At 64.3% G+C, this 57,671-nt stretch carries 40 protein-coding genes (1 of these 40 cut by a window edge); 13 read left to right on the top strand and 27 right to left on the bottom strand.

What is annotated here, in order from left to right; translation table 11 throughout:
* Positions 1 to 138: 138 nt before the first annotated feature.
* From J8I26_RS17210 to J8I26_RS17225, 4 genes are all read left to right on the top strand, one after another.
* Positions 139 to 2,640, top strand: a complete 2,502-nt coding sequence (locus J8I26_RS17210) for an ATP-binding protein (protein WP_209608323.1) — start codon at positions 139 to 141, stop codon at positions 2,638 to 2,640.
* Positions 2,641 to 2,922: 282 nt separating this feature from the next.
* The gene (locus tag J8I26_RS17215; RefSeq protein ID WP_209608324.1) at positions 2,923 to 3,768 is read left to right on the top strand and encodes an ureidoglycolate lyase; all 846 of its coding nucleotides are present in this window, start codon (positions 2,923 to 2,925) and stop codon (positions 3,766 to 3,768) included.
* Between the two features lie 95 nt (positions 3,769 to 3,863).
* Complete coding sequence (locus J8I26_RS17220; RefSeq protein WP_209608325.1) at positions 3,864 to 4,616, top strand: SDR family NAD(P)-dependent oxidoreductase; 753 nt, start codon at positions 3,864 to 3,866, stop codon at positions 4,614 to 4,616.
* A 238-nt stretch (positions 4,617 to 4,854) separates the two neighbouring features.
* Positions 4,855 to 6,174 carry an MFS transporter gene (locus J8I26_RS17225; protein WP_209608326.1) on the top strand — a complete coding sequence of 440 codons (1,320 nt, stop codon included), beginning with the start codon at positions 4,855 to 4,857 and terminating at the stop codon, positions 6,172 to 6,174.
* A gap of 258 nt (positions 6,175 to 6,432) precedes the next feature.
* On the opposite strand, the gene bcsZ is transcribed toward J8I26_RS17225, so the two are convergent.
* The 12 genes from bcsZ to pstS form a co-directional block, all read right to left on the bottom strand.
* The gene (bcsZ, locus tag J8I26_RS17230; protein WP_209608327.1) at positions 6,433 to 7,626 is read right to left on the bottom strand and encodes a cellulose synthase complex periplasmic endoglucanase BcsZ; all 1,194 of its coding nucleotides are present in this window, start codon (positions 7,624 to 7,626) and stop codon (positions 6,433 to 6,435) included.
* Positions 7,623 to 10,400 carry a cellulose synthase subunit BcsC-related outer membrane protein gene (locus tag J8I26_RS17235; protein WP_209608328.1) on the bottom strand — a complete coding sequence of 926 codons (2,778 nt, stop codon included), beginning with the start codon at positions 10,398 to 10,400 and terminating at the stop codon, positions 7,623 to 7,625. Before J8I26_RS17235 ends, bcsZ begins: the two co-directional genes overlap by 4 nt.
* A 2-nt stretch (positions 10,401 to 10,402) precedes the next feature.
* Positions 10,403 to 12,736: a cellulose biosynthesis cyclic di-GMP-binding regulatory protein BcsB gene (locus J8I26_RS17240; RefSeq protein WP_209608329.1), complete on the bottom strand. Its 2,334-nt coding sequence runs from the start codon at positions 12,734 to 12,736 to the stop codon at positions 10,403 to 10,405.
* 13 nt (positions 12,737 to 12,749) lie between these two features.
* Positions 12,750 to 15,164 (bottom strand): UDP-forming cellulose synthase catalytic subunit, encoded by a 2,415-nt coding sequence (gene bcsA, locus J8I26_RS17245; protein WP_209608330.1) that lies wholly within the window; start codon positions 15,162 to 15,164, stop codon positions 12,750 to 12,752.
* A 396-nt stretch (positions 15,165 to 15,560) separates the two neighbouring features.
* Positions 15,561 to 17,213: a methyl-accepting chemotaxis protein gene (locus tag J8I26_RS17250; RefSeq protein WP_209608331.1), complete on the bottom strand. Its 1,653-nt coding sequence runs from the start codon at positions 17,211 to 17,213 to the stop codon at positions 15,561 to 15,563.
* Between the two features lie 227 nt (positions 17,214 to 17,440).
* A complete protein-coding gene (gene phoR, locus J8I26_RS17255) occupies positions 17,441 to 18,751 on the bottom strand; it encodes a phosphate regulon sensor histidine kinase PhoR (RefSeq protein ID WP_209608332.1) in 1,311 nt (436 codons plus the stop codon).
* Between the two features lie 64 nt (positions 18,752 to 18,815).
* Positions 18,816 to 19,493: a response regulator gene (locus J8I26_RS17260; protein WP_209608333.1), complete on the bottom strand. Its 678-nt coding sequence runs from the start codon at positions 19,491 to 19,493 to the stop codon at positions 18,816 to 18,818.
* Positions 19,494 to 19,610: 117 nt separating this feature from the next.
* A complete protein-coding gene (gene phoU / locus J8I26_RS17265) occupies positions 19,611 to 20,321 on the bottom strand; it encodes a phosphate signaling complex protein PhoU (protein ID WP_209608334.1) in 711 nt (236 codons plus the stop codon).
* Between the two features lie 178 nt (positions 20,322 to 20,499).
* Complete coding sequence (pstB, locus tag J8I26_RS17270) at positions 20,500 to 21,300, bottom strand: phosphate ABC transporter ATP-binding protein PstB (protein WP_209608407.1); 801 nt, start codon at positions 21,298 to 21,300, stop codon at positions 20,500 to 20,502.
* Positions 21,301 to 21,333: 33 nt separating this feature from the next.
* On the bottom strand, positions 21,334 to 22,233 hold the full coding sequence (gene pstA, locus J8I26_RS17275; protein WP_209608335.1) for a phosphate ABC transporter permease PstA: 900 nt from the start codon (positions 22,231 to 22,233) through the stop codon (positions 21,334 to 21,336).
* Entirely contained in the window at positions 22,233 to 23,243 is a 1,011-nt protein-coding gene (gene pstC, locus J8I26_RS17280; RefSeq protein ID WP_209608408.1) for a phosphate ABC transporter permease subunit PstC, read from the bottom strand. Before pstC ends, pstA begins: the two co-directional genes overlap by 1 nt.
* A gap of 185 nt (positions 23,244 to 23,428) precedes the next feature.
* A complete protein-coding gene (gene pstS / locus J8I26_RS17285) occupies positions 23,429 to 24,484 on the bottom strand; it encodes a phosphate ABC transporter substrate-binding protein PstS (protein WP_209608336.1) in 1,056 nt (351 codons plus the stop codon).
* A gap of 434 nt (positions 24,485 to 24,918) precedes the next feature.
* Between pstS and ppk1 the strand changes: the two genes are divergently transcribed.
* Together ppk1 and sixA are read left to right on the top strand one after the other, a co-directional pair.
* The gene (gene ppk1 / locus J8I26_RS17290; protein ID WP_209608337.1) at positions 24,919 to 27,066 is read left to right on the top strand and encodes a polyphosphate kinase 1; all 2,148 of its coding nucleotides are present in this window, start codon (positions 24,919 to 24,921) and stop codon (positions 27,064 to 27,066) included.
* Between the two features lie 277 nt (positions 27,067 to 27,343).
* Positions 27,344 to 27,820, top strand: a complete 477-nt coding sequence (sixA, locus tag J8I26_RS17295; RefSeq protein WP_209608338.1) for a phosphohistidine phosphatase SixA — start codon at positions 27,344 to 27,346, stop codon at positions 27,818 to 27,820.
* A 62-nt stretch (positions 27,821 to 27,882) separates the two neighbouring features.
* Here the strand turns inward: sixA and J8I26_RS22835 are convergent, their stop codons facing one another.
* The 7 genes from J8I26_RS22835 to J8I26_RS17330 form a co-directional block, all read right to left on the bottom strand.
* A complete protein-coding gene (locus J8I26_RS22835) occupies positions 27,883 to 29,556 on the bottom strand; it encodes a methyl-accepting chemotaxis protein (RefSeq protein ID WP_209608339.1) in 1,674 nt (557 codons plus the stop codon).
* Between the two features lie 195 nt (positions 29,557 to 29,751).
* Entirely contained in the window at positions 29,752 to 31,494 is a 1,743-nt protein-coding gene (locus tag J8I26_RS17305; RefSeq protein ID WP_209608340.1) for a methyl-accepting chemotaxis protein, read from the bottom strand.
* A gap of 351 nt (positions 31,495 to 31,845) precedes the next feature.
* Positions 31,846 to 33,558, bottom strand: a complete 1,713-nt coding sequence (locus J8I26_RS17310) for a methyl-accepting chemotaxis protein (RefSeq protein ID WP_209608409.1) — start codon at positions 33,556 to 33,558, stop codon at positions 31,846 to 31,848.
* A 542-nt stretch (positions 33,559 to 34,100) separates the two neighbouring features.
* Positions 34,101 to 36,242 (bottom strand): methyl-accepting chemotaxis protein, encoded by a 2,142-nt coding sequence (locus tag J8I26_RS17315; RefSeq protein ID WP_209608341.1) that lies wholly within the window; start codon positions 36,240 to 36,242, stop codon positions 34,101 to 34,103.
* A gap of 377 nt (positions 36,243 to 36,619) precedes the next feature.
* Positions 36,620 to 37,669 (bottom strand): glycosyltransferase family 1 protein, encoded by a 1,050-nt coding sequence (locus J8I26_RS17320; protein ID WP_209608342.1) that lies wholly within the window; start codon positions 37,667 to 37,669, stop codon positions 36,620 to 36,622.
* Between the two features lie 19 nt (positions 37,670 to 37,688).
* Positions 37,689 to 38,582 (bottom strand): UDP-2,3-diacylglucosamine diphosphatase, encoded by an 894-nt coding sequence (locus J8I26_RS17325; protein ID WP_209608343.1) that lies wholly within the window; start codon positions 38,580 to 38,582, stop codon positions 37,689 to 37,691.
* On the bottom strand, positions 38,579 to 39,346 hold the full coding sequence (locus J8I26_RS17330) for a GNAT family N-acyltransferase (RefSeq protein WP_209608344.1): 768 nt from the start codon (positions 39,344 to 39,346) through the stop codon (positions 38,579 to 38,581). The genes J8I26_RS17325 and J8I26_RS17330 overlap by 4 nt, the downstream gene beginning before the upstream one ends.
* Positions 39,347 to 39,827: 481 nt before the next feature.
* Between J8I26_RS17330 and J8I26_RS17335 the strand changes: the two genes are divergently transcribed.
* The 3 genes from J8I26_RS17335 (at position 39,828) to J8I26_RS17345 (ending at position 42,027) form a co-directional block, all read left to right on the top strand.
* On the top strand, positions 39,828 to 40,610 hold the full coding sequence (locus J8I26_RS17335) for a 3-hydroxybutyrate dehydrogenase (RefSeq protein ID WP_209608345.1): 783 nt from the start codon (positions 39,828 to 39,830) through the stop codon (positions 40,608 to 40,610).
* A 187-nt stretch (positions 40,611 to 40,797) separates the two neighbouring features.
* Positions 40,798 to 41,142, top strand: a complete 345-nt coding sequence (locus J8I26_RS17340) for a hypothetical protein (RefSeq protein WP_209608346.1) — start codon at positions 40,798 to 40,800, stop codon at positions 41,140 to 41,142.
* 129 nt (positions 41,143 to 41,271) lie between these two features.
* The gene (locus J8I26_RS17345) at positions 41,272 to 42,027 is read left to right on the top strand and encodes an AraC family transcriptional regulator (RefSeq protein WP_245200388.1); all 756 of its coding nucleotides are present in this window, start codon (positions 41,272 to 41,274) and stop codon (positions 42,025 to 42,027) included.
* 28 nt (positions 42,028 to 42,055) lie between these two features.
* Here J8I26_RS17345 and J8I26_RS17350 read toward each other — a convergent pair whose 3' ends face one another.
* The gene (locus J8I26_RS17350; RefSeq protein ID WP_209608348.1) at positions 42,056 to 42,628 is read right to left on the bottom strand and encodes a phosphonate degradation HD-domain oxygenase; all 573 of its coding nucleotides are present in this window, start codon (positions 42,626 to 42,628) and stop codon (positions 42,056 to 42,058) included.
* A 230-nt stretch (positions 42,629 to 42,858) separates the two neighbouring features.
* A complete protein-coding gene (gene katG, locus J8I26_RS17355) occupies positions 42,859 to 45,105 on the bottom strand; it encodes a catalase/peroxidase HPI (protein ID WP_209608349.1) in 2,247 nt (748 codons plus the stop codon).
* Positions 45,106 to 45,687: 582 nt separating this feature from the next.
* Here katG and J8I26_RS17360 point away from each other — a divergent pair.
* Positions 45,688 to 46,245, top strand: coding sequence for a DUF4337 domain-containing protein (locus J8I26_RS17360; protein WP_209608350.1), 558 nt, complete (start codon positions 45,688 to 45,690; stop codon positions 46,243 to 46,245).
* A gap of 211 nt (positions 46,246 to 46,456) precedes the next feature.
* Positions 46,457 to 47,401: a DMT family transporter gene (locus J8I26_RS17365; protein ID WP_209608351.1), complete on the top strand. Its 945-nt coding sequence runs from the start codon at positions 46,457 to 46,459 to the stop codon at positions 47,399 to 47,401.
* A 239-nt stretch (positions 47,402 to 47,640) separates the two neighbouring features.
* Here the strand turns inward: J8I26_RS17365 and J8I26_RS17370 are convergent, their stop codons facing one another.
* From J8I26_RS17370 to yajC, 4 genes are all read right to left on the bottom strand, one after another.
* Entirely contained in the window at positions 47,641 to 48,540 is a 900-nt protein-coding gene (locus J8I26_RS17370; protein WP_209608352.1) for a tRNA threonylcarbamoyladenosine dehydratase, read from the bottom strand.
* Positions 48,541 to 48,708: 168 nt separating this feature from the next.
* Positions 48,709 to 49,653, bottom strand: coding sequence for a protein translocase subunit SecF (gene secF, locus J8I26_RS17375; protein ID WP_209608353.1), 945 nt, complete (start codon positions 49,651 to 49,653; stop codon positions 48,709 to 48,711).
* 85 nt (positions 49,654 to 49,738) lie between these two features.
* Positions 49,739 to 51,643, bottom strand: coding sequence for a protein translocase subunit SecD (secD, locus tag J8I26_RS17380; RefSeq protein WP_209608354.1), 1,905 nt, complete (start codon positions 51,641 to 51,643; stop codon positions 49,739 to 49,741).
* 119 nt (positions 51,644 to 51,762) lie between these two features.
* Positions 51,763 to 52,095 carry a preprotein translocase subunit YajC gene (gene yajC, locus J8I26_RS17385; RefSeq protein ID WP_209608355.1) on the bottom strand — a complete coding sequence of 111 codons (333 nt, stop codon included), beginning with the start codon at positions 52,093 to 52,095 and terminating at the stop codon, positions 51,763 to 51,765.
* A 270-nt stretch (positions 52,096 to 52,365) separates the two neighbouring features.
* Between yajC and J8I26_RS17390 the strand changes: the two genes are divergently transcribed.
* Positions 52,366 to 54,018: an acyl-CoA synthetase gene (locus J8I26_RS17390; RefSeq protein WP_209608356.1), complete on the top strand. Its 1,653-nt coding sequence runs from the start codon at positions 52,366 to 52,368 to the stop codon at positions 54,016 to 54,018.
* A gap of 273 nt (positions 54,019 to 54,291) precedes the next feature.
* Here the strand turns inward: J8I26_RS17390 and tgt are convergent, their stop codons facing one another.
* On the bottom strand, positions 54,292 to 55,419 hold the full coding sequence (gene tgt / locus J8I26_RS17395; RefSeq protein ID WP_209608357.1) for a tRNA guanosine(34) transglycosylase Tgt: 1,128 nt from the start codon (positions 55,417 to 55,419) through the stop codon (positions 54,292 to 54,294).
* Positions 55,420 to 55,422: 3 nt separating this feature from the next.
* Complete coding sequence (gene queA, locus J8I26_RS17400; RefSeq protein WP_209608358.1) at positions 55,423 to 56,454, bottom strand: tRNA preQ1(34) S-adenosylmethionine ribosyltransferase-isomerase QueA; 1,032 nt, start codon at positions 56,452 to 56,454, stop codon at positions 55,423 to 55,425.
* A gap of 236 nt (positions 56,455 to 56,690) precedes the next feature.
* On the opposite strand from queA, the gene recG reads away from it, so the two are divergent.
* Positions 56,691 to 57,671 carry the start of an ATP-dependent DNA helicase RecG gene (recG, locus tag J8I26_RS17405; protein ID WP_209608359.1) on the top strand. The gene runs 1,134 nt beyond the window's last position, so 981 of the gene's 2,115 nt are visible here — the first part of the coding sequence; its start codon is at positions 56,691 to 56,693; the stop codon falls past the right edge of the window.

Genomic DNA, 57,671 nt, shown 5'->3' on the forward strand with positions numbered 1-57,671 from the left:
ACGCAACCATTGACAGAACAACAAGCAGTATTGCTCCGTCTCCTCTACCGGCTGCGAGCCCATCAAATATGCTGTTTGTCCTACAGCGACTTCGGATGGGCTCACATAAAATCGCGCTATCCATCCATAAGGCATGTCATGCACAGCGCGATTTCCCCCGAGCCAGCTTCGTTTGCGCAACCCGACGCAGTTGCGAATGCGTTTTTCTCACTGGACGCCGACTGGAGATTCATCTATCTGGACGGCCCGGCAAAGGCGCTTATCGGTCGCCCGCCGCTCGCACTCCCGACGAACAGCTTGTGGGACGCATTCCCCGAGCTGCTTGGCAGCGAATTTGAAGAGCATCTGCGCCACGTCGCGCGAGACCGGCTGCCCCGAACCTTCATCCATCGCCATGGCCGCAACGAGCGCTCCTATGAAATCCATTGCTATGCGGATGCCGGCAATCTCTGCGTCTGCTGGCGCCACGTTGCGCCCGGCTCCGACGTCGCCGGCTCAACCGGCGAATCCGATCGCCGCCGCCGCTTCTATGAAACCTTCCTGTCCAACACGCCCGATCTGGCCTATTGCTGGGATCTGAATCATCGCTTCATCTATGCCAACCGGGTGCTGCTGCAGATGTGGAATCAGACCTGGGACGGGGCAATCGGCAAGAATTGCCTCGAACTCGGCTACGAGCCATGGCACGCCGAGATGCATAGTCGCGAAATTGAGCAAGTGCGCGCCACGAAGCAGCCTGTGCGCGGCGACGTTCCCTTCAACGGTGCCTTCGGCCGCCGTATCTATGACTACATTCTGTTCCCCGTCCTGGGCCCTGACGGTGAGGTGGAGGCCGTTGCCGGCACGACGCGCGACGTCACCGAGCGCAAATATACCGAGGCTCGCCAGCAGGCGCTCTCCACGCTGGCTGAACAGATCGGCGGTTCCAGCTCACTGGAAGATGTCGCGGCGATCGCGGCCCGCGTCATCGGCGAAGCATTGGCCGCGAAGTGGGTTTCTTACAAGATCATCGATACCAGTAACGGCGACCCCGCGCAGCGAGGCGACTGGAGCTTCGGCCCTCTGGCCCAACCCGAAGCGCTCACTGAGCTCCATGATGAGCACAGGATGAGCGATGCACTGCGCGGCGGCGCGGTCATCCAGGTAGGCAATGTGATCTCGGATCCGCAGACGACTCCGTTCCTGCCGCTCTACAAGCGATGGGACGCTGCCTCCTTCCTGGATTTTCCGGTGATGGCGAACGATTGCCTGGTGGCAGTCGTTCATGTCAGCAACAACCATCCCCGCGTCTGGACCGGCCACGATCTGCAACTGGTCGCAGAAGTCGCCGAACTGGCGCGTGCAGCGTGCGATCGCATCCACAACGAAAAGGCATTGGCGGTCAGCGAAGCGCGCTTGCGTGAAATCAACGAGTCGCTGGAAGCAGAGGTCAGCACCCGTACCCGTGAGCTGATGGCAACCGAAGAGGCGTTGCGCCATTCCCAGAAGATCGAGGCTATCGGCCAGCTTACCGGCGGCCTCGCGCATGACTTCAATAACTTGCTGGGCGGGATCACCGGCAGTCTGGATCTGATGCGCGTGCGGCTTGCACAAGGGCGTACCGAAGACCTCGGCCGCTACATCGATATTGCCCTGCGCAGCGTGAACCGCGCCGCCTCGCTGACCCAACGCCTGCTGGCCTTTGCCCGGCGTCAGACATTGGATCCCAAACCGACCAACGTCAATTCCCTGATTACCGGTATGGAAGACCTGGTCCGGCGCAGCATCGGCCCCGGCGTCGAGCTGGAGGTCGTCGGCGCGGGCGGTTTGTGGTCGACGCTGGTGGATGCGCCGCAGCTTGAAAGCGCACTGCTGAATCTGTGCATCAACGCGCGCGACGCCATGCCCGATGGCGGACGCCTGACCATCGAGACCGCCAACAAATGGCTGGACGACAAATGGGCGCATGAACGAGATCTGCCGCCGGGACAGTATGTTTCCATTTCTGTAACGGACACCGGCACGGGCATGACGCCCGATGTCATCTCGCGTGCCTTCGATCCGTTCTTTACCACCAAGCCGATCGGCGAAGGCACCGGGCTGGGCTTGTCCATGGTGTACGGTTTCGCCCGCCAGTCCGGAGGGCAGATACGGATTTACTCCGAAGTGGGCCACGGCACCACGATATCGGTGTATCTGCCGCGCCATCACAGGGATGCCACCGAGAGGGAAGAGACCGAAGTGCACTTGGCCCAAGGATCCGGCGGCAGTGGCGAAGTGGTGCTGGTCGTGGACGACGAGGCATCTATCCGGACGCTTATCGCCGAAGTGCTCGGCGATGCCGGTTATGTGGCGCTGGAGGCGGTCGATGGTCCCTCGGCACTACGCATCATCCAGTCCGGCGTGCGCATCGACCTGCTGGTCACTGATGTCGGCCTGCCCGGCGGTATCAACGGCCGCCAGGTTGCCGACGCCGGCCGGGCGCTGCGACCGGATCTGAAAGTCCTTTTCATCACCGGCTATGCGGAAAACGCCGCCATCGGCAACGGGCATCTGCAACCCGGCATGCAGCTGCTGACCAAGCCTTTCAAAATGGATACGTTGTCACGGCGCATCCGGGGCATTCTGACAGGACCGGACGAGACGTATCGGAGCCAATAAAAATTAAACATCCGACGCGTTTGCGCGATTGCCCAAACGATCAGCGGCACCAGCTATCGACGCAGAACGATATTTCCCGCGGGAAAAATCCAGCGCAACGATGCTGCTCGACATTCCCGTCGGCGATCACCCGATAACCAAAACTCATCCCACCGCGCTATTGGTCTTACCAATAAACTGGTATGATCCAACCCGCAAAACGACAAGGCCCGCAGTGCGCCCGGTTTGCCCTGGCGCGTTGCCGACGCCGATTTGAGACAACCTATCTTCAAAGGAAACACGATGAAATTACTCCGCTACGGCCCGGTTGGGCAGGAAAAACCCGGCATTCTGGACCAGGCCGGCAAGATCCGTGACCTGTCCGGCCAGATCAAGGACCTCAACGGCGCTTCGCTGGACGACGCGACCCTGGCCAAGATCCGCGCGCTGGACATCAACAGCCTGCCCGTGGTGGATGGCAATCCGCGCATCGGCGCCTGCGTGGGCAACATCGGCAAATTCATCTGCATCGGCCTGAACTACGCCGACCACGCTGCCGAATCCAACCTGCCTATTCCGGCCGAGCCGGTGGTGTTCAACAAGTGGACCTCCGCCGTCGTCGGCCCCAATGACGACGTCAAGATCCCGCGCGGCTCCAAGAAGACCGACTGGGAAGTCGAGCTGGGCGTGGTCATCGGCAAGGGCGGCACCTACATCGACGAGAAGGATGCGATGTCGCACGTGGCCGGTTACTGCGTGGTCAACGACGTTTCCGAGCGCGAATACCAGATCGAGCGCGGCGGCACCTGGGACAAGGGCAAGGGCTGCGACACCTTCGGCCCGATCGGCCCGTGGCTGGTCACCCGCGACGAAGTCGCCGACCCGCAGAAGCTGGGCATGTGGCTGGAAGTGGACGGCAAGCGCTACCAGAACGGCAATACCAGCACCATGATCTTCGGCGTGGCGCACATCATCGCCTACCTGTCCAAGTTCATGAGCCTGCAGCCGGGCGACGTCATCTCCACCGGCACGCCGCCGGGCGTGGGCATGGGCGTCAAGCCGGAAGCCGTGTTCCTGCGCGCCGGCCAGGTCATGCGTCTGGGCATCGACGGCCTGGGCGAGCAACAGCAGAAGACCGTCAACGCCTGAGCGCCGGCTCAAGGCAAACCAGAAGAATAAGAACGATGCGCGGGCCCACGCGGCCCGCGCCGACCGATAACAGGACCACGAGAAGGAGAACTCAGATGAATCACTACGATTTCCAGGGCCGCAGCGCCATCATCACCGGCGGCGCGCAAGGCTTCGGCTACGCGGTCGCGGAGCGCCTGCTGCAGGGCAAAGCCAAGGTCGTGCTGTGGGACATGGACGAGAAGGCGCTGGCCGACGCGCGCGCCAAGCTGGAGCCGCTGGGCAATGTCGAGACCATCAAGGTCGACATCGCCAATGAAGCCGACGTCAAGAAGGCCATGGAAGCCACCGAGAAGGTGACCCAGTCGATCGACATCCTGGTGCACAGCGCCGGCATCGCCGGCCAGAACAACCCGGTCGCCGACTACTCGCCGGAAGAATGGCGCCGCGTCATCGACATCGACCTGAACGGCACCTTCTATGTCAACCAGGTGGTGGTCCAGCGCATGATCGCGCAGAACTACGGCCGCATCGTCAACGTCGCCTCGATCGCCGGCAAGGAAGGCAACCCGACCGCGTCGGCCTACAGCGCCGCCAAGGCCGGCCTGATCGCCCTGACCAAGAGCCTGGGCAAGGAAACCGCGACCAAGAACATCGCCGTCAACGCCATCACCCCGGCCGCCGCACAGACCCGCATCCTGGAGCAATGCACCCAGGCGCACATCGACTACATGCTGTCGAAGATCCCGCGCGCGCGTTTCCTGAAGGTGGAAGAGCTGGCCGCGATGGTGGCCTGGCTGGTGTCGGAAGAAAACTCCTTCACCACCGCGTCGGTATTCGACCTCTCGGGCGGCCGCGCAACCTATTGATCCGGGCGACCGGACAACAACGGCGGGCCGCACGGAGACGGGATGCGGCCCCGCTAGGCGCAAGGCAAGCCATAACAAGTATTAAAAAAGCAGCACCGGCGCACGGAGTCCTTTCGTGCGCCGCTCCATAGCAACGACAACATAACGACAGAACCACGTCCACTGCGCATGCGCGGCGGCGATGGACCTTTTCGCGCCTTCGGTTTTAACCAGAAAGCCTTTCGAGGAGAGACACACCATGGCAGCAGTACCCTACCCGGCCACCGCGTCGGAACTACAAGAATCCAACCTGTACCGCAGGATCACCTGGCGCTTCGTGCCCCTGTTGATGATCTGCTTCGTGTTCGCCTATCTGGACCGGGTGAACATCAGTTTCGCCAAGCTGCAGATGCAGACCGACCTCGGCTTCTCGGACGCCGTCTACGGCCTGGGCGCCAGCATCTTCTTCGTCGGCTACTTCCTGTTCGAAGTGCCCAGCAACATGATCTTGCACAAGGTCGGCCCCAAGCGCTGGATCGCCCGCATCATGGTCACCTGGGGTATCGCCTCGGCGGCGATGATGTTCGTCAGCAATGAAGCCAGCTTCTACGTGCTGCGCTTCCTGATCGGCCTGTTGGAAGCCGGCTTCGTGCCGGGCGCGCTGTACTTCTTCACCAACTGGTTCCCGTCGGTGCGCCGCGGCCGTATCAACTCGCTGTTCATGGCTGCCATCGCCGTGTGCGGCATCATCGGCGGCCCGCTGTCGGGCGGCATCATGAAGTGGACCCACGGCATGGCCGACATGCACGGCTGGCAGTGGCTGTTCCTGCTCGAAGGCATTCCCTCTATCCTGCTGGGCGTGGTGTGTTTCCTGGTGATCGACGACAAGATCGAGGACGCGCGCTGGCTCAAGCCTGAAGAAAAGAAACTGCTGATCGATCGCATCGCGGCCGAGCCCAAGAGCGAAGCCGTGCACTCCTTCGGCGCCGCGCTGAAGCAGCCGACCACCATCGTCATGTCGCTGATTTACCTGGTGCTGGCCTCGGGCATCTACGGCCTGGTGTTCTGGATGCCGCAGCTGATCAAGAGCGCCGGCACCGACGACACCTTCATCATCGGCCTGATCTCGATGCTGCCCTACATCTGTGCCGGCCTGGGCATGATCTTCATCGGCCGCAGCTCGGACCGCACCGGCGAACGCCGCTGGCACCTGGCCTGCTGCGCGCTGCTGGGCGGCATCGGCTACGCCGCCGCAGCCTACTTCGGCAGCAACACGCTGATCCTGGTGATCGCCCTGTCGGCGGCCGCCACCGGCATCATCGCCGGCATCGGCCTGTTCTGGATCCTGCCCCCGCGCGTGCTCTCGGGCGCAGCGGCCGCTGCCGGCATCGCGCTGATCAACTCGGTCGGCCAGCTGGGCGGCATCATCACCCCCTACATGGTCGGCAAGATCCGCGACATCACCGGCAGCCCGGCCATCGGCCTGTACGTGGTGGCGCTGGAATGCGCGGTCGGCGCAGCGCTGCTGCTGTGGGCCCTGCCGCGCCGCATCTACTTCCGTGAGCCGGCGCAAAAGTAATTGCCCCCATCGCTGGACGCTGCAAATACGAAACCCGCCATCAGGCGGGTTTCGTTTTATGTGGCCCCCTTAGTCAAGAGTCGAGGCATGACAAACGACACTGGGTCCCTGCTTTCGCAGGGACGACACTGAAGAGTTAGCCAATACCTCCTGCGGTTCCAGCCACTCACTGCCTGTCGTTCCTGCGAAAGCAGGAACCCAGTGTCGTTCAACGCACGTCGAGCCACCACAACCGCAAGCTCGCGACGACACAAAAGTCTACGACTTGCACGCCCATGCCGGCGACAAATTGCCCGCCGCATCGAAGCGATACTGCCCCTGCAGCCAGCCCCAGCCGAACAAGGTCAGCACGCTGTTGTAGTAGTTGAATTCGCCATCCCCGGCGGCGCCGGCATGTGGGACCGCGCGCGACCATGCCGTCCACTTGTCCCGCACCAGCTGCTCCTGCGCGGCAAGCGGCTCGGCCGCGCCGGTGGATTTCAGCCAGGGCAGTACGGCAGCGGAAAAGCCCACCGGGCCGCGCCCTTGCGGCGCACCGGTGACGCTATTGATGTTCTCCGGCGGCGCCGCATAGTTGACGATGGCGCGCGTCATCGGCGCCAGCGCATTGCGGATAGCGGCCACCAGCGCATCGCCGTCGTCCGTCACGCCGGCCCACAGGTAGACGCGGATGGCGTCGTAGCTGCCCAGCACCGAGCGCTCGCTGTCGGGCTGGAAGCCCTTGGCCGCGTCATAGATCACCCAGTCCGGCGCGAAGCCCTGCGGTGCCGATTGCGTGATCAGCTTCGCCGCGCCCTGCGCCATCGCGCTCCACGGGCCGCTCGGATCGACGGCGGCAAAGCGGCGCAGCAGCGGCAAGGGCAGGTAACTCGGATTGAGCCGCCAGCGCTCACGGCCGATATCGAAGCCGTACGGGCCGGGTAACAGCATCGGCCCGAGCTCCCCCATCGTGCGCACTTCCTGCGCCTTGACCTGGTTGAGCAGCGCCATGCCGGCTTTCAGGTACTCGGGCATCTGCCACAGCCGGCTTGCCTCCAGCAGCGCGTAGGCGAACCACAGGTCGGCGTCGGCAGCGGAATTGGGATCGATCACGCCGAAGCTGCCGCCTTCGCGGCGGCCCCAGTGCCAGGCCGGCAGCTTATCGGAACCGGCGCCGAGATTGTCGCGGCTCCAGCGCCAGATCGCGGCGAAGCGCGCGCGGTCGTCGGCCACCAGCGCGAAGAACATGCCGTAGGACTGGCTCTCGGAGGTGCTTTGCTGCTCAGGCACGGAAAAGTCGACGATGCGGCCGTCGGCCTGCACGTGACGGCGCGCGAACGCCTCCCATTGCGGCCAGCCGGCCGGACAGGATTGGGCGGCGGCGTCAGTAGCCAGCGCGGGCAGGAAACTCACGAGAGCCAGTGCGGCGCCGGCCTGCAGCAACAGCCGCCGTTTGGGGAAATAAGGGGTCATCGTCCATCGTCCAATTGTCCGGCGAAATCGCGCGTGGTTTTGGGCAGGTCGCGGCTGAACACGGCCGCACGGTCGTCAAAGAAGTAACGGACAAACAGCATGGCCGCATATTGGCGGTCGCGTCCCGGGGTGAGGTTGAGATCGCCCAGCACGCCCAGTTGCCAGCGCGGCGCCAGGCGCCTGACCGCCGCCAGCTGCACATGCGCATACATGCCGCTGTCGTTGCCGCCAGCATAACCGCAATTGACGGCAGACGCCGGCACCGCCCGATACGGCACAGGCAAGCAGGCCGCGGCCGATTGCGAGGCGCTGTTCCAGCCCAGTTCCAGGTTGCCCGAGAGCTGGCTCTGGTGCCCTTCCTGCGTCATGAACTGCGAGGCGATGCCGGCGCTGACCGAGCGCTGCGGGCTGTAGTAGCCGCCCAGGCCCCAGCCGTACTGGTTCTGGTTGTTGTCGTAGTGCAGATAGTGCAGCGCCGGGCCGAGGTTGAAGTAATCGAAGCCGCCCAACTTGAGGTCGTAACCGGCGCCAAGGTCCAGCGCGATTGCGCTGTTGCCCTGCACGTTGTGGCCGCTGAAGGCCGCGAGCTCGGCATTGGCGGAAACGCTCCAGCGCGGCGCCACCTGCACCAGCGTCTTGGCACCGATGGCGTTGCGCCGCACGTCGCCCCACCACGCGCCGGTTCCCGCCAAGGCTACGCCGCGCCAGGACAGCAAGGAGTCGCGCACCGGATTGCTGCCGACATACGCGCTCCAGCTGCCCCATTCCTTTTGCTGCCCGACGGCCGCCTGCGCGTGCAGCTCGCTGCCGCCCGCGCCGCCGTCGGTCACGCCCGCCGCGGCCTGCCACGCCAGGCGACCGGCGTCGGTCAGCCAGAGGGAGTCCTCCACGCCAAACCATACCTCGCGCACATTGGCGAAGCCCGATTGCAGCGACGCCGCCGGCACGCCGAGCGCGCGTGCAACATTGTCGGGCGCGATCGCCCCCGCATCCAGGCGCACGTTGCGCACCCGCAGATCGTACTGGCGCGTGCCGTCGGCGCCGCCGAACCACTGCGCGCGCAGCGCCGGCGCCGGCGTTTCCAGATGCCCCTGGCCATCGGCGCCGGCATGGTTGGAATAGCTCATCCCGGCCGTGACCGACGCCGCGCGAATGCCCTGCAGGTTCTGCGGCAGATAGCCTTGCACGCTTTCGCGCAGGACCTCTGCCTGCTCGGCCGGCTGCGCCGCGATCTGCTCTTCGGCGCGCTGGCGCAGGCTGTCGGCGAGGACGAATTGCTTCTGGTAATACAGCTGCTGGCTCTGCAACGCCGTCACGTAAGTCGACAGCGGCGCCTGCTTTGCCTCGGCCGTCGCGGCCAGTTGCGGCAGACGGCCGCGCGCGTTCTCGGACAGCGCCCAGCCCTCGGCTGCGCGCGCATCGCGCGAGGCGCGATATTGCGCGGCAAAGAGCTGCGCCGCCTGTTCATAACGTTGACTGCCGTACAGGTTCCAGCCACGCAGCGCGGCAGTCTGCTGCCGACTTGCGCCCAGCTTCTCGGCCTCGTCCAGCGTGGCCAGGCTGGCGGCGTAATCCTTGGTCTGGTTGTAGCGGTCGGCGCGCAGCAACTGCAGGCGCGCGCGCTGCGCCCTGGCGCGCGGATCGGCGGCCAACGCCGGTTCAGCCAGCAGTTTGTCGGCGCCGGCCATGTCGCCGGCCTGCAAGCGGATCTGCAGCAAACCCAGTTGCGCATCGACGTTGCCGGGCTGCCACTGGTGCGCGCGGTTGAACCACACCGCGGCTTCAGCCAGGTCGTTGTGGGCCAGCATGATCCAGCCGGCCAGCGTTGCGGCGGCGGCGTCAAGATATCCGCGAATGTCTTCCGCCATGTCGGGCAGCAACTGCCACGCCTGCGCGCTCGCGGGATCGAGCGCGGCCAGCTGCGTCAAGCGGCGGTCGTAAAGCAGGCGCTGGAATTTGGCGTCGCTGTCGGCATCGCGCACGCCACCATGCTCGGCGGCGACCAGCGTGCCCACCATCTCGCTGTCGGAGCCCAGCGTCTGCTGCGCCATGTAGAGCGTGGCGATGCGGTTGGACGCCGGCGCGCAATCGGGAAAGACCGAGCGATACAGCGCGAAGGCTGCGTCCTTGTGACCGGCGCGGGCCAACAGCTCGGCCGCGCTCCACAACCGGTCGATGCGGGCGCAGGAAAAGTCCTGTGGGTAACGCGACATCAGGTCTTGCAGCTGCGACGTGCTGAGCGGCCCCACCGGCCCGCTCTTCGCATAGGCGAACAGGCGCTCGATCTCGCCCTCCTTTTGCAGACGCGCGCGTTCGGCCAGCAGCTGGGATGACGGCGACCAACCCGTCGCCTGCGCGCGCGTGCGGGCAAGCTGGCGATCAAAACCGGCGAGATCCTTGCGATGCAGGAGCGCCCACAGCGGCTGCTCGTCCACGCCGGCCGCTGCAGCGGCGGTGGCCGGCGCACCTGCCGCATCGGCTGGCCCCGGCAACAAGGCTTGCTGCCGGCGGCGCGTGTCCGCCAACTCACGCCGGCGTTCTTCGGCGCGCAGCTTCACGTCCTGCTGCACGCTGCGCGCCGCGCGCGCGCCCTCGCCTTGCGTCACGCTTACCGCGCCCTGGCCGCGCTTGATCTCGACCTGCTGCGCCTGGCGCTGCACGCTGGTGACATTGCCCTGCTGCTGCGCCATGGCCGGCGGCAGCGGCAGACCGGCCGCCAAGCCGACCAGCCAGACGGGATGCGGCAGATACCGCAGTCGGTTTGCGCCGCCCATGATCAGATATCGGCGTTGCGCTTGCCCTGACGGCGGCGCAGGTGAGCCCGCAGCTGACGCCAGCACAACCACGCCAGCACCAGCAGGGCAAACATCACCACGCCGTACCACATCCACGGATACTTGGAGGCAATGTAGCCCAGATACTCGGCCTTGCCGATGGTGCCTTCGTCATAGGTCGGGCCGATGCGCTGGGTCGCCACTTCCGGCTTGCCGAACGACAGCAGCGAGACATCGCCGGCGATGTTGTTCCAGTAGGCCGGCGAGACCAGTTGCGCCACGCCCTGCTGCAGCTCCTCCGGCGTGGCCGACGCGAACACGGTGGCGGTGTGGTCGTCCAGCGCCGCGGAGCGGAACTGCATTACCACCAGTTGCTTGTTGAGCCTGGCGTCCCCCGTGACTGCGGTGTTGAGATAGGTGGAATCGGCATTGCTGCGATTGGTGCCGGCGATGGTCTGGAACTGCTGGCGGAACCAGTTCGATTCCTTGCCCGGCCTGGCTACCGGGATGGAAGCGCCGGCGAAGCTCAGGTTCTGCTCCAGCGTCCATGGCGCCTCCTTCAGCAGCTCGCGCGGCAGATTGCCGAGCGCGCCGACGATCAGCGCATGGCGGTTCACGGTCGGCTTGCCGAAGGTCACCTGGGCGGCGCCCAGCGGCACGCTCTGCTTTTGCGCGACCTTGGCCAGCAGCGTCCAGGCGGCGCCGATGGTGGCGCTGTCGCGGCCGGCCACGACCAGCGCCAGCTCGCTGCCGTCGCTCCGGGTCACATACGGGAAGGCGCTGCTGGAGAAGCGCGACAGGTCAGGCAACTGGGCGAAGCGATAGATGTAGGGCACCTTCACCGAGGAATCGTCGAACAGGCTCATGTTGAGCGGCCCGGTCTGGTCGCACTGGCGGTTGGGCATGATGATGGGACGGAACGACAGCACGTTGTTGCCCGGTTTGAAGTGGCGCAGCGGCAGCGTCAGGCGGTAGTTGTCGTAGAAGCCGCCCTGGCGGTCTTCCACCGAGATGGCGCGCTGGAACACGTCATTGAGGTAGAGGTTGATCACGATGCTGGAGTTGAGCATCGCGCCCTGGGAGAAGTTGAGATGGAACTCCATCTGCGCGTCTTCCTGCGCGTACACGTCGGGCGGCAGGTTCACGTTGACCTCGGCCGGCGTCACGGTGGTGATCGGCGCGGTGCTGAAACCCAGCTGCTTGAAGCTGTAGACGCCCTCGGTGGCGATGTTGGCCTGCGGCAGATAGTTGGGCAATTCAGGCGGCGTGAAGTCGGTGATGTTCCATTGCGCCTGCTGCGGGAATTCCAGGTTCTGCCACGCGAACACCTGCGCCGCCTGGCGCACCTGACGCTCGTCGGCGCCGGAGACGATCAGCAGCACGTGCTGGCCGTCCGGCATCGGATACACCCCGAGGAAGCTGCCCTTGATCTGCGCCGCCACCTTGGGATCGATGAAGGGCTTGAGCTGGTCGAGCGTGCCCACCAGCACGTTGTCGGCATTGCCCAATCCCGTCAGTTGCAGTCCCGGCACCGGGCCGGCGCCGCTACCCGCCTGCGCATCGACCTGGGTGATGGTCGGCAGCACATAGCGCAACTTCAGGCCGATGCCCTGCGCCACCATGCCGCCGGCCGACAAGGCGTCGTCCGAGTCGGGATGGCGGGCGGTGATGATGTTGAACTTCTGCTGCGCGTGCTGCTTGGGGTCGAACAGGTCGCCCAGGTCCGACAGCATCGGCGCGACCGAGCGCAGCTCGGATTGCAGCCGCAGCGTCGATTGCGTGGTGTCGATCTCGGTCCAGAGCTCGGGTGCGTTGGGGTCTTCGCACTGGGTGTCCTGGCTATGCTGCGCGACACGGAAGATCAGCTGGTTGTAACCCGGCTTGAGCAGCTCGGCCGGCAGGCGGATATCGGCGGTGATCTCCGGCTGGCGCGCCGACAACTGCAACTGGGCGATGCTGTGGCCGTTCAGGCGCACCACCAGTTGCGAGCGGTTGTTGAGCGCGATGGAATTGGTGGCAACCAGATGCAGCGCCGCGGACTTGATGTTCTCCCGGCGCGAGAGCGGCAGGCTCAGCATGGCCGCGCCGTCCAGCCGGGTCAAACGCATCGGCCCGGGTTGAGCACCGAGATCAGCCAGGCGAATCTCGCGCGAGCCGGTCGCCCCCGCCGTGGCGGTTGCCGCAGTGGTGGCTGGCGTCGCAACCTTGGGCGCAGCAGCGGGCTGCGCCTGTGCCGGCAGCTGCAGGCCGGCCGTCAGCAGCGCGGCAAACAGCACGCCAAGCAGCGCGTGCAAAGGAAGACGAGTCAGACGATTCAGGCTTCGGGGCGAAGTCATGGAGGCTCCGGGTTTACTGGATGAGATAACGATAAAAGCGCTTCAGGCGATACGGCAGCGAAGCGACGAAACGGGTGGCCAGCACCGGCGCCACCAGACGCCGATGCAGGTAGGCGCCCAGGCCCTTGCAGAACAAGTAGTACTGGTGGCCGGCATGCACCGTCCCCAGCCGCACCAGCAGCGCGATGCCGCCGAAGATGCCCAGGCGCTGGTTGCGACTGGCGCGATAGGCGGTCCAGCGGGCGCTGTCGCCGGAAGACAGCGACACCGTCTCTGAGAGACCGGCCACGCTGCGGTCGGTGAAGCGCACGCCGACCACGATGCGGGTCTTGTCGCGCGAGGTGAAGCTGCTGCGCACTTCGACCGGCAACAGGCTCTCATGGCCCATGGCCCGGTTGTAGACGCGCAGGTGGTTGAACGCCAGGTCAACCTGCTGCGCCAGCGCGATGTCGAACTGCAGCTGCGCGCCGCCGGCGGAGATGTCGATCACCTGGCATGGCAGCGGCTCATGCCAGACGGCATGCGCTGCGGCCTTCGCCTCGCCTTCCAGCCGCACCGTGGCGCCGTCTTCAAGCGCCTGCGACAACACCGCCGGGGTGTCCGGCGAGGCGGTGATCTTCACGGCTTCACCAAACAGATCCACCGGCACGCGCGGCGACGCGCGCCGCTGCTTGCGCTCGTACAGCACGCCGATGCAGGCGTTGAGGATGATCAGGTTGAGCAGATCCCAGCACAGCGCCGAGATGATCACGTCCCGGTGCTCATGGGCGTGGAACAGCTTGAACAGGCCCACCGCCATGGTCAGCATTACCGCCGCATAAACGAAGTAGAACGGCCCGGCCAGCTGCGACACGGCGTCGTGCTCCAGGTGCTCGCCCTTGGGCGTGACGTTGAAGCTGGGCGCGCGCGGGTTCTTGATCACCATGAAGATGGCCTGCAGCGAGAACAGCGACTGCAGCATCTCATAGAGTTCGGAGATCAGCGTCCAGCGGTAGCGGCCGAACAGGTAATCCGAGGTAAGGATGGCGCCGACCATGGCCGGCAGGCCGTAGGCGAAGAACTCGGGAATGCTGGCGTTGTAGAAGCGCAGGCCCAGCACCAGGTAAGCCATCGGCGCCAGCAGCAGCATCACGCGCGCGTAGCTGAAGAACCAGTAAAAGGTGTTGGAGAAGTAACACAGCTTTTGCGGAATGGAGAGTCCCTTCATCGCGAACACATTGCGCAGCAGGAACAGCTGCACCATGCCCTGGGCCCAGCGCAGGCGCTGCACGATGAAGCTGGAGAAGGTCTCGGGCTGCAGGCCGGAAATCAGCGGCTCGTTCAGGTAGGCGCTGCGGTAGCCCTTGGCGTGCAGTTTCATGGCGGTCTCGGCGTCCTCGGTGATGGAGACGCCGCCGATGCCGCCCACTTCATCCAGGTGCGAGCGCCGGATCACCGCGGCCGAGCCGCAGAAATAGGCGCCGTCCCAGAAGTCCAGCCCGCGCTGGATCACGGCGTAGAACATCTCGTTCTCCGGCGGCATGCGGCCGAACATGTCGAGGTTCTTTTCCACCGGGTCGGGATTGATGAAGAAGTGCGGCGTCTGCACCAGGTAGAGTTTTTCATCCTGCTGGAAGAAGCCGACCGTCTTCTCCAGGAAGTCCACCGTGGGCACGTGGTCGGCGTCCAGGATCAGCACCAGGTCGCCGCTGCAATGCGCCAGCGCCTCGTTGACGTTGCCGGCCTTGGCGTTCTGGTTCTTCTCGCGCGTGATGTAGTGGCCGCCGTGGCGCGCCGCCAGTTCCTGCAATTCGATATGGCGCTGCTGCGCCTCGGCCGCCTTGGCCGGCGAGGCCTGCGTGCGCTTTTGCACGGTGCCGCCGTCGTCCAGCAGATACACGCGCAGCTGGCCGGCCGGATAACGCATGTCCAGCGCCGCGCGCAGCGTCACTTCCAGCAGCTCGGTGGGCTCGTTGTAGGTCGGGATCAGCACGTCCACCGCCGGCACCTTGCCCGGCGTGGTGTCCAGCGGCGGCGACTCGCGCTTGAGCGGATGGACGTTGACGAAGAAACTCAGCAGCGCGATGGCGATGCCATACACCTCTGCGATGTACAGCGCCACCATGAAGACGAAATCGAAGAAGTTGTCGTAGGCCAGCGTGTTGAAGGTGCGCCACCACATGTAGCGCAGCAGCAGGAAACTGGAGAGGAGCAGGAAGAACACCCGGAAGCGCCGCACATAACCCAGCGTGCGCATCAGCAGCATCAGGCCCACGGCGCTGCCGGCCATGACGAACTGGGCGGCAAGGTCGACCCGGATCGCAATGGCCGCCAGCAGTACCAGGGCCACCGCCAGCCATAGCGCCAGAATGCCCAGGCGGGCAGTTATGCCTTTGCCGCGATGGGGAGCTACGGTCAGCGCGAGATCGTCCGTGTCTTGCTTGGCCATGGATGCTTGTTCTTTTTGCGTATGGAAGACAGCCTGCCCGCCGGGCACGTGAATTGACGCCGCCCGGCCGCCTGATCAGCCTGAAACAGGAAGGTTAATAGTAAATGTTCTTAATTAAATTGGAATAATTTTGATTACATAGATCAATACTTCGGGAATGAGTTCTTCACAGAAACATTATCAAACGATCAAAATTTCACCATTTTCGATTGTGCAACTGCAAGCGATCTCCTCCTATCGGGATTTCCCTGAGGCCGGCGCAGGTTGAGAAAGCCGCGCCTCAAGCAAGACAAACACAAAGCGCAGGACGAAAAAAATGCCGGACTGCTTACGCGATCCGGCATGACGGTCAATCCTTACAATCATTTTCAAGCCGCGGCGAAAAGCCGCAGCGGCTCAACGCAAGGCCGGCAGCTCCGGCGTGATGTCTCGGCTTGCCGCCCGTGGAGCCGAAGGCGCGGCCGACGCCGCAGCGTAGGCCTGCTGATCCTGGGTGGCCAGGCGGAACTGGCTGACCACGTCGGACAGGCGCGCAGCCTGTTCCTGCATGGCTTCCGCGGCGGCGGCGGCCTGCTCCACCAGCGCGGCGTTCTGCTGCGTGGTCTGGTCCATGTCGGTGATGGCCAGGTTGACCTGGCTGATGCCGTCGCTTTGCTCACGGCTGGCGGCGGTGATCTCGCCGACGATGTCGGCCACATGGCGCACGCTGGAGACCACCTCATCCATGGTGGTGCCGGCGCGGCCGACCAGCTCGCTGCCGGTGCCGACCTTGGCCACCGAGTCGTCGATCAGCTGCTTGATTTCTTTCGCGGCCGAGGCCGAACGCTGCGCCAGCGAGCGCACTTCGGAGGCAACCACCGCGAAGCCGCGGCCCTGCTCGCCGGCGCGCGCCGCTTCCACTGCGGCGTTCAACGCCAGGATATTGGTCTGGAAGGCGATGCCGTCGATCACGCTGATGATGTCCACGATCTTGCGCGAGGACTCGTTGATCGAGCCCATGGTCTGCACCACCTGCGACACCACTTCCCCGCCCTGCTGCGCTACCTGGGAGGCCGACGCCGCCAGCTGGTTGGCCTGGCGCGCGTTGTCGGCGTTCTGGTGCACGGTCGAGGTCAGCTCTTCCATGGCCGATGCGGTTTCTTCCAGCGAGCCGGCCTGACGTTCGGTGCGGGCAGAGAGGTCGAGGTTGCCGCCGGCGATCTCGCGCGAGGCGGTGGCGATGGCGTCGGTGCCGCTGCGCACCTGGCCGACGATGCGCGCCAGGTTGTCGGTCATGGCTTGCAGCGCATGCAGCAGCTTGCCGGTTTCGTCGCGGCGCGCGGCCAGTTCGGCGTCGATGCGCAGCGTGAGGTCGCCCTCGGCCACGGATTCGGCCACGCTGACAGCGCGCTCCAGCGGACGGGTGATGCTCAGCGCCAGGCGCCAGGCGAACAGCCAGCCCGACATGAACAGCAGCACGCCCAGCACCAGCATCAGGTTGCGGCTTTGTTCATAGATGCCCTGGATGTCGTTGGCGATATGGTCGATGCCGGCGCGCTGTACGTTGAGCAGCTGCTGCAGGTTGTCCAGGTAGCCCTTGGCCGCGGCGTCATAGGGGCCGGCCAGGATCTTCGCGGCTTCCTCAGCCTGGCCCTCGGCCTTGGCCTTGGAGATGGCGTCGCGGTACTTGATGTAATCCTTGCGCACCGCCGACAGCTTGTCGAACACGGCTTTTTCCTCGTCGGAGGAAAGCAGGGCCTCGATCGCCTTCTGCTGTTCGGTCGAGAGCTTGGAGGCCGATGCCGCATCCTCGGCGAAGAAGCCCGCCAGGCTGGGATCGGCGCTCTTGGCGATGGCCGTGGTGCGGCGCACGCTGGTGTGAATGGTGCGATACCAGTCGGAGACCAGGCGCTCCTTGGTCAGCGGCTTTTGCATCATGGCCTCGGTGGCCATGGCGATGCCGTGCAGGCGCCAGATCGACAGCGCAATGACGACGCTGGCGGCGATCAGAATGAGGGCAAAGCCCATTGCCAGTCGTTTGCTGATCTTCATGTTGGCGAAAAATGCCATGTTGTTCCCCGGTCGAAAATGAATGCAGCGAAGCGGGCAAAGCACCCGCCGGCGGATGTTAACGGCCCCCCGGCCGCTGCGGCATCGGGTTTTTCCCGAAGCGCGCCATTGTCCTGAATAATTCCCGTCAGCTGATATTCGTATTTCTACTAATCCCCTTTCCTTCCTGTCGGGCTTCCGTACGGGCAAAAAGAAGGGACGCCGTGGCGTCCCTTGCTATCAAATTCTTATTTTGCGTCGACGAAATCCCCAATCGTCTGGCTTGCCGGGAAATAGACCGTGAAGGTGCTTCCGTGATCCGGCACTGACTGGATATCCAGCGTAGCGTGGTGGCGCAACAACACATGGCGCACAATCGCCAGGCCCAGCCCGGTGCCCTGGGTCTCGCGCGAACGGCTTTTGTCGACCCGGTAGAAGCGCTCGGTCAGGCGCGAGATGTGCTCGGGGCTGATGCCAATGCCGGTGTCCTGCACCGAGAAATGGGCGCCCTTGTCGTCGCTCTCCCAGCGCAGCATGATGCGGCCGTCGGCCGGCGTATAGCGCACGGCGTTGGTGACCAGGTTGGTGAAGGCGCTACGCAACTCGTCGACATTGCCCTTCAGATCCGGCCCGGTGACCTCCAGCGAAATCCGATGCTTGCCGGCGGACAAGGCCCGGCCCTCCTCGGCGATGCCTTCCAGCAGCGCCTGCACCCGCACCACCTCGGAGCGCAGCGGGTAGTCGATCGACTCCAGGCGGGTCAGGGTCAGCATGTCGTCGATCAGGTTCTGCATGCGCTCGCCCTGCTCGGTCATCAGGGTCAGGTGGGCGGCGCGAGTCTGCTCGTCCAGCTTGGGCTGGGACAGCGCGATCTCGAGGAAACCGTTGATGACAGTGAGCGGCGTGCGCAGCTCGTGCGAGGCATTGGCCACGAAGTCGCGACGCATCATGTCGATGCGTTCGGACTCGGTGACATCGTGCGTGACCAGGATCTGGCGGCGGTTCTCGAACGGGATGATCTGCACGATCAGCTTGCGCTCCTGCAGCGCCAGCGTCAGCGGCTGCTCGTAGCGGCCGAGGATGATGTAGTCGATGAAGGCCGGGTTGCGGATCAGGTTGGTGACCCGCATGCCCTTGTCGCGGTCCAGCCGCAAGCCAAGGTGCTGCTGCGCGGCCGGGTTGCACCATTCGAGGAACAGCACGTCGTCCATGATCACCACGCCGTCCGGCAGCAGGCTCATGGCCTGGCGAAAACGCGCCAGCCACTCGGTCAGCTCGGCCTGGTTCTTCTCGTCGTCGCGGCGCATGCGATACAGGCGCGCATACACGTCGGTCCAGGCGCCCCAGCCGTCAGGCAGGCGCGACTGGCCGGAATCGTCCAGCCAGCTGGAGAGGCGGTACAGGTAATGCAGATGGGTGATCATCATCGCCGCCACCCCCAGCACCGCCACCACCAGGCCGGCGACCGGGCCGAAGAAGAACGCTACGACTCCCGCTCCCGCCAGGCACAGCACCAGGCGCAGGACGGCGGGAATCCAGAACAGCAGTTGTGGACTCATTGAACTCGCAAGAAAAATCGTGGGAGCGCGGATGCGCCGATGCCTTATTGTCGCCCAATAAGCCCTATTTGGTCGACAGCATGTAACCGACGCTGCGCACGGTCTTGATCAGGTATTCGGCATCGCGCAGAGCCTTGCGCAGGCGCAGCACGTGCACGTCCACCGTACGCTCCTCGATCACCACGTGGTCGCCCCAGACGCGGTCCAGCAGCTGGCTGCGGGAAAACACGCGGTCGGGATGGGCCAGGAAGAACTTGAGCAGCTTGTATTCGGCGTGGCCGATATCGATCTTGCCGCCCGACAGGGTGACCGAGCAGCTGGCCGGGTCGAGCGTGATGGGGCCGGCCGACATGACTTCCTGCGCATGCTCGGGACTCTTGCGGCGCAGCAGCGCCTTGATGCGCGCGGTCAGCTCGCGCGGCGAGAACGGCTTGGTGATGTAGTCGTCGGCGCCGTTGTCCAGGCCGGCGATCTTGTCCTCTTCCATGCTCTTGGCGGTCAGCATGATCACCGACAGCTGCTGCAGCTGTCGGTCGGCCCGAATGCGCGAGAGCAGGTGCAGGCCGCTGCGGTCAGGCAGCATCCAGTCCAGCAGGACCAGTTGGGGCGCGCGGTGCTGGACGAAGTCCCAGGCGGCCGCGGCGTTGTTGACGACGAAACTGGACCAGCCGGCCTCCTTGAGCGTAAACGCAATCAGCTCGGCAATCGACGGCTCGTCTTCGACGATCAGGATAGTGGTCATTTAATCTACGTCTTATGAAATGTGCGGGTCTCCCTCCGCCATGGACACCGCGCGGGCCGGCAGCTCGTAGAGGCTGGCCACCGTGTTCTTTTCCGCGCGGATCCGGGTGCCACTGGTTCAGTCTTCGTCTTCGTCGATCACCTTGGCCGAACCGAAGTCGGTGTGACGGATGTCCTTGCCGCCCACCACGTACACCACGTATTCCGCGATGTTCTTGGCATGGTCGCCGATGCGCTCGATCGCCTTGGCCACCCACAAGGTGTCGATGGAGCCGGAGATGGTGCGCGGATCTTCCATCATGAAGGTGATCAGGCTGCGGGTGATCGAACGGAAGCCGTGGTCGATGCTGGCGTCCTGCTTGATCAGTTCCAGCGCCTGCTTCTCGTCCAGGCGGGCGAAAGCATCCAGCGAGCTGCGCAGGATGTCGGTGGCCTGCTCGGCGATCAGGGCTACAGTCTCGTAATGGGAGACCAGGCCGATGCCGCGCTTGTGCAGGTGGATCGCGGTGCGCGCGATCTTGGTGGCCTCGTCGCCCACGCGTTCCAGATCGGTGATGATCTTGATGGTGGCCATCACGGTACGCAGGTCGTTAGCGGTCGGCTGGCGGCGCACGATCAGGTGGCTGCACGCGTCGTCCAGCTCGACTTCCAGGCGGTTCACCGCCTCGTCGTCCTTCATCACGCGCTTGGCCACTTCCAGGTTGCCGGTGCGGAAAGCCGCAATCGCATCCTGGAACTGATGTTCCACCATGCCGCCCATGGCGAGCACCTTGGAACGGATTTCTTCCAGATCTTGGTCGTACTGCTTGGAGGAGTGATCGCCGGTCATGTGACGTCCCTAATTGATTGAATTCTGTAAAAAAATAAGTGCCCTGACTACGTACCGGGGTGCGGCATGAGCATCGCGAGCAATCCCGAGGTCAGCAGGAGAAGCGCAGCCGTACAGGGGTACGGCGAGCATCGCAGTGCTGAGATCGGGATGCGCAGTAGCTCAGGCCGTGCCCAAATTAGCCAAAGCGGCCGGTGATGTAGTCTTGGGTTTCCTTGCGCACCGGATTCATGAAGATCTGGTCGGTCTCGCCGAACTCGACCAGCTCGCCCAGGTACATGTAGGCGGTGTAGTCCGAGCAGCGGGCCGCCTGCTGCATGTTGTGGGTCACGATGGCGATGGTGTAGTCGTTCTTCAGCTCGCCGATCAGCTCTTCCACCTTGGCCGTGGAGATCGGGTCCAGCGCCGAGGTCGGCTCGTCCAGCAGCAGAACTTCAGGCTTGACCGCTACGCCGCGCGCGATGCACAGGCGCTGTTGCTGACCGCCGGAGAGCGACAGGCCGCTCTTGTGCAGCTTGTCCTTGACTTCACCCCACAGCGCCGCCTTGTTCAGCGCCCATTCGACGCGCTCGTCCATTTCGCCTTTGGGCAGGTTTTCGTACAGACGGATGCCGAAGGCGATGTTGTCGTAGACCGACATCGGGAACGGGGTCGGCTTCTGGAACACCATGCCGACCTTGGCGCGCAGCATGTTCAGATCCTGGCCCGGCTCGAGGATGTTGTTGCCGGCGTACATGATCTTGCCCTCGGCGCGCTGGCCGGGGTACAGGTCGTACATGCGGTTGAAGGTGCGCAGCAGGGTCGACTTGCCGCAGCCCGACGGGCCGATGAAGGCGGTGACTTTGCCTTCGTAGATGTTCAAGTTGATGTTCTTCAGGCCCTGGAATCCACCGTAGTAGAAGTTCAGTTGCGAGATTTCGATCGTGGACTTCTTGGGTGCAGCAGCGTTGGCCGATGCATTCGATGCCTGGTTTGCCATTTGAGCAGTAGTCATGTCGGTCACTTGGATAAATTAGCCGGGGATCTGTTGCTTGAACAGGGTACGGGACAGCACGTTGAGCAGCAGCACGCTGAAGGTGATCAGCAGTGCCCCGCCCCATGCCAGCGAGACCCAGTTGTCGTACGGGCTCATGGCGAACTGGTTGATCACCACCGGCAGGTTGGCGATCGGACGGTTCATGTTGGTGCTGAAGAACTGGTTGTTCAGCGCAGTGAACAACAGCGGCGCGGTCTCGCCCGAGATACGGGCCACCGCCAGCAGCACGCCGGTCACCACACCCGCCTTGACCGCGCGCAGACGCACGATCAGGGCTACCTTCCAGCGCGGCGCGCCGAGGGCGAAGGCTGCTTCACGCAGGCCGTTGGGCACCAGCTTCAACATGTTGTCGGTCGTACGCACCACCACCGGAATGGCGATCAGCGAAATCGCGAAGGTGCCGGCCCAGCCGGAGAAGTGGCCGACGTTGGCCACGTAGATCGCGTAGACGAACAGACCGATGACGATCGACGGCGCCGACAGCATGATGTCGGTGACGAAGCGGGTCACCTGGGCCAGCTTGCTCTCCTCGCCATACTCAGCCAGGTAGATGCCGGCCAGGATGCCGATCGGGGTACTGATCAGGGTGCCGATGCCGACCATCATCAGGGAGCCGACGATGGGGTTGAGCAGGCCGCCGCCTTCACCGCCGGGACCCGGGGTGTTTTCGGTGAGCAGGCCCAGGTTCAGGGCGGCCACGCCCTTGAACACCAGGGTCAGCAGGATCCAGGCCAGCACGAACAGGCCCAGGCCCATCGCCAGGAAGGAGAAGATCATGCCGAGGCGGTGCTGCAGCAGGCGACGGCGATACACCGGGTTGAGGCCTTGCGGCTTCTCGGCGCCGTTGAAGGCGGAGGATTGGGTGGCTTGGGTCATTATTTGGCTCCTTCCTTGCGCGACATGCCCATCAGCATGATCTTGGCGGCGGACAGAACGATGAAGGTGATGACGAACAGGATCAGGCCCAGGGCGAACAGCGAGGACACGTGCAGCTTGCTGGACGCTTCAGCGATTTCGTTGGCCAGGGTGGAGGCGATACTGTTGCCCGGCGCGAACAGCGACCAGGACAGGCGGTGCGAGTTGCCGATCACGAAGGTGACGGCCATGGTCTCGCCCAGTGCGCGGCCGAGGCCCAGCATGACGCCGCCGACCACACCGGTCTTGGTGTACGGCAGCACCACCTTGCGCACCACTTCCCAGCGGGTGCAGCCCAGGCCGTAGGCCGATTCCTTCAGCACGGCGGGCACCACTTCGAACACGTCGCGCATCACCGAGGAGATGAAGGGGATGATCATGACCGACAGGATCAGGCCGGCGGTCAGGATGCCGATGCCCATGGTCGGGCCGGAGAACAGCGCGCCCAGGCCGGGGATCTGGCCCAGCGTGCTCTTGAGCGCAGGCTGCACGTATTCGGAGAACAGCGGCGCGAACACGAACAGGCCCCACATGCCGTAGATGATCGACGGCACGCCGGCCAGCAGCTCAACGCAGGTTCCCAGCGGGCGGCGCAGCTTGGCTGGGCAGATTTCTGTCAGGAACAGCGCGATGCCGAAGCTCACCGGGAAGGCGATCAACAGCGCGATGATCGAGGTGATCAGGGTACCGGCGATGGCGATCATGGCGCCGAATTCTTCGTTGACCGGATCCCACTCGACGCGGGTGATGAAGCCCGGGCCGAATTTCTGGAACGCCGGCCAGGAGCCGATGATGAGCGAGACGATAATGCCGGCCAGCATCAACAGCACGGTCAATGCGAACAGCAGCGTCAGTTTGTGGAAAAAGAAATCCTGCAGCCGCTGGCGGCGCATGACGGCCATCAAACGCTGATGCGCGGCTTGTGCGCTCTCAGCGTCTGTCGGGGATTTTTTTACTTCGGAGTTCGACATAGCCGTGGTGGAATAATTAGTGCTCATTGGAGTTCACCATTAAAACGGGCCATCGCCGCGAATGCTCTGTCGTCAGAGTTGCTCGTTTTCGCTGCGATGACCCGTGTGCTTCATTCAAAGAAGCTTGCTTTGCTTTCCTGGCGGATGGGCTCTCGCCCTTCCTTCAAGGCTTGCGTGACATGCGATTACCAAACCGCCTTGCCGCTGCTGTCCTTGATGTTGGCCTTCCAGGAATCTTCCACCAGCTTGGTCACGTTGGCCGGCAGCGGCACGTAGTCCAGCTTGGCAGCGGTAGCGCCGCCGTTCTTGAAGGCCCAGTCGAAGAACTTCAGGACTTCCTTGGCCTTGGCGCCGTCGCCGTCTTGCTGCTTGTGCAGCAGGATGAAGGTGGCGCTGGAGATCGGCCACGAAGCCTTGCCGGCTGCATCGGTGAAATCAACAGCGAAGCCCGGGGTATTGGCCCAGTCGCCGTTGGCGGTTGCCGACTTGAAGGACTCGTCGTCCGGCGACACGAAGGCGCCGTCCTTGTTCTTCAGTTGGGTGAAGGTCAGCTTGTTGGCCTTGACGTAGGCGTACTCGACGTAGCCGATCGAACCCTTGACCTTTTGCACGTTGGCGGCAACGCCTTCGTTACCCTTGCCGCCCACGCCGGTCGGCCACTTCACTGCGGTGCCTGCGCCGATCTTGCTCTTGAAGTCGGCGTTGGCCTTGGACAGGTAGGAGGTGAACACGTAGGAGGTGCCCGAAGCGTCCGAACGGTAGACGACGGTGATGTCGTCAGCCGGCAGCTTCACGCCCGGGTTCAGGGCGGTGATTTCAGCGGCGTTCCACTTGGTGATCTTGCCGGCGTAGATGTCGGCCAGCACGGCGCCCGACAGCTTGATCTGACCAGGCTTGACGTTATCCAGGTTCACCACCGGCACCACGCCACCGACCACGGCCGGGAACTGGGTCAGGCCGCTGCTTTGCAGGTCGTCCTGGGTCAGCGGCGCATCGGATGCGCCGAAGTCAACGGTCTTGGCCTTGATTTGCTTCTGGCCGCCGCCGGAACCGATCGACTGGTAGTTCAGGCTGTTGCCGGTCTTGGCCTTGTATTCTTCAGCCCACTTGGCGTACACGGGATACGGGAACGATGCGCCGGCACCGGTGATTTCTGCTGCATGCACAGCACCGCCGAAGGCGAAAGCGCCTGCCACTGCGGCTGCGATTGCAACAGACTTAATCAGTTGGTTGAAACCCATTTCTGATACTCCTATGTTTTTGAACGGATTGAGCGTCACTGAGACATCACGGTTGGTGGGATGCACTTCTTGGACAGGGCGAACTTTAACCAGCTAATGTGACGAGTTTATGACGGGGCATTGTCAGCTTTGCCTCGATGGACGGATGTCCGGACGGCAAACATTTCATTATCAAAACAATAATGTCCTTCCGCCTCCCCTGATCTGATCCATGACTCCGAGTGCAAGGCCGCAGTTGGCTGGATGCGTGCTTCGGGGCAAAAATAAGGCCTCGTCATCCATCAAGGCCTGTGCTTAGAAAGATATTGGTAAAAAATTAAATAATGGAAACGTTTCCATAAAAGAAATGTGACAAATGCTTATTTGATCTGTCATAAACTTGTCATACCTCATTACTACACTCCCCGGCACAACGTGGATGGCAGGAACCGTCAATGACCAGAAAAGCAAAACCGGAAAGCAGCCATCAAGCTGCGCAACCTGAACTCCCGGCCAATACGATCTACCTCAATCGCGAACTGTCGCAGCTGGCATTCAACCGCCGCGTGCTGGCCCAGGCCGAAGACCGCCGCGTCCCTCTGCTGGAGCGCCTGCGTTACCTGTGCATCTGCAGCAGCAACCTCGATGAGTTCTTTGAAGTGCGCATCGCCAGCCTGCTGGCCAACCGCATCGAGGGCGAGAACATCGATCCGCCGGAGCTGCGCGCCGCGCTGGAGCGCACCAGCGTCGAGTGCCATCGCATCGTGGCGCGGCAGTACCAGTTGCTCAACGACGAGATCCTGCCGCAGCTCGCCACCGACGGCATTCACCTGCTGCGCCACGACGACCGCAACGAGGCTCAGCGCGCCTGGGTCAAGACCTACTTCGAGCAGCATGTGCGCCCCTTGCTCACGCCCATCGGCCTGGATCCGGCGCACCCGTTCCCGCAGGTGCACAACAAGAGCCTGAATTTCATCATCGAGCTGTCCGGCAAGGACGCCTTCGGCCGCGGCACCGGCATCGTCATCGTCAAGGCGCCGCGCGTGCTGCCGCGCGTGATCAAGCTGCCGGACCACCTCTCGCCCAAGGGCAATACCTCGTTCTGCCTGCTGTCCTCGGTCATCCACGCGCACATCGCCGAGCTGTTCCCTGGCCGCGAGATCACCGCCTACTCGCAGTTCCGCGTGACCCGCAACAGTGACCTGTGGGTGGATGAAGAGGAAGTGAAGAACCTGCGCCAGGCGCTGGAAACCGAATTGCAGAGCCGCCAGTTCGGCGTGGCGGTGCGCCTGGAAGTGGCAGCCAACTGCCCCGAGCACCTGGCGCAATTCCTGCTGAACCAGTTCAACATCGACCGCAACCGCATGTACGCCGTCGAAGGCCCGGTGAACATGGTGCGCCTGTCCGAGATCGTGAACCTGGTGGCCCTGCCCGAGCTGCGCTTCCCCCCGTTCTCGCCCACCCTGCCGCACCAGCTGATCAGCGAAAACATCTTCAGCGTGCTGGACAAGAAGGACGTGCTGCTGCACCACCCTTTCCAGTCCTTCCAGCCGGTGGTCGACTTCATCCGCAGCGCCGCGCACGACCCGGCCGTGGTGGCGATCAAGCAGACCATCTACCGCACCGGCATGAACTCCGACCTGATGGAGGCGCTGATCTACGCCGCCCACCACGGCAAGGAAGTGACGGTGATCGTGGAGCTGATGGCGCGCTTCGACGAGGAAGCCAACATCAACTGGGCGGTCAAGCTGGAACAGGCCGGCGCCCAGGTGGTGTACGGCGTGGTCGGCCTGAAGACCCACGCCAAGCTGGCTTTGGTGATTCGCCGCGAAGACGCCGGCTTGCGCTTCTACGCCCACCTCGGCACCGGCAACTACCACCCCAACACCACCAAGTTCTACACCGACTTCGGCCTCTTGACCTCTAACCAGGAGCTCACCGCCGAAGTCAACGAAGTGTTCATCCACCTGACCAGCCTGACCAAGCCGCGCAGCCTGTCCCACCTGTGGCTGGCGCCGTTCACGCTGCAAAAGGAAACCATCCGCGCCATCCGCAACGAGGCCCAGATCGCGCGCGAAGGCCGGCCGGCGCGCATCATCGCCAAGATGAACGCGCTGCTGGACGAATCGGTCATCCGCGCGCTGTACGCGGCCTCGGCCGACGGCGTGAAGATCGACCTGATCGTGCGCGGCGCCTGCGCGCTACGGCCTGGCGTGCCGGGGCTGTCGGAGAACATCAAGGTGCGCTCCATCATCGGCCGCTATCTGGAACACTCGCGCATCTATTACTTCCGCAACGACCTGAAACACGACGTCTATCTGGCCAGCGCCGACTGGATGAACCGGAACCTCTTCCGTCGTATCGAGGTCGCATTCCCGGTACTGGACAAGGCGCTCAAGAAACGCGTGATCACCGAGGGCCTCAATCCTTACCTGAAGGACAACACCAACTCCTGGCATCTCGATGTCAACGGGGTCTATACCTTGAAGAAGGCGCGTAGCAAGCAGCAAGCATTCAGCGCCCAGCAGCACTTGATGACGACATTAGGGGCTGCTCCCGTGTCATTTGCGAACGCGAGCAGTCAGCAAGCGTCGTCTGCCTAGGCGCAGCGACGCGCCGTAGCGGTGCTACGGCAAGGAGCTGTAACAACGGCAGGCGTGGCTTGCTGACAGCTCCCGGAGGGTTGTTCCCGGCAGGCGCGCTAGCGGCGTTGCACGGTGATGCTGGTGGCACCACCACCAGTATCACCGCGCGCGTTGCCAGCACGCCTGCCGGGAACAACGCGTCTCGCAAATGACACGGAAGCAGCCCCAAGCATTCCGGCGTTACCGCCGGAGGAATGAGGATGCCGCCAGCCCTATTGCTAACCAGGAGAGTCTGATGGATTTGATTTTGTGGCGGCACGCGGAAGCGGAACTGGGCGAGCCCGACGAGGGACGCGCCCTGACCCCGAAGGGACACAAGCAGGCTGCCAAGATGGCCGAATGGCTGGACCGCAATTTGCCGGAAAGCTGCCGCATCCTGGTCAGCCCGGCTACCCGCACGCTGCAGACCGCCGAAGCGCTGGCGCGCAAATACAAGGTGCATCCGGAACTGGCGCCGGACAAATCGGCCGAGGACCTGCTGCGCGCGGCCAACTGGCCAGACAGCCGTGAGCCGGTGCTCATCGTCGGCCACCAGCCGACCCTGGGCCTGGTGGCGGCGCAATTGATCGGCGGCCAGCCTCAGGAGTGGTCGCTGCGCAAGGCCAACGTATGGTGGATCGCCCAGCGCGAACGCGGCGACGTCACCACTAACTACCTCAAGGCGGTGATTGCGCCGGAACTGTTGGCCAGCTCCGGCAAGCATCATCGCTGAACTGCGCCGGCATCATTGAAAACGCCGCCCATCGGGCGGCGTTTTTGCATGCGACGTCCGCCTCAGGACGGTTCCCGGTCGAGCTCGTCGGGCGTCCGCTTATGCGCCTCATTGCGCAGTGCCGGGACAGATGCGCGATGCAGCGGCAATGCCGGCGCCGATGCGAAGGCCGCCTCGCGTCCGCCGACGGCATCCAGCTTGAAGGTGCCGACCACCTCCGTCAGCTGAACCGCCTGTTCCTTGAGCGATTGCGCCGCAGCGGCTGCCTGCTCGACCAGCGCGGCGTTCTGCGACGTGGTTTCATCGATGCGCGCAATGGCGGCGTTGACCCCGGCGATGCCGCTGCTCTGCTCCTGGCTGGCCTGCGCGATCTCGTCCACGATCTGGCTCACCTGGCGCACGCTGGCGACGATGTCGGCCATCGTGGCGCCGGCTTGCGCCACCAGCCGGCTGCCGCTTTCGACCCGTTTCACCGAATCGCCGATCAGCGTCTTGATCTCCTTGGCCGCGCTCGACGAGCGCTGCGCCAGCGAGCGCACCTCGGAGGCCACCACTGCAAAGCCGCGCCCCTGCTCGCCGGCGCGCGCCGCCTCCACCGCGGCATTGAGCGCGAGGATGTTGGTCTGGAAGGCGATGCCGTCAATCACGCTGACGATGTCGGCCACCTTCTGAGAAGAGTCGTTGATGGACTCCATGGTGTCGACCACCTGGCTCACCACCGCGCCGCCCTCCTGCGCCACCTTGGATGCCGAAGCTGCGAGCCGGCTGGCCTCGCGCGCGTTGTCGGCATTCTTGCCCACGGTGGCGGTGAGTTGCTCGATGGAGGATACGGTTTCTTCCAGCGAACCGGACTGCTGCTCGGTGCGCTGCGACAGATCGGCGTTGCCGGAGGCGATCTGGTCGGCCGCGGTGGCGATGGTGTCGGTGCCGCGGCGCACCCGGGTGACCACACGCAGCAAGCTGGTGTTCATGTCCTTCAGCGAGGCCATCAGCTGGCCAGACTCGTCCTTGCTGGCGGCAACGATGTCCACCGTCAGGTCACCGCGCGCCACACTGCCGGCCACCTGCACCGCCTGCTGCAGCGGCGCGCCGACGATGCGCGCCAGCCAGGTCGCCAGCAAGGCACCCAGCAACAAGCTCGCCACCAGCAGCGCCGCGATCATGACCTGCGCGGTGCGGTAGATGCTTTCTGCGCGTTGATCGGCGTCCTTACTGCCCTGGACATTGATTCGCACCAGGGTGCTGGCGCTGTCGAACACATCGTTGAAGAGCCGCCCGGCCTCCCCTCGCACAAGCCGCAGCCCCTCCTCCGGCTGCCCATGCTGATAGGCGCTCACAACCCGTTCATGAATGCCCTTGTATTTGTCGAAGGCGTTGCGCACGCGCGTCACGTTGACCTTCTCCTCAGGCATGTCGGCCAGGGAGACGCTGCGCTTGATCGCGTCGTCCACCAGCGCAATCTGCTCGTCGAACATCTTGCCGTAACGATCGCCGTCGTCACGACTGGTCGAGGTCAGCCGTAGCATCTGGTTGGCGCGCGCACGACTGAGCGCGACCTCGATCTCCAATGAGGCCTGCACGCCGGGGAGCAGGTTTTCCGCCATATACCGGCTGGACTGGTTGACCTTCTGGATCTGCAACAGCGAGAACACGCCCAGCACGCAGGTCAGCAACAGCAGCAGGAAAAAGGTAAGCGCGAGCTTGAGTGAAATTCGCAAGTCATAGAACCATCGCATGGTGTCTCCTCGTCAGCGCCATGGGCGCAAGGCCGGGCATCTGCCGATGCCCGGGGATGGCTCATTCTGCGAAACGGAAGGAGAAATTTATATCGAATTTTTTCTAATTATTTATTGTTTTATTGGGAGTTTTCACAATTAAAAACGGCCCGGAAAACCGGGCCGTTGTTCATCCTGCGTGCGTAACGAAGAAGATCAGAAAGTTTCCCAATCACCGTCGTCGCCCGACGGCGGCTGGTTGCGCGCGGCCTTCGGCGTTGCTTCCACCTTGGGCAATGCCGCCACCGGCGCAGCCTTGGACGCCGGACGTGCGGCCAGCGGCTGGCGTGGCTTGGCCGGCGCCGAGCGAGCGACAGGCGCGGCGGCCGGCGCTACGCGGGCGCGCGGTGCGGCTTCGTCGGCGACGTGGAAGATCGAGACTTCCTGCATCAGCGCCTGGGCTTGCTGCTCCAACGCCTTGGCGGCGGCGCTGGCTTCTTCCACCAGGGCGGCGTTCTGCTGCGTGGCTTCATCCATCTGCGACACCGCGCGCGAGACCTGGTCAATGCCGGCGCTCTGCTCGTTGGAGGCGGAGGAAATCTCGCCCATGATGTCGGTCACGCGCTGCACGGCGGTGATCACATCGTTCATGGTGGCGCCGGCCTGGCCCACCAGTTCGGAGCCGGCTTCCACGCGATCCACCGACAGCATGATCAGTTCCTTGATTTCCTTGGCGGCGCTGGAAGAGCGCTGCGCCAGCGCGCGCACTTCGGAAGCCACCACGGCGAAGCCGCGGCCCTGCTCGCCGGCGCGCGCCGCTTCCACCGCCGCGTTCAGCGCCAGGATGTTGGTCTGGAAGGCGATGCCGTCGATGATGCTGACGATCTCGGTGATCTTGGCCGAGCTATCGCGGATTTCTTCCATGGTCTGCACCACGCGGCCGACCACCGCATTGCCGTCGGCGGCGATGGTCGAGGCGTTGACCGCCAGCGTGGACGCCTGGCGGGCGTTGTCGGCGTTGTGCTTCACGGTGCTGGTCAGCTCTTCCATGCTGGAAGCGGTCTCTTCCAGCGAGGCGGCCTGCTGTTCGGTACGCGAAGAGAGGTCCAGGTTGCCCGACGAAATTTCACGCGTGGCCACGGCGATCGCGTCGCTGCCGCTGCGCACCGCGCGTACGGTGCGGGTCAGGCTGGTTTGCATGTTGTCCAGGCCGCTCAGCAGCTGGCCCATTTCATTCTTGGAATGCACGTGCACAGGCTGGGTCAGGTCGCCGGCGGCGATGGCGTCGAAGTGCTTGAGCGCGCGCGCCAGCGGTTCGCCGATGGCGCGACGCAGCGACAGCCAGCTGTACAGCGCCAGGACGATGCCCACCAAGATCGCCACGATGGAGAAGATGCGCGACGCTTCATAACGCGCATTGGAAGCGTTGAGGCTCTTCTCGGCCTGCTCTCCCTCGTATTTGCTGAGAGCCTGACCGTCCGCCTGCATGGCGGTGTAGATGGTGCCGACCGTGCGCGCGGTGTCGCCGATAGCCTTGCGGTCGCCGGTCTTGATCACTTCGGCGAACTTGGTCAGGGCCTGCTCGGTCTTCTCAAGCCCATCGGAGACCTTCTTCTCCAGCGCGCGGCCCTCTTCGGTCTGCGGCAGCGCGGTGTACTTGGCCCACCATTGCAGCGCCTCCTTGCGCGCATTGGCGTCCATGCCGTACATGCGCTCGGCCCAGGCCGGGTCATCGGTCAGGGCGGCCTGGTCCAGCGAGGTGCGCTGACGACCGATCCAGATCAGCACGTTGTCGGCGGCCACGGTCTTCGGAATGCGCTCTTCGGTCAGCTCGCGGTTGATGCTGACCGCGGCCGACATGCCGAGCAGGCCGGAGGCGCCGATCGCCACCAGCAGCGTGGAAAGGATAAGGATGGCAAGGGCGAGCTGCGCCTTGATGGAAATATTCTTGAATGACATTGGACGGTTCCTGTGGATGAGAGGAAACGCGGCAAGCCGCGCCCCAGCCCCAAGGTCGCATGTCATCTGCGACGGCTGCCTGTGCTCCGGTCCCGGAGCATGGCGCTCAATTCCTTGGCTAGAACTCCCTCCGGCAAGAACGCCCCCATGACGATTGCCCGGGAGGGATTTGGCTGCCCTATCTTAACGGCAACTTTTTAAAAATCTTCAATCCTCCCACGCCGTCTTGAGACCGCACGCGCCAAAAACAAAGCGCCGCGGCCTTGAGAGGCTCGCGACGCTTACGCAGATTTACATTTCAACTTGATTGCACTTAACAATCAAGCAACATGCCATTCCAACAATTGTCGTTCAGAACTCCTCGAACTCATCATCGCGCGCTGCGGGAAGAGGCTTGCGTCCGGCAGCCGGCAAGCTGCCCGCAGGACGCGCTGCGGGCACCACGCGCGCCTGCACCTCGATCTCGGCCGTCGGGTTGACGGCGCGTGCGGGCGCGCTCACCACCGGAGCCGAAGGTGCCGCCAGCTTGAGCTTGAACACCGAGACCGCATGCGCCAGCGCATCGGACTGTTCCTGCAGACTCTCGGCGGCGGCGGCGGCCTGCTCCACCAGCGCGGCGTTCTGCTGGGTGATCTCGTCGATCTGCGTGATCGCGTTGTTGACCTCGGCGATGCCCGCGCTCTGTTCCTGGCTGGCGGCGGTGATCTCGCCCATGATGTCGGCCACGTGCTTCACCGACGTCACGATCTCGCTCATGGTGGCGCCGGCCTCGTCGACCAGCTTGCCGCCGGCGTCGACCTTGTCCACCGAGTCGCTGATCAACTGCTTGATCTCCTTGGCGGCGGTGGCCGAACGCTGGGCCAGCGAACGCACTTCGGAGGCGACCACAGCGAAACCGCGGCCCTGCTCGCCGGCGCGGGCGGCTTCCACCGCGGCGTTCAGGGCGAGAATGTTGGTCTGGAAGGCGATGCCGTCGATCACGCCGATGATGTCGACGATCTTGCGCGAGCTCTCCTTGATTGAACCCATGGTTTCCACCACGTCGCCCACCACACGGCCGCCCTTGGTGGCGTAGTCGGACGCGGAGACCACCAGCTGGTTGGCCTGGCGCGCGTTCTCGGCGTTCTGCTGCACGGTGGAGGTCAGCTGCTCCATCGAGCTGGCGGTTTCCTCCAGGCTGGAAGCCTGCGATTCGGTGCGGTTGGAGAGGTCGACGTTGCCGCGCGCGATCTCGTGCGAGGCCACCGCGATGATGGCCGCGCTTTCCTTGACTTCATTCAAGGTGGTGGCGAGGTTGGCCTGCATCGCGCCCAGCGCGTTGACCAGCGAGGCGGCCTCGTCGCGGCCGCGGTCATGGAAGTCCTGCGTCAGGTCGCCGCTGGAAATGGTCTCGGCGATGCCGCCGGCGCGCTTCAACGGATTGACGATGGAACGGGTGATCACGAAGGTGAAGAAGAATCCCAGGCCCAGCGTCAGCACGCCGATCACCAGCATGCCGGCCTGCGCCTTGCGGTAGCTGTCCTTGGCGTCGGCATGCGCGGCCTTCATGTCTTCCTGCTGGAAGGCCGCCAGCGCGCCCACGCTGGCCATCCACTTCTCATGCGCGGGCAGGAAATCGCTCTTCAACTGTTGCGCCGCGTCGAAGTAATTGCCACTGCCGACCTGCTGGCGGATGGTCTCCACCAGCGGGAACAGCTTCTTGCTCTCGGCCGACGCCGCGCCCAGCAACTCCTTGCCGCGTCCGGTGGAAGACAGTTCGCCGATCTGCTTTTCGAAACCGTTGTACGCCACCAGGATCTTGCCCAGGTGTTCATCTTCGGCCTTGCCTTCGGCCGCATCGGTGGGGGTGACCACCTTGCGCAGCGCCAGCGCCAGTTCGCTGCCCAGCTCACGCATGTTCATGGCGGTGGTCATCGCGGCCACCTTCTTGTCGATCACGTATTCGCTGGACGCTTCCAGCTCGGCCATGCGCCACAGGCCGATTGCCAAGAGCGCGGCCGCGCACAGCAAAATGAGGCAAAAGCCGAAAGCCAATCGTGTGCCGATCTTGAGATGTTGAATCATGGACATGCTCTTCCCTGTAAGAACAAAGTGTTGCAGACATCGTCCGGCAGCGTGGCCGGAGTGCGCCCTCCCTATCGCCTCATGCCCGGGCGTCTGCCCGATGGTCAGCATGATTCATGCCCGCAGCCGCGAGGAGAACCCGTCGCAGGCGCAAGAACATGCGGCAATAGCGGCAAGCCGGAACACCGGCAGCCGCAAAGCATCTTGTTGGTCTGGATATTGCCGAAGCGCAGCTTATGTTGCTGGCGGGTGCCGTTGCAACTCGCAAACGGCTTGTTCTTGTCACGGTTCGACGTGCGGCATCTTAGAAGAGCCCCTGATCGCGAGCCAATGCTTTGTAGGCATGCTTTCATGTGCCTTTTGCATAGTTCGTCCGAATCGGGGCAAGCGCCCCGAAAGGGGGCACAAGACCTCCGGCGATGAGCGTTCAGCTCATGTTGGCGACGCCGGATGGACCCGGTGAAAACACGCGCGCATTGCACAAATGCCAATGCGCGCGCGATCTAAATGACAAGTTCTCGCCGGGCGTCGCGACTACCGGTTCAGAATTCTTCCCAATCGTCGGGGCCGGTCTTCGCCGTCTTCTGCGGCTTGGCCTCGATGGCCTTGGGCGTCTTCGCGGTCGCCGGCCTGGCGATCGGCTTGACGGGCTTGGCGACGCCTGCTGCCGCCGTCGAAGGCGGCTTCGCCACTGCCTTCATTGCAGGCCGCGCGCTCACTGCAGTCTGCACCGGCTGCGAATGCGCTGCACCCTCAACGGTGCGAAACACGCTGACCGTATTCCACAGCAGCTCGGCCTGCTTCTGCAGACTCTCGGCGGCCGCCGCAGCTTCTTCCACCAGCGCCGCGTTCTGCTGCGTGATGGATTCCATCTCCGTGATGGCGTCGTTGACCTGGCCGATGCCGGTGCTCTGCTCCTGGCTGGCGACCGTGATCTCGCTCATGATGTGCGCCACCTGCTGCACCGAACCGACGATCTCGCCCATGGTGGCGCGCGCCTCGTCGACCAGCTTGCCACCGGCGTCCACCTTCTCGACCGAGTTGCCGATCAGTTCCTTGATCTCCTTGGCGGCCGAAGCCGAGCGCTGCGCCAGCGAACGCACCTCGGAGGCCACCACCGCAAAACCGCGCCCCTGTTCGCCTGCGCGCGCCGCTTCCACCGCCGCATTCAACGCCAGGATGTTGGTCTGGAAGGCGATGCCGTCGATCACGCTGATGATGTCGACGATGCGACTGGAGCTGTCCTTGATCTGTCCCATGGTCTGCACCACGCTGCCGACCACCTCGCCGCCGCGCGCGGCCAGCTGGGAGGCGGAGTTGGCCAGCAGGTTGGCTTCGCGCGCGTTCTCGGCGTTCTGCTGCACGGTGGAGGTCAGCTCTTCCATGGCGCTGGCGGTCTCCTCCAGGCTGGAAGCCTGCGACTCGGTGCGGCGCGACAGGTCGGCGTTGCCGGTGGCGATCTCGCGCGAGGCATGCTGGATCACATCGATGCTGTTGCGCACATTGCCGACGATGCCGCCCAGGCTGCCGGTCATCTCGTTGAGCGAGCCCAGCAGCTGCGCCGATTCGTCGCGCCCCAGCGCCTGGCCGCGCACGGTGAGGTCGCAGGCCGCGACATGCCTGGCCAGGTCGACCGACTGCAGGATGGGATGCGTCACCGAACGCGTGATCAGCACGCCGAACCACGCCGCCACCAGCGCCAGCAGCAGGATCGATCCCAGCACCGCCAGCTGCTTGCGGCGCAGGATCTGGTTCTGATCATCCAATTGCGCGGCCAGCACTTCGGTCATCCGGCCGATGGTGCTGAACTGCTCGTCGATGGCCGTGGTGAATTGCTTGAAGTAGGCATCCGACGCGTAGCTGATTTCTTCCGGCGTCAGGATCTGCTCGCGCGCCAGCTTGATGACGCCGTTGCCGAGCTCGCCGGCATTGGCGAAGGCCGGGCCCAGCTTGTCCTTGAGCGCGGCATTGGCGTCCACCGCCTTGGCGAAGGATTTCTGCGCCGCGTTCAGCTTGTCCTGCGCCCGCTCCAGCAAGGCCGCCAGATCGAGCCGGTCGTCGCGTTTGGCCTCCTTCTTCAGCAGCAGGCCGGCGCCGCGCGCGCGCGCGCGGCCGAGGTCTTCGGTCAGGCCGGGCATGGCGATGAAGGCGGCATTGATGAGCTGCGTGCTGTCGTAGTCGGGATCGGTGGTGTACTTGAAGTAGTCGAGCACGCGCTCGCTGAGGTCGAACATGCCGGCCACCACGGCGCTGTGCGCGGCGAAGCTGGCCGGCGCGGCAAGGCTCTTGCCGGCTACGCCGTCGCGCACCTTGTTCCAGGCCTCGACTTGGGCGCGCAACAGCGGCCCTATCCCGGGGTCGTCCTTCTGCATTGCCGCCAGGCTGTCCTCCAGCGCCTGCAGCGCCTTGCCCACTTCCTGGGCCTTGGCTTCGCGCGCGGCGGCCACGCCGGCGTCGCCATTGAGCAGCACGGCCGACATGCCGCGGTGCTGCTGGATCAGTTGCACGCTGCGCAACAGGCGGCGCACCGGCTCGACGCCCTTGATCTCCATCTTCTTGAATGCGATCACCTGCTCGGTGCTGCCGATGTAGAGCGCCGTCGGCACGCCGAACAGCACCAGCCCCACCACGCCCAGCAGGGCAAATTTTTGCCACAGCATCAGATTGGCCAGCAAACGTTTCATCACATCCCCCATTTCCCGAACTTGCAGCATCAAAAAAAAGAACCTGTCATCCGGAAACCAGCTGCGCACCACCCCCGATTGTTATGGCGACGCCGGCGGTTCAAACAACCGAATAAACATTTTTGATATAGCAAAAATCGTTCCTATTGTGAGGTAACGGCGCGCAAATCCTTACTGGTGGCGGAAGGGAAAAACAAACGCAAAGATCGGAATTGCAGACACGCTAACCCTCGCTCACCGATGGAGGGCGCGAACTGACGCGTGGACGCATCACAGCATTGCCTGTGCGCAAGCAACATCCCGCCGCACCATCGGTTGCCACGGACGGCGGATGCGCAGGCAGCAGGCAGCGGATACTTGGGGAAAAACCGTGCCGCTCAGTGTGACTCGGGCGCGGTCTTGATGCCTGCCAGCTTTTCCTGCGCCGGGCGATGCGCCAGATGCAGGTGCTGCAGGAACTGCTGGGTGGCGGACTCCCAGGAGCGGCTTTCGGCGTGGGCGCGCACGGCGTCCTTGTCCAGCTTCAGCGCCTGCAGGCAGGCTTGCTTGAGGTCGTTCTTGAGGACACCGGAGACGCCGTTGTCGACCACGTCGATCGGCCCTTCGACCGGGTAGGCCGCCACCGGGATGCCGCAAGCCATCGCCTCCAGCAGCACCAGGCCAAAGGTGTCGGTCTTGCTGGGGAAGACGAACACGTCGGCGCAGTTGTAGTAGGCCGGCAGTTCGTCATGGCCCTTGCCGCCCAGGAAGCGCACTTTGGGATAGCGCTGGGTCAGCTCTTCCAGCAACGGGCCATCGCCCACCACCCACTTGGTGCCGGGCAGGTCGAGCTTGAGGAAGGACTCGATGTTCTTTTCCACCGCCACGCGGCCGACGTAAAGATACAGCGGGCGCTCGATGCAGGCGTGGTCTTCCACCGCCGGGCGGAAGTGCGCGGTGTCGACGCCGCGCCCCCACAGCACCACGTTGCGGAAACCCTCTTCTTCCAGCGCCAGCTTCATCGCCGGCGTGGGCACCATGATCGCTTGCGAGCGGCCGTGGAACCAGCGCAGCAGGCGATAGGTGATGGCCTTTGGCAGCAGCTTGCGCGCGGCCAGGTATTCCGGGAAGCGGGTGTGATACGCGGTGGTGAAGTTGAGCTTGTGGCGTACGCAGTAACGGCGCGCAGCCAGGCCCATCGGCCCTTCGGTGGCGATGTGGATGCAGTCCGGCTGGAAGTGCCCCAGCGATTCGGCAATGCGCGCGTAGGGCTGGTAGGCCAAGCGGATTTCCGGATAAGTCGGGCAGGCAAAAGTGCGGAAGTCGCGCGGCGTGAGCATCAGCACTTCATGCCCGGCCGCACGCAGGCAGCGCACGGTGGACCGCAGTGTGTTGACGACTCCGTTGACTTGCGGCTCTCCCGCGTCGCTGATGATGGCAATGCGCATAAAACTGTCGATACCTTGTTCAGGCAAGAATCAGATCCTTGGCCGCGGCCTTGGCTTCCTTGCGCGCTTTCTTGAGTTGCATGATTTCTCCCCAGGTCACCAGGCGCAGCTCGCCGGTAGGGTCTTCCACCAGCGCGGTCAGGCTTTCCACCCAGTCGCCGTCGTTGCAGTAGGTGACGCCGCCGATGTCGCGGATCTCGGCCTTGTGGATGTGGCCGCAGATGACGCCGTCCAGGCCCTTCTTCTTGGCCTCGTCGGCCAGCGCGTCCTCGAACGAGGTGATGTAGCTGACCGCGTTCTTGACCTTGGACTTGAGGTACTGCGAGAGCGACCAGTAAGGCAGGCCCGCGCGTGCGCGCCAGCTGTTGAACCACTGGTTGAACTTGAGGATCATGGTGTAGAGCGAGTCGCCGACGTAGGCCAGCCACTTGGCGCAGGCGATCACGCCGTCGAAGCGGTCGCCGTGCAGCACCAGCATTCGCTTGCCGTCGGCGGTGACGTGCACCAGCTCGTCGCGGATCTTGATGCCGCCGAAGTCGAGGTCGATGAACTGGCGGATCACTTCGTCATGGTTGCCCGGCACGAAGATCACGTCAGTGCCCTTCTTGGCCTTCTTCAGCACGGTCTGCACCACGTTGTTGTGGGGCTGGTCCCAGTACCAACGGCGCTTCAGCTGCCAGCCGTCGATGATGTCGCCCACCAGATACAGCGTCTCGGATTCGGTGGCGCGCAGGAACTCGAGCAGGCGCTCGGCCTGGCAGCCGGTGGTGCCGAGATGGATGTCGGAAATCCAGATGGTGCGAAAACGCAGCGGGTCGCGCTTGGCTTCGTCATCCGGATGATCGTTGTCGTTGTTGCCCAGGCCGGCGAACAGACCCTGGGCATTTTCCATGAACTGTTCGCGTGGCTTCATGCGGTCCTCGTTTCCTTGAGGTAGTGACGGGCGTAGCGGCTGTCGAGCTTGGAGAGCGGCAACAGCAGGAAGAAGTCCGCCGAGTGGAAATCAGGATCCCAGGCCGGTTCGCCGCAAACCCATGCGCCGCTGCGCAGGTAGCCCTTGAGCAGGGGCGGCACTTGCGGCTCGTGGCCGGCTTCGCGATCGTCGATCGGGAACGCCAGCTTCGGGGCGACGCGGTAGTCCGGCGGCGCCAGGTTCTTTTCGCGGAAGGCGTGGTACAGCGCCGCCGCGTTGTGACCGCCGTCGGCCAGGCTGACGCTGGCGCAACCCATCAGGTATTCGCAACGTTCGCGGCGCATGTAGTCGGCCAGGCCGGCCCACAACATCATGATCACACTGCCGCTGCGGTAGTCGGGGTGGATGCAGGCGCGACCGGCTTCTGCGGTGACGCTGCGGATGTTGTCCAGGCGGGACAGGTCGAATTCCTGTTCCGAGTAATACTTGCCCATGCGGCGTGCGCCGTGCGGGCTCAGGATGCGGTAGGTGCCGACCACGGAGAGCGTCTTGCTGTCACGCACGATCAGGTGATCGCAGTAATCGTCGAACTCATCCTTGTCGAGGCCTTCGGCGTTGGCCAGCGCCGACAGGTTCATGGCCTCGATGAAGACCTTGTAGCGCAAGCGCTGCACTTCACGCACTTCTTCCGGGGTGCTCGCGAGGCTCAAGCTCAGCTTGGAAGAACTCGGATTGGCATCGGCAGGAATGGTAAGCAGTCTCATGCATCGTCCTTTTTAGGGTCATGGGATAACGGTGCACAGACTAACGATTGATTATTTCAAGCACATGACCGCGCTGCGGATAAAACAACAGTCAAAGCCGCTGCCACGGCCGGCTCGTCCGGATTCAATGCCGGCAAGGCTTTACGGACGATTCGATATGCGTTTTCCGTTGGATTTTTCAGCGCTTTTTGAGCGCGTCGCGCGCGATGTCGAGGCAGGGTTACAATGTCGTCGGAGGGACAATCCCGGGCTCGCAGCATATTGCGCGATCGGCGCGGAAGCGCCGCCGCCAGTGCCTTTGCGGCAGATGCGAGTCTCTGAACTTTGATCGTACGGCTTCATCGAAACGGCATGGCGCAAGTGAAAAACACACTGCCCCCATGAAGTCGTAAATGGCCGAAAGGCTTGCCTGGCGCGCCCGTCAGCCAATCGTCAGCTTCGTTTTGCAATGTCCGTCAACTTAAATCAATAAAGGAAACATATGCTACTCAAGGATAAAGTCGCCCTGATCACCGGTTCGGCCAGCGGCATCGGCAAGGAGATCGCCGTCGAATACGCCAAGCAGGGCGCCAAGGTCGTGATCGCCGACCTCGCGCTGGAGGCCGCCAAGGCCACCGCGGATGAAATCACCAAGGCCGGCGGCACTGCCCTGGCCGTGGCCATGAACGTCACCGACGAAGCCCAGGTCGACAAGGGCGTGGCCGACGCCGTGAACACCTACGGCGGCCTGGACATCATGATCAGCAACGCCGGCATCCAGATCATCAGCCCGGTGGCCGAGCTGTCGCTGGAGAACTGGCGCAAGATGCTGGCGATCCACCTGGACGGTGCCTTCCTGACCACGCGCGCGGCGATGAAGGCGATGATCAAGCAGGGCCGCGGCGGCTCCATCATCTACATGGGCTCGGTGCACTCGCACCTGGCCTCGCCGCTGAAGGCGCCTTACGTGACCGCCAAGCACGGCCTGCTGGGCCTGGCCAAGACGGTCGCCAAGGAAGGCGCCAAGGACAAGATCCGAACCAACGTCATCTGCCCGGGCTTCGTGCGCACGCCGCTGGTGGAAAAGCAGATCCCAGAGCAGGCCAAGGAGTTCGGCATCAGCGAAGAGGACGTGATCAAGAAGGTGATGCTCAAAGACACCGTCGACGGCGAATTCACCACCACCCAGGACGTGGCGCAGACCGCCGTGTTCCTGGCCGCTTTCCCGACCAATGCCCTGACCGGGCAGTCGGTGGTGGTCAGCCACGGCTGGCACATGCAGTAAGCCGATACGATTTTCAGACAAGAGAAAAGCCGCCTGCGGGCGGCTTTTTCTTTGGCGCCGCATCGCCGCGCCGGCCGTTACGAGCATCACATGCAGCAACGATGTCGCCGGGCGGCGACGCCCTCCGGTCATCCTGCGGTCATCTTGCGGGCATAAGGTGAACCGCCGCCTTTCTCCCGGAGATCCCATGGATGACAAGACGCTGCAGGCATTTCGCGCCTGCGTGGCCCACACCGCGCCAGGGCGCGAGCGCGTGCGCGAACCGGTCGCCGGCGGCCAATGGCGCGAGGCTGAGCCGGATACCGCACGCGCGCGTTCCTACGCGCTGCGGCGTCGCAACTTGGGCGCGCCGCAGGCGCTGGCATCGGTGAACGTGAATCACTGGCGGGTGGATATCGCGGCGATTGAAAAGATAACCGGGCTCGACTTCGGCGCCAAGGTGCGCGGCGCCGACACCATCAAGGACGGCGACCAGCCGCAGGTGGGCGAAGCGCGGATCCTGGTGAGCAGCTTCGCGCAGATCAAGCTTTAAACGCCCTTTGGGACTGCCGTCGGCTGCCGCGCTGCGCACCATAGCCGCGACGGCTAATCCATCTCCAGCCTGACGCCTGCGGCCTCGGCTATCATGGCGGCATCCCAACTGCACCGCCCGCCCGTTGCCATGGCAACAATATCCGCCCCGACCTCCGCCACCGAACTCAGCCTGCGCAGCTACCGCGAGGAATCGCTGGCCCATCGCCACGACTTCCCGCAGCTGGTGCTGCCGCTGTCCGGGCAGCTGGAACTGGACGTGGCCGGCCGCCAGGGCGTGGCCGATGCCGCCACCGGCGTGTTCGTGGAACCTGGCGCCGCGCACGCGACCAGCGCCGCAGGCGCCAATCGCGCGCTGGTGCTGGATCTGCCATCGGCCATGGTGAACGCGGAATTGATGGAGCAACTGGCCACGCGCCCGTTCGTGCCGCTGTCGCAGGCGGCCGGCAAGCTGGTGGACTTCATGGTGTTGATGCTGGAACAGCAGCAGAAGATCGCCCTGGCGCAGTTGCAGCACTGGGTGCCGCTGCTGCTCGACACGCTGGCGATGACGGCGCCGAGACCGCCCTCGCGGCTGCACCTGCTGATGGCACGAATCGAGGCCGAACCCGGCCTGCCGTGGTCGGTAGCCGAGATGGCGGCGACGGCCAGCATCAGCCCCAGCCGCCTGCATGAATGGTTCCAGCAGGAAGCCGGCGCCACGCCGCGCGCGTGGCTGGCCGAGGTGCGCATGCGGCGCGCCTGCGAACTGCTGCGCGGCAGCGCCCTGCCCTTGAGCGAGATCGCCCAGCGCTGCGGTTATGCCGACCAGAGCGCGCTGTCGAACGCCATGCGCAAGCTGCGCGACACCACCCCCGCCGCTTATCGGCGCGCCCTGCCCCGCTGAATTGAGCAGCCGGATTGCTGCGCGCCGTTCAGGCGCGCAGGCATTGCGTGAAGTACGTGGCAAAGTGCCGGTAATCCGGCGTCGCCTCGCCCTCCTTCTTGGCCAGATCGTCCCAGCGTCGCAGCCGCACCGCGTCCGCCGCATGCGGCCTGGCGATGAAGGCGGTCGCCTGCACCTCATCGAAGATCCCGCCCTGCAGCTGAAGACTGCGCACCGAATCTTCCGACAACAGGGAAAAATACGCCGCATCGGTGGCGCAGAGATAGCGCTTGGCATCGACATGCAGGGCGATCGGCGTCAACACCTCGTCGCCGAACAAGGGGCGCAGGAACGGCAGGATGCGGTACTGGTGCAGGTCATCGATGCCGGCCAGGGTGGGCGTGTCATGGTGCCCGTGCTGCCCGGCCTGCGCCTCCGGCTCCAGCATATGGCCGAGGTCGTGCAGCAGGCTGGCCACGATCAGGCCGGGCGCAGCGCCCGCCGCCTCGGCCAGCGCTGCGGACTGCAGCGCGTGCTCCAGCTGGGTGACCGGTTCGCCGGTATATTGGGTGTGGCCGTGCCGCTCGAACAGCAGGCCGATGTCGTCCAGGGTCAGGGCCATGGTGCGCCTCGGTCGATAGGGATGCGATGGTGATGCGATGAAAGCGGCCACTATAGTCCCCGCGCACTTCAGTTTGATGACAGGCGCGTGACATCCGGCATGAAAATCGCGGCATCCGGCGACGAACAACCATCGTGCCCCCAAAGCAAAAACGGCGGACCTTGCGGCCCGCCGTCTTGCACTGTTTCACCCCTGTCGCTGCGGGTGTCCTGCCTGTTGCGCTGCTGCGATTACTTCAGGTCGAAGCGATCCAGCTCCATCACCTTGGTCCAGGCCGCCACGAAGTCGCGGGCGAACTTTTCCTTGGCGTCGGCGCCGGCATAGACTTCGGCCAGCGAACGCAGGATGGCGTTGGAGCCGAACACCAGGTCGACGCGCGTGCCGGTCCACTTGACGGCGCCGGTCTTGCGGTCGCGGCCTTCGAACGCTTCAGCGGCGGGCGAGGTGGCCTTCCACTCGGTGCCCATGTCCAGCAGATTGACGAAGAAGTCGTTGGTCAGCTGGCCTTCGCGCTGGGTCAACACGCCATGCTTGCTGCCGCCGGCATTGGCGCCCAGGACGCGCAGGCCGCCGATCAGCACCGTCATTTCCGGCGCGGTCAGGGTCAGCAGTTGCGCACGGTCGATCAGCAGGTCTTCGGCGCGCACCGCGAAGCGGGTCTTCTGGAAGTTGCGGAAGCCGTCGGCCACCGGTTCCAGCGGCTCGAAGGAGTCGACGTCGGTCTGCTCCTGCGACGCATCGGTACGGCCCGGGCTGAACGGCACGGCGACTGCCACGCCGGCGTCCTTGGCCGCCTTCTCCACGGCTGCGCTGCCGGCCAGCACGATCAGGTCGGCCAGCGAGACCTTCTTGGCGCCCTTGTTGAACTCGGCCTGGATGCCTTCCAGCGCCTTGAGCACGGTCGCCAGTTGCGCCGGCTGGTTGGCCGCCCAATCCTTTTGCGGAGCCAGGCGGATGCGCGCGCCGTTGGCGCCGCCGCGCTTGTCGCCGCCGCGGAAGGTCGAGGCCGAAGCCCAGGCGGTCGACACCAGCTGCGGCACCGTCAAGCCCGAGGCCAGCACCTTGGCCTTGAGGTCGGCGATGTCCTTGGCGTCGATCTGCGGACCTTCGGCCTTGGGCACCGGATCCTGCCAGATCAGTTCTTCAGCCGGCACGTCCGGGCCCAGGTAACGGGCACGCGGGCCCATGTCGCGGTGGGTCAGCTTGAACCAGGCGCGGGCGAAGGCGTCGGCGAACTGGTCGGGGTTCTCCAGGAAGCGGCGCGAGATCTTCTCGTAGGCCGGGTCAAAGCGCAGCGACAGGTCGGTGGTCAGCATGGTCGGCAGGCGCTTGCCATTTCCCTGCGGGTCGGGGATCACGGCGTCGGCGCCCTTGGCCACCCACTGGTGCGCGCCGGCCGGGCTCTTGGTCAGCTCCCACTCGTAATTGAACAGGTTCTCGAAGAAGTAGTTGCTCCACTGAGCCGGGGTCTGGGTCCAGGTCACTTCCAGGCCGCTGGTGATGGCGTCGGCGCCCGCGCCGCTGCCGAAGCTGCTCTTCCAGCCCAGGCCCTGGTGTTCCAGGTCGGAGCCTTCCGGTTCGCGGCCGACGTGCTTGGCGTCGCCGGCGCCGTGGGTCTTGCCGAAGGTGTGACCGCCGGCGATCAGGGCCACGGTTTCTTCGTCGCCCATGGCCATGCGTGCGAAGGTTTCGCGGATGTCCTTGGCGGCGGCCAGCGGGTCGGGGTTGCCTTCCGGGCCTTCCGGGTTCACGTAGATCAGGCCCATCTGCACCGCGGCCAGCGGGTTTTCCAGGTTGCGGCCGGCGGGGTCGGTGCGATCCTGCTCGCTGCCGTGGCGGTCGGCGTCGGCGGTAACTTCACCCATGCCACTGCCGTTCTTGCCCTTGCCGTAACGGTCGTCGCCGCCCAGCCAGGTGGTCTCGGTGCCCCAGTAGACGTCCAGGTCCGGTTCCCATACGTCTTCACGGCCGCCGGCGAAGCCGAAGGTCTTGAAGCCCATGGTCTCCAGCGCGACGTTGCCGGTCAGGATGATCAGGTCGGCCCAGGAAATCTTGTTGCCGTATTTTTGCTTGATCGGCCACAGCAGACGACGCGCCTTGTCCAGGCTGACGTTGTCGGGCCAGCTGTTCAGCGGTGCGAAACGCTGCTGGCCGCGACCGGCGCCACCGCGGCCGTCGCCGATGCGATAGGTGCCGGCGCTGTGCCAGGACATGCGGATGAACAACGGACCGTAGTGGCCGAAGTCGGCCGGCCACCAGTCCTGGGAATCGGTCATCAGCTTGGCCAGGTCGGCTTTCACTGCCGCCAGGTCCAGGCTCTTGAATGCTTCTGCATAGTTGAAGTCGCCCCCCATCGGGTTGGACTTGGACGAATGCTGGGCCAGCAGGTCCACGCGGAGCTGCTTGGGCCACCAGTCACGGTTGCTGGTGCCGCCACCGGCGGTATGGTTGAAAGGGCACTTGGCTTCGTTCGACATTGCTATCTTCTCCTTATCATTGACCCAACGAATCTTCATATCCGGACCGGGAAACGGACATGTTCCTGTGGCTGCGCCGCGCAGCAAACTTGGCAGCTGCGCGCGGCCGCTTGTTCGACGAGATGCTGGCTGCGTAATGCGACGGCGTGATGACGCCCACAATTGCGATGCCAGTACTCGCGTCCCGGTCAATCAAATAGAATCATTAATGTAATGCATCAAAACATTTAAGTTGATTGTCTTTTTGTATGATTGCTTTTGGGAATTTCAATCTCCCTACCGGCCGTGTGTGATACCCAGTGTAGTCCGGCCCGCTTCATACTGCCGTGCTCTGTTGCGTAATTGATCAGAGATTTTTGTTTCTGTCCGGCACGGCCGAGAGCGCCAATAAATGCGAACAAGCACTTGCATTGATTCACCCACTCCCTCCCTCATTGCCTGGCCTTATTGCCGCATGAAAAAACACGAGTAATTAGCCAACCCAAGTCAACCGTACGCCGTCTGGGCCGTTGTGGGAGTCGCCGACCGCGAATCAAGGGGAATCGCGGCGGCGCCACTCCATCTCCACACAACAACGCCACCATGACGGAAGCTACTGAAAACCTGGAACACGCCGAGCATGCCCATGCCTCCGGCAACAAGAAACTGGCCCTGCTCATCGCGATCCTCGCGCTGGTGCTGGCGGTGACCGAAACCCTGTCCAAGTCGTACCAGACCGAGGTGATCCTGAAGCATCAGGAAGCCGCCAACCTGTGGTCCTTCTTCCAGGCCAAGTCGATCCGCGGCAACTCGGCGCAACTGGCCAAGACCCAGCTGACGCTGCTGGGCAACCAGAAGGATGAGCGTGTAACCGCGGCCATCGCCAAGCTGGACGACGCCATCGCCCACTACGACAGCGACGAGAAGAGCGGCGAAGGCAAGAAGGAGCTCTCGCATAAGGCGCGCGAGGCCGAGCACGAGGCGCACGGCTACATGGAGAAGTACGAAAAGATGGAAATGGCCGCCGGCATGCTGCAGGTCGCCATCGTGCTGGCCTCGGCCACCATCATCACCGGCGTGGCCGTGCTGGCCTACTTGTCGATGGGCATCGGCGTGGTCGCCCTGGCCTTCATCGGCGCCGGATTGTTCGCCGCCGTGTAACCGGCTGCGGCGTGGTTCGCCGCCATCGCATCAGGCTCTGCGCTATACCGCCGCCCGCCTCCGTCCAGGATGCGGGCGGTTTTGCCTTCCTGCCTCCCGCTGCGGCATCCGCCGCACGAGGATTCCACAAAAACTCCGTAGTCCACGCCAAGCCTTGGGGCCGCCGTCAGGGCATACTGCGAAGCTCGCAGTTTTCATGGCAGTGTCTTCAATGAGTTCCAATACCATCCTGCGCGGCATCCTGTTCGGCGCGCTGACCGGCGCGGCCTGGGGCCTGGTGTTCCTGGCGCCCGAACTGACCCGCGACTTTTCTCCCTGGCAGCTGGCCGCCGGCCGCTACCTGGCCTATGGTGCGTTCGCCGTGGTGCTGATCGCGCCGCGCCTGCGCGCGCTGCTGCCGCACCTCGGCATGGCCGAGTGGCGCGCGCTGGTATGGCTGAGCCTACTGGGCAATGTGGTGTATTACGTGTTCCTGGCCAGCGCGGTGCAGATGGGCGGCATGGCGATGACCTCGCTGGTGATCGGCTTCCTGCCGGTGGCGGTGACCATCATCGGCAGCCGCGGCAAGGGCGCGGTGCCTATCTCGAAGCTTGCGCCCTCGCTGGCGCTGGGCCTGGCCGGCATCGCCTGCGTGGCGTGGCAGTCGCTGGGCGGCGCCGATGCCGGGGCGGCCGGCTCGCAACAGGTGATCGGGTTTTTCTGCGCGCTCGGCGCGCTGGTGTCGTGGACCACCTACGCGGTCGGCAACAGCCGCTGGCTGGCGCGGCTGCATGCGATCTCGGCGCACGACTGGAGCCTGCTGACCGGGCTGGTGACGGGCCTGCTGTCGCTGTTCATCGCCATCCCGGCATTCACCGTCCTGCTGGAGCCGCGCAGCGGCGCGCAGTGGGCCGGATTTGCCGGCGTCTGCGCGGGCGTGGCGATCTTCGCGTCGATCTTCGGCAACGCCTGCTGGAACAAGGCCAGCCGCCTGCTGCCGCTGACCATGATCGGGCAGATGATCCTGTTCGAGACCCTGTTCGCGCTGCTGTATGGATTCTTGTGGGAACGCCGCCTGCCGACCCTGCTGGAGACGGCGGCCATGCTGCTGGTCACGGCCAGCGTGCTGCTGTGCGTGTCGGCGCACCGGGTGGTGGATGAAGGCGGGGGCCACTGAAGCGCGGCAAACGACGCTGGATCCCTGCTTCGCAGGGACGACAGTGAGGAGGTGTAATCAATACCTCCTCATGTTCAATGTCCAAACTCCCTATCGTTCCTGCGAAAGCAGGTAGACACTGAGGAGGCCGCCAACGCCTCCTCATGTTCGATATCCATACTCCCTGTCGTTCCTGCGAAAGCAGGAACCCAGTGTCGTGCGTCGCATGCCGGCAATGCCGCCCCCCCTGCCGATACGCTTCAGCCCTTCACCGCCAGCTTTTTCAACACATGCGATGCCGCCACCAGCCCGAACGAGGCGGTGACCACCATCGCCGATCCAAACCCTGCGCAATTCAACCCCGTCACCCCGCCCTGCGTAACATCCTCGGCCGCGCCCACGTCGGCTGCATCGCCGCCGATATCCATGTCGTCGCCAACCGTCGGGTCGATCACACAGGCCTCGCCTTCGCCAATGTCCGGAAAGCGCAGCGGCTCGGTGGAGAACACCGCGTCGATATGGAATTTGTTCTTGGTCCCGCGCGGGAAACCGTGCTGCGCGCGCAGGCGCTTGCGCACCTTGGCCAGCAGCGGCTCCTGCTCGGTGCGGCAGAGATCGCGGATCTCGATCATGGTCGGGTCGATCTGGCCGCCGGCGCTGCCGATGGTGACCAGCGGCATGCCGTTCTGACGGCACCAGGCGATCATCGCCACCTTGGCCGGCACGTTGTCGACGGCGTCGACCACATAGTCGAAGCGACCGCCGCCCAGCATCTGCGGCACGTTCTCGGGATCGACGAAATCTTCGATCTCGGTGACCACGCAAGTCGGGTTGATCTGCAGGATGCGCTCGTGCAGCGCCGTCACCTTGGCCTTGCCAAGCGTATCGGACAAGGCGTGGATCTGGCGGTTGACGTTGGACTCGGCGAGGTTGTCCAGGTCGATCATGGTGATGTGGCCGATGGCGCTGCGCGCCAGCGCCTCCACGATCCACGAGCCGACGCCGCCCACGCCCACCACGCACACGCGCGCGTTGCGGAAGCGCTCCAACGCCTGTGCGCCGTACAGGCGCGCCACGCCGCCGAAGCGGCGCTCGTAATCGATGTCGTGCAGCCTGGCGTCGGTGGACGCGCCTGCGGTGCTGTCTGCGGTAGTGCTCATGGAACTGGTAAGAATGACGAGGTTGCCGGGATCGCCAACGCGGCGACATGCCGCATTATCCCGTGTTTGCCGCGCGCCTGCCGGATCTGCAGGATCTTGCGCGCGACGGCCTTTCATAAAAGACAACGGGCCGCAAAGCGGCCCGTTGTCGGAAGAACCCGGAGCGGATTACACCACCGCGCCGCCGTTCTCGTCCTTGACCTTGACCGGCTTGATCAGGTCTTCGCGCTTCACGCCCAGCCACATGGCCAGCGCGGCGGCAACGAACACCGACGAGTAGATGCCGAACAGGATGCCGATGGTCAGCGCCAGGGCGAAGTAATGCAGGGTCGGGCCGCCGAAGATGAACATCGCCAGCACCATCATTTCGGTGGAGCCGTGGGTGATGATGGTACGCGACATGGTGCTGGTGATCGCGTGGTTGAGCACTTCCGGCGGCGACAGCTTGCCGAAGCGGCGGTCGCGGAAGGCTTCGCGCACCCGGTCGAACACCACCACCGATTCGTTGACCGAGTAACCCAGCACGGCCAGGATCGCGGCCAGCACCGTCAGCGAGAATTCCCACTGGAAGAAGGCGAAGAAGCCCAGGATGATGATCACGTCGTGCAGGTTGGCGATCACCGCCGCCACCGCGAACTTCCACTCGAAGCGGAAGGCCAGGTAGATCACGATGCCCACCACCACCATGGCCAGCGCCATCAGGCCGTCGTGCGCCAGTTCGTCGCCCACCTGCGGGCCGACGAATTCGACGCGCTGCAGGCGCACTTCAGGATCGTCCGCCTTCAGGGCTTCGGTCACCTTGGTGCTTTGCTCGGTGGCGTTCACGCCCGGCTGCGCCGGCAGGCGGATCATCACGTCCTGGGCGGTGCCGAAGCTCTGCACCAGGGTGTCGCGGTAACCCAGGCCCTCGACCGACTTGCGGATCTTTTCCAGATCAGCCGGCTTGCTGTAGGCCATTTCCATGACCGTGCCGCCGGTGAACTCGATGGAGAAATGCAGGCCCTTGGTCAGCAGGAAGAACACTGCGGCGACGAAGGTCAGCGCCGAGATTACGTTGAAGATCAACGCATGGCGCATGAAGGGAATGTCTTTTTTGATGCGGAAAAATTCCATCACTATCCTTTCGGTGCAGGCCGCGCTCTTGCGCGGCCTTGCTCAATTCGCTGGCGTCAGCCTTGCCGGCTGACTTCCATCCGTATTACTTCGCGTCGCGCTTGGCCGACGCCTTGCCGGACGTGGTCAGCGCGTCGCCGTCCGGCTTCCAGATCTGGCCGATGGCCAGGCCGGCCAGCTTCTTCTTGCGGCCGTACCAGAGGTTGACCACGCCGCGCGAGAAGAACACGGCCGAGAACATCGAGGTCAGGATACCCAGGCAGTGCACCACGGCGAAGCCGCGGATCGCGCCTGAACCGAAGATCAGCAGCGCCAGGCCGGCGATCAGGGTGGTGACGTTGGAGTCCAGGATGGTGGCCCAGGCGCGGTCGAAGCCGGCCGCAATGGCCGCCTGTGGCGAATTGCCGGCACGCAGTTCTTCACGGATGCGCTCGTTGATCAGCACGTTGGAGTCGATCGCCATACCCAGCGCCAGCGCGATCGCCGCGATACCCGGCAGCGTCAGCGTGACCTGCAGCGTGGACAGCAGCGCCACCAGCAGCAGCACGTTGATCGACAGCGCCAGCGCGCTGAAGAAACCGAACAGCTGGTAGTAGATCACCATGAAGATGGCCATCGCGGCGAAACCGTACAGCACCGAGTTGAAGCCCTTGCTGATGTTGTCGGCGCCCAGTTGCGGGCCGATGGTGCGCTCTTCGATGATGTCCATCGGCGCGGCCAGCGAACCGGCGCGCAGCAGCAGCGCCAGGTCGCTCGCGGCTTCGGGCGAACCCATGCCGGTGATCTGGAAGCGCGAGCCCAGCTCGGAGCGGATGGTCGCCACCGTCAGGACTTCGCCCTTGCCTTTTTCGAACAGCACGATGGCCATGGCCTTGCCGACCTTGTCGCGGGTGGCTTCGCGCATCTTGCGCCCGCCGTCGCCGTTCAGGTCGATGCTGACCGCAGGCTGATGGTTTTCATCGAAGCTGGCCGAGGCGTTGGAGATGTAGTCGCCGGTCAGTACCGGTTCCTTGTTGAGCACCACCGGGGCGCCCTTGCCGATCTTGAACAGCTCGGAGCCGAACGGGATGGCGGTGGTCTCTTCGGTGCCGCGCACCACGCTCTCGTCGACCATGCGCACTTCCAGGGTGGCGGTGCGGCCGATGATGTCCTTGGCGCGCGAGACGTCCTGCACGCCCGGCAGCTCGACCACGATGCGGTCGGCGCCCTGGCGCTGGATCAGCGGCTCGGCCACGCCCAGCTCGTTGACGCGCTTGGACAGGGTGGAAATGTTCTGTTTGACGCCGTCTTCCTGGGTCTGCTTCAACGCTTCAGGGCGCAGCGCAGCCACCAGCTTCAGGTCCTCACCGGCGCCGGCGTCGGTCAGCACCAATTCCTGCAGTTCGCCCAGAGCGGCCCGCGCCTTGTTGCGGGTGTCGGCGTCGCGGAAGGAAATCTCGATGGTGTCGCCGCTGCGGTTAATGCCGGAGTGGCGGATGTTCTTGTCGCGCAGCAGGCTGCGCACGCTCGATTGCATGCCTTGCAGGCGCTTGTTCAACACAGCCTTGATGTCGACCTGCATCAGGAAGTGCACGCCGCCGCGCAAGTCCAGGCCCAGGTACATCGGGAAGGCATGCAGGCTTTGCAGCCATTGCGGGGTGTTGGGCAGCAGGTTGAAGGCGACGATGTAGGTCGGATCGCTGGGATCGGTGTTCAGTTGCTGCTCCAGCAGGGCCTTGGCCTTGAACTGGATATCGGTGGTGGCAAAGCGCGCGCGCACCGAGGGTTGGGCGCCGGCATTGTCGAACGCCACGCTCTCTGCGGGCAAGTTGCCTTGTTTCAGGATCTCGTCGACGCGGCCGGCCACGCTGGCCTCCACCTTCAGGGTCGACTTGGCGCTGCTGATCTGCACGGCGGGGGATTCGCCGAAGAAGTTCGGGACTGTGTAGATCACGCCGAACAAGAGGGCCGCGACGATCAGTACGTATTTCCAGAGAGAGTAACGATTCATGGTGTTGTGCTTCTAGCTTCCAGAAAGGGCTGCACCGGCCGGGCGGTGCAGCGCAGAACCCGAGGGCTCTAACAACATGGGCGCATCAGCGATGCGCCCATTGGACCGGTGGGACCGGATTACAGGCCCTTGATGGTGCCCTTGGGCAGCAGGGTGGTGACGGCGCCCTTTTGCACGACGATCTCGTTGCCTTCCGACACTTCGATGGTGATGTAGGCATCGGCCACCTTGGTGATCTTGCCCAGGATGCCGCCGGAGGTCACGACTTCGTCGCCCTTGGCCAGTGCGTCCATCATTGCCTTCTGTTCTTTCTGACGCTTCATCTGCGGGCGGATCATCAGGAAGTACAACACGACGAACATCAGGATGATCGGCAGGAAGCTGGTCAGGTTGCCCAGCATGCCGCCGGGGGCTGCTGCTGCCGTTTGCGCGTAGGCGTCGGAAATAAACACGTAAGGCTCCAAAGTTGTTGATTGAAAAATAGCCCTGCATTCTAGCACTGCGCAGGCGCTATTCCGCCAAATCGGGGCGGCTTGCAGGAGATCAAGATCCATTTATGAATTTTCGGTGCGATTTGCAGTGGTTTGCCCTGCATTTGCGCGAAATCGACCGCGCCGCATTGTCAAAACGGCATCGCCGCTCCTACGCAAAACTTGTACAGTGGCAAACAAATCAATAAATAAACAGCGGCGCTTTATCGGCGCCGCCGCACAGGAGACCACATGCTGCCGACCACGCCGCAGACCTACGAGGCCATCGCCTCGGCCTTTCGCTGGAACATTCCCGAGCACTACAACATCGGCGTCGACGTCTGCGACAAGTGGGCCGTCCGCGAGCCGGACCGGCTGGCGCTGATCCACATCGAGCGCGACGGCGCCGTGCGCGAGTACAGCTTCGGCCGGCTGCGCACCCTCTCCAACCGGATGGCCAACCTGCTGCGCGCGCACGGCGCGCAACGCGGCGAACGCGTCGGCATCCTGCTGCCGCAGGCGCCGGAGACCGCCTTCTCGCACATCGCGGCTTACAAGAGCGGCTGCATTGCGATCCCCCTGTTCGCCCTGTTCGGCGTCGAGGCGCTGCAATACCGGCTGCACGACAGCGGCGCGAAGGTCGTGGTCACCAACGCCGAGGGCGCGGCCAAGCTGGCCGGCATCCGCGACAAGCTGCCCGAGCTGAAGACGGTCTTCACCATCGACGGCGCCCACCCCGGCACGGTGGACCTGCATGCGGCGCTGGCCGGGCAAAGCGAAGCGTTCACGCCGGTGGCGACCCGCGCCGACGACCCGGCCGTGATCATCTACACCTCCGGCACCACCGGCCAGCCCAAAGGCGCGCTGCACGCGCACCGGGTGCTGTTGGGCCATCTGCCCGGGGTGGAGATGTCGCACAACCTGTTCCCACTGGAAGGCGACCGGATCTGGACCCCGGCCGACTGGGCCTGGATCGGCGGCCTGCTGGACGTGTTGCTGCCGGCGCTGCACCACGGCGTGACGGTGGTGGCGCATCGCTTCGAAAAATTCACCGGCGAGGCCGCCTTCCAGCTGCTGCAGGACCACGGCGTGCGCAACTGCTTCCTGCCGCCGACCGCGCTGAAGATGATGCGCACCGTGCCCGATCCCGAGCGACGCTGGAAGCTGAACCTGCGCTCGGTGGCCAGCGGCGGCGAATCGCTGGGCGCGGAACTGCTGGACTGGGGACGCAAGACCTTCGCCCTGACCATCAACGAGTTCTACGGCCAGACCGAATGCAATATGACGGTGTCATCCAACGCGGCGGTGATGCCTTGCCTGCCCGGCAGCATAGGCCGCGCCGCTCCCGGGCACCGGGTAGAAATCGTGGACGACCGGGGCATGCCGCTGCCGGCGGGCCAACAGGGCAACATCGCCGTGCACCGGCCCGACCCGGTGATGTTCCTTCAATACTGGAACAAACCCGAGGCCACCGCCGCCAAGTTCGCCGGCGACTGGCTCCTGACCGGCGACACCGGCATCAAGGACGCGCAAGGCTACATTCGCTTCGTCGGCCGCGACGATGACGTCATCACCTCGGCCGGCTACCGCATCGGCCCCGGCGAGATCGAAGACAACCTGCTGCAGCATGCGGCGGTGAAGATGGCCGCGGTGGTCGGCGCGCCGGATGCGCACCGCACCGAAATCGTGGTGGCCATCGTGGTATTGAATGCCGGCTTCACCGGCGACGAGGCGATGAAGCGAGAGCTGCAGCAGCACGTAAAGACGCGGCTGGCCGCGCATGAATATCCGCGCGAGGTGTATTTCGTGGAGGAGCTGCCGATGACGACCACCGGCAAGGTGATCCGGCGCCAGCTGAGAGATATGGTGGCCGGGTGGCGCTCGTCAGGCCTCGACGGTCGCTGAACGACGCTGGGTCCTGACCTTCGTCAGGACGACACGGGGGAAAGTGGCTTGAGTGCTCCGCTGCCTGAAAACATTCCCTGCTTGTCATCCCGGCGCAGGCCGGGATCCAGTGGCGTTCGTCATGCCTCAACGGCTGATGAACAACGCCGGGTTCCTGCTTTTGCAGGAACGACGGGAAATGGGTCACTTGAAGCTGCAACTGCTGACGCCATCACCAAGCCGCCCCTGCGAAAGCAGGGGCCCAGCGGCGTTGGTCGTGCCCTGATTGCCGGATCAGACCCCGCGCGCGCGGTCTTCCTTGAACTTGGCGACGAAGGCCTGGAACTGGCCGGCGTCGATTGCCGCGCGGATCTCCTCCATCAGCTTCAGGTAATAGTGCAGGTTGTGCACGGTGTTCATGCGCGCGCCCAAAATTTCGCCGGCGCGGTGTAGGTGGTGCAGGTAGGCGCGCGAGAAGTTCTTGCAGGCGTAGCAGTCGCAGGTCTCGTCGTAAGGACGCTCGTCGTCCTTGTACTTGGCGTTCTTGATCTTGACGTCGCCGTAGCGGGTGAAGATCCAGCCGTTGCGCGCGTTGCGGGTGGGCATCACGCAGTCGAACATGTCCACGCCGTTGGCCACGCCTTCCACCAGGTCTTCCGGCGTGCCCACGCCCATCAGGTAGTGCGGCTTGTCGGCCGGCAGGCGCGGGCCGACGTGCGCCAGCACGCGCATCATGTCTTCCTTGGGCTCGCCCACCGACAGGCCGCCGATGGCGTAGCCGTCGAAGTCCAGTTCCTGCAGACCGGCCAGCGACTCGTCGCGCAGGTCTTCGAACATGCCGCCCTGCACGATGCCGAACAGCGCGTTGGGATTCTCGCCCTTGTCGAATTCATCCTTGGAACGTTTGGCCCAGCGCAGCGACATGCGCATGGACTTGCCGGCTTCCTCGCGGGTGGCGGGACGACCGTCGATTTCATAGGGCGTGCATTCGTCGAACTGCATCACGATGTCGGAGTTCAGCACACGCTGGATCTGCATCGAGATTTCCGGCGAGAGGAACAGGCGGTCGCCGTTGATCGGCGAGGCGAAGTGCACGCCCTCCTCGGTGATCTTGCGCATCTCGCCCAGCGAAAACACCTGGAAGCCGCCGGAGTCGGTCAGGATCGGCTTGTCCCAGCCGATGAACTTGTGCAGGCCGCCGAACTTGGACACCACTTCCAGCCCCGGGCGCAGCCACAGGTGAAAGGTGTTGCCGAGGATGATCTGGGCGTTGATTTCGTTCAACTCCAGCGGCGACATAGCCTTGACCGAGCCATAGGTGCCGACCGGCATGAAGATCGGCGTCTCCACGGTGCCGTGGTTCAGTTTGACGCGGCCGCGGCGGGCTTTGCCATCGGTCTTGAGCAGGGTGAATTCGAGCATGGGTCAGCCTTCGTTGGCTTTGTTGCAGGTGAGCAGCATGGCGTCGCCATAGCTGAAGAAGCGGTACTTCTGTTTGATCGCGTGCGCATAGGCGGCGCGGATGTGGTCGTAGCCGGCGAAGGCCGAGACCAGCATCAGCAGCGTCGACTTGGGCAGGTGGAAATTGGTCACCAGGCGGTCGACGGTCTTGAAGGTGTAGCCCGGCGTGATGAAGAGCCGGGTGTCGGCGCTGCCGGCTTCCAGCCGGCCGGACTGCGAGCCTGACTCCAGCGCGCGCATACTGGTGGTGCCCACCGCGATCACGCGCCCGCCGGCGGCCTTGGCGGCGCGCACCGCGTCCACCGTGGCTTGCGAGATGGTGTACCACTCGCTGTGCATCTGGTGCTGCGACAGGTCTTCCACGCGCACCGGCTGGAAGGTGCCGGCGCCCACGTGCAAGGTGACGAAGGCCTGCTGCACGCCGCGCGCGGACAACTGGTCCAGCAGCGCCTGGTCGAAGTGCAGGCCGGCGGTCGGCGCGGCGACGGCGCCGGGCTCCCTGGCATAGACGGTCTGGTAGCGCGTCTCGTCGTAGGCGTTGGCCTCGTGCTCAATGTAGGGCGGCAACGGCAGGCTGCCGTATTGCTCCAGCAGCTCGAACACGTCGGACGGGAAATGCAGCGTGAAGAATTCGCCGAAACGCTCGCCCACGGTGACGTCGAAGGCATCGGCCAGACGGATCCGGGTGCCCGGCGGCGGCGACTTGGAGGCGCGCACCTGGGCGTGCACAGTGCGCGCATCGAGCACGCGTTCCACCAGCGCCTCGATCTTGCCGCCGGTTTCCTTGACGCCGAAGAAGCGCGCCTTCAATACGCGGGTATCGTTGAACACCAGCAGGTCGCCGGGATTGAGCAGGCCGACGATGTCGGCGAAGCGACGGTCGATCAGCGTGGCGCCGTCCACCTGCAGCAAGCGCGAGGCGCTGCGCTCGGAGAGCGGCGTCTGCGCAATCAGCTCAGGCGGCAGTTCGAAGTCGAAATCGGAAAGAGAGTACATGCTTGCAAATTGAAAAGTCGGGGGCGCCGTCGGCACGCCGCCATGACGACCATGGCGGCCGCGGCAGGCGCATCGGCGCTAAAGTATGGCGGCCGATGTTGCCATCAGGATTGATACTGTAATTAAACACAGTAAAATAGCGCCCAACCCGCTATTTTACGCTGTCGGCGCGTTTTTCCCATATACGCGCGCGACTGGTGCCTAGATGGCAACCCGTATCCAACGCCGCCACACGCATGCCAGCTACCGCGAAAAAGACCACGAGCAAACCCAAAAGCAAGGCCCCGGCCAAGAAGGATGGCAAGGCCGCGGCCGCCAAGCCGGAGAACAAGCTCGCCAAGCTGGGCCTGCACAACGACATGGACCTGGCGCTGCACCTGCCGCTGCGCTATGAGGACGAAACCACGCTGATGACCATCGCCGAGGCCTCCATGCGCGGCCTGCAAACGGTGCAGGTGGAAGGCGTGGTCACCAAGTGCGACGTGCAGTTCCGCCCGCGCCGCCAGTTGATCGTGACCGTTGGCGACGACAGCGCGCAGCTGACCATGCGCTTCCTCAACTTCTACGGCAGCCAGCAGCGCCAGCTGGCCGAGGGCACGCGGGTGCGCGTGCGCGGCGAGCTGCGCCACGGTTTCTTCGGGGCCGAGATGGTCCATCCGCAATACAAGGTGGTCAACGAAGGCGCGCCGCTGCCGGACGTATTGACGCCGGTGTATCCGGCCGGCGAGGGGCTGTCGCAGGCCTATCTGCGCCGTGCCATCGCCAGCGCAGTCAATCGCCTGGACTGGAGCGACACGCTGCCCGATTCGATGCGCGAGACGCTCAAGCTGGCGCCCTTCGAATCCTCGGTGCGCCTGCTGCACAATCCGCCGCCGGACGTGGACGAGCACGCGCTGATCGAGCGCTCGCACCCGGCCTGGATCCGCATGAAGTTCGACGAGTTGCTGGCGCAACAGCTGTCGCTCAAGCGCGCCCAGGCCGCGCGCCGCGCCAAAACCTCGCGCGCGCTGCCGGTGACCGGGCGCGTCACCGCGGAGCTGATCAAGGTATTGCCGTTCAAGCTGACCGGCGCGCAAGAACGCGTGCTGGAGGAAATCCGCGCCGACCTGCGCGAATCCTTTCCGATGCAGCGCCTGCTGCAAGGCGATGTCGGCAGCGGCAAGACGGTGGTGGCGGCGCTGGCTGCAGCCCAGGCCATCGACAGCGGCTTTCAGGCG

Source organism: Herbaspirillum sp. LeCh32-8, assembly GCF_017814915.1.
Lineage (GTDB): Bacteria > Pseudomonadota > Gammaproteobacteria > Burkholderiales > Burkholderiaceae_D > Herbaspirillum.

Excerpts from the sequence above, each read along its gene's own strand:
- phoR (WP_209608332.1), bottom strand. The coding sequence starts at position 18,751 with ATGAGTCCACAACTGCTGTTCTGGATTCCCGCCGTCCTGCGCCTGGTG.
- J8I26_RS17345 (WP_245200388.1), top strand. The coding sequence starts at position 41,272 with ATGGCAACAATATCCGCCCCGACCTCCGCCACCGAACTCAGCCTGCGC.
- secD (WP_209608354.1), bottom strand. The coding sequence starts at position 51,643 with ATGAATCGTTACTCTCTCTGGAAATACGTACTGATCGTCGCGGCCCTC.
- J8I26_RS17225 (WP_209608326.1), top strand. The coding sequence starts at position 4,855 with ATGGCAGCAGTACCCTACCCGGCCACCGCGTCGGAACTACAAGAATCC.
- J8I26_RS17220 (WP_209608325.1), top strand. The coding sequence starts at position 3,864 with ATGAATCACTACGATTTCCAGGGCCGCAGCGCCATCATCACCGGCGGC.
- pstB (WP_209608407.1), bottom strand. The coding sequence starts at position 21,300 with ATGGCAAACCAGGCATCGAATGCATCGGCCAACGCTGCTGCACCCAAG.
- J8I26_RS17240 (WP_209608329.1), bottom strand. The coding sequence starts at position 12,736 with ATGACTTCGCCCCGAAGCCTGAATCGTCTGACTCGTCTTCCTTTGCAC.
- bcsZ (WP_209608327.1), bottom strand. The coding sequence starts at position 7,626 with ATGACCCCTTATTTCCCCAAACGGCGGCTGTTGCTGCAGGCCGGCGCC.
- J8I26_RS22835 (WP_209608339.1), bottom strand. The coding sequence starts at position 29,556 with ATGCGATGGTTCTATGACTTGCGAATTTCACTCAAGCTCGCGCTTACC.
- J8I26_RS17250 (WP_209608331.1), bottom strand. The coding sequence starts at position 17,213 with ATGGCATTTTTCGCCAACATGAAGATCAGCAAACGACTGGCAATGGGC.
- secF (WP_209608353.1), bottom strand. The coding sequence starts at position 49,653 with ATGGAATTTTTCCGCATCAAAAAAGACATTCCCTTCATGCGCCATGCG.
- ppk1 (WP_209608337.1), top strand. The coding sequence starts at position 24,919 with ATGACCAGAAAAGCAAAACCGGAAAGCAGCCATCAAGCTGCGCAACCT.
- J8I26_RS17330 (WP_209608344.1), bottom strand. The coding sequence starts at position 39,346 with ATGAGACTGCTTACCATTCCTGCCGATGCCAATCCGAGTTCTTCCAAG.
- J8I26_RS17315 (WP_209608341.1), bottom strand. The coding sequence starts at position 36,242 with ATGAAACGTTTGCTGGCCAATCTGATGCTGTGGCAAAAATTTGCCCTG.
- J8I26_RS17310 (WP_209608409.1), bottom strand. The coding sequence starts at position 33,558 with ATGATTCAACATCTCAAGATCGGCACACGATTGGCTTTCGGCTTTTGC.
- J8I26_RS17360 (WP_209608350.1), top strand. The coding sequence starts at position 45,688 with ATGACGGAAGCTACTGAAAACCTGGAACACGCCGAGCATGCCCATGCC.
- J8I26_RS17235 (WP_209608328.1), bottom strand. The coding sequence starts at position 10,400 with ATGGGCGGCGCAAACCGACTGCGGTATCTGCCGCATCCCGTCTGGCTG.
- pstC (WP_209608408.1), bottom strand. The coding sequence starts at position 23,243 with ATGTCGAACTCCGAAGTAAAAAAATCCCCGACAGACGCTGAGAGCGCA.
- tgt (WP_209608357.1), bottom strand. The coding sequence starts at position 55,419 with ATGCTCGAATTCACCCTGCTCAAGACCGATGGCAAAGCCCGCCGCGGC.
- pstS (WP_209608336.1), bottom strand. The coding sequence starts at position 24,484 with ATGGGTTTCAACCAACTGATTAAGTCTGTTGCAATCGCAGCCGCAGTG.
- J8I26_RS17215 (WP_209608324.1), top strand. The coding sequence starts at position 2,923 with ATGAAATTACTCCGCTACGGCCCGGTTGGGCAGGAAAAACCCGGCATT.
- katG (WP_209608349.1), bottom strand. The coding sequence starts at position 45,105 with ATGTCGAACGAAGCCAAGTGCCCTTTCAACCATACCGCCGGTGGCGGC.
- J8I26_RS17365 (WP_209608351.1), top strand. The coding sequence starts at position 46,457 with ATGAGTTCCAATACCATCCTGCGCGGCATCCTGTTCGGCGCGCTGACC.
- bcsA (WP_209608330.1), bottom strand. The coding sequence starts at position 15,164 with ATGGCCAAGCAAGACACGGACGATCTCGCGCTGACCGTAGCTCCCCAT.
- queA (WP_209608358.1), bottom strand. The coding sequence starts at position 56,454 with ATGTACTCTCTTTCCGATTTCGACTTCGAACTGCCGCCTGAGCTGATT.
- J8I26_RS17390 (WP_209608356.1), top strand. The coding sequence starts at position 52,366 with ATGCTGCCGACCACGCCGCAGACCTACGAGGCCATCGCCTCGGCCTTT.
- J8I26_RS17210 (WP_209608323.1), top strand. The coding sequence starts at position 139 with ATGCACAGCGCGATTTCCCCCGAGCCAGCTTCGTTTGCGCAACCCGAC.
- J8I26_RS17320 (WP_209608342.1), bottom strand. The coding sequence starts at position 37,669 with ATGCGCATTGCCATCATCAGCGACGCGGGAGAGCCGCAAGTCAACGGA.
- J8I26_RS17370 (WP_209608352.1), bottom strand. The coding sequence starts at position 48,540 with ATGAGCACTACCGCAGACAGCACCGCAGGCGCGTCCACCGACGCCAGG.
- J8I26_RS17260 (WP_209608333.1), bottom strand. The coding sequence starts at position 19,493 with ATGACCACTATCCTGATCGTCGAAGACGAGCCGTCGATTGCCGAGCTG.
- J8I26_RS17325 (WP_209608343.1), bottom strand. The coding sequence starts at position 38,582 with ATGAAGCCACGCGAACAGTTCATGGAAAATGCCCAGGGTCTGTTCGCC.
- J8I26_RS17350 (WP_209608348.1), bottom strand. The coding sequence starts at position 42,628 with ATGGCCCTGACCCTGGACGACATCGGCCTGCTGTTCGAGCGGCACGGC.
- J8I26_RS17340 (WP_209608346.1), top strand. The coding sequence starts at position 40,798 with ATGGATGACAAGACGCTGCAGGCATTTCGCGCCTGCGTGGCCCACACC.
- sixA (WP_209608338.1), top strand. The coding sequence starts at position 27,344 with ATGGATTTGATTTTGTGGCGGCACGCGGAAGCGGAACTGGGCGAGCCC.
- J8I26_RS17305 (WP_209608340.1), bottom strand. The coding sequence starts at position 31,494 with ATGTCATTCAAGAATATTTCCATCAAGGCGCAGCTCGCCCTTGCCATC.
- phoU (WP_209608334.1), bottom strand. The coding sequence starts at position 20,321 with ATGACCGGCGATCACTCCTCCAAGCAGTACGACCAAGATCTGGAAGAA.
- J8I26_RS17335 (WP_209608345.1), top strand. The coding sequence starts at position 39,828 with ATGCTACTCAAGGATAAAGTCGCCCTGATCACCGGTTCGGCCAGCGGC.
- pstA (WP_209608335.1), bottom strand. The coding sequence starts at position 22,233 with ATGACCCAAGCCACCCAATCCTCCGCCTTCAACGGCGCCGAGAAGCCG.